General features: G+C 36.5%; 48 protein-coding genes (2 of these 48 only partly in view). 35 read left to right on the top strand and 13 right to left on the bottom strand.

Annotation, left to right across the window (positions count from 1 at the left end; all coding sequences use genetic code 11):
* Window positions 1-172, bottom strand: partial view of an acyltransferase family protein gene (locus tag ACLMCG_RS13590; RefSeq protein ID WP_413959912.1) — the beginning only. It extends 863 nt beyond the left edge of the window; the window shows 172 of its 1,035 coding nt (coding positions 1-172); it begins with the start codon at window positions 170-172; its stop codon lies off the left edge, out of view.
* A 167-nt stretch (window positions 173-339) separates the two neighbouring features.
* On the opposite strand from ACLMCG_RS13590, the gene ACLMCG_RS13585 reads away from it, so the two are divergent.
* The 3 genes from ACLMCG_RS13585 to ACLMCG_RS13575 are packed head-to-tail and all read left to right on the top strand — an operon-like array spanning window position 340 to window position 2,875.
* Window positions 340-885: an acyltransferase gene (locus ACLMCG_RS13585; RefSeq protein ID WP_223598462.1), complete on the top strand. Its 546-nt coding sequence runs from the start codon at window positions 340-342 to the stop codon at window positions 883-885.
* Window positions 882-1,721 carry a glycosyltransferase family 2 protein gene (locus tag ACLMCG_RS13580; protein ID WP_413959911.1) on the top strand — a complete coding sequence of 280 codons (840 nt, stop codon included), beginning with the start codon at window positions 882-884 and terminating at the stop codon, window positions 1,719-1,721. Before ACLMCG_RS13585 ends, ACLMCG_RS13580 begins: the two co-directional genes overlap by 4 nt.
* Window positions 1,721-2,875, top strand: coding sequence for a glycosyltransferase (locus ACLMCG_RS13575; RefSeq protein WP_413959910.1), 1,155 nt, complete (start codon window positions 1,721-1,723; stop codon window positions 2,873-2,875). Before ACLMCG_RS13580 ends, ACLMCG_RS13575 begins: the two co-directional genes overlap by 1 nt.
* A gap of 1 nt (window position 2,876) precedes the next feature.
* Here ACLMCG_RS13575 and ACLMCG_RS13570 read toward each other — a convergent pair whose 3' ends face one another.
* The 3 genes from ACLMCG_RS13570 to ACLMCG_RS13560 are packed head-to-tail and all read right to left on the bottom strand — an operon-like array spanning window position 2,877 to window position 4,867.
* A complete protein-coding gene (locus ACLMCG_RS13570) occupies window positions 2,877-3,635 on the bottom strand; it encodes an SDR family NAD(P)-dependent oxidoreductase (RefSeq protein WP_223598459.1) in 759 nt (252 codons plus the stop codon).
* Window positions 3,635-3,868 (bottom strand): phosphopantetheine-binding protein, encoded by a 234-nt coding sequence (locus ACLMCG_RS13565; RefSeq protein ID WP_047380387.1) that lies wholly within the window; start codon window positions 3,866-3,868, stop codon window positions 3,635-3,637. The genes ACLMCG_RS13570 and ACLMCG_RS13565 overlap by 1 nt, the downstream gene beginning before the upstream one ends.
* Window positions 3,869-3,895: 27 nt before the next feature.
* Window positions 3,896-4,867: a 3-oxoacyl-ACP synthase III family protein gene (locus ACLMCG_RS13560; protein WP_413959909.1), complete on the bottom strand. Its 972-nt coding sequence runs from the start codon at window positions 4,865-4,867 to the stop codon at window positions 3,896-3,898.
* Between the two features lie 107 nt (window positions 4,868-4,974).
* Between ACLMCG_RS13560 and ACLMCG_RS13555 the strand changes: the two genes are divergently transcribed.
* The 7 genes from ACLMCG_RS13555 to ACLMCG_RS13525 all read left to right on the top strand — a co-directional run bounded on the left by ACLMCG_RS13555 (window position 4,975) and on the right by ACLMCG_RS13525 (window position 16,868).
* Window positions 4,975-5,490 (top strand): acyltransferase, encoded by a 516-nt coding sequence (locus tag ACLMCG_RS13555; protein WP_223598457.1) that lies wholly within the window; start codon window positions 4,975-4,977, stop codon window positions 5,488-5,490.
* A gap of 6 nt (window positions 5,491-5,496) precedes the next feature.
* Window positions 5,497-6,627 (top strand): glycosyltransferase, encoded by a 1,131-nt coding sequence (locus ACLMCG_RS13550; RefSeq protein WP_413959908.1) that lies wholly within the window; start codon window positions 5,497-5,499, stop codon window positions 6,625-6,627.
* Window positions 6,609-7,589, top strand: a complete 981-nt coding sequence (locus tag ACLMCG_RS13545) for a glycosyltransferase family 2 protein (RefSeq protein WP_413959907.1) — start codon at window positions 6,609-6,611, stop codon at window positions 7,587-7,589. The genes ACLMCG_RS13550 and ACLMCG_RS13545 overlap by 19 nt, the downstream gene beginning before the upstream one ends.
* Window positions 7,590-7,599: 10 nt before the next feature.
* Window positions 7,600-8,745 (top strand): glycosyltransferase, encoded by a 1,146-nt coding sequence (locus tag ACLMCG_RS13540; protein WP_413959906.1) that lies wholly within the window; start codon window positions 7,600-7,602, stop codon window positions 8,743-8,745.
* Window positions 8,746-8,756: 11 nt separating this feature from the next.
* The gene (locus ACLMCG_RS13535) at window positions 8,757-9,311 is read left to right on the top strand and encodes a serine O-acetyltransferase (RefSeq protein WP_223598453.1); all 555 of its coding nucleotides are present in this window, start codon (window positions 8,757-8,759) and stop codon (window positions 9,309-9,311) included.
* A 404-nt stretch (window positions 9,312-9,715) separates the two neighbouring features.
* Window positions 9,716-14,680 (top strand): T9SS type A sorting domain-containing protein, encoded by a 4,965-nt coding sequence (locus ACLMCG_RS13530; RefSeq protein ID WP_413959905.1) that lies wholly within the window; start codon window positions 9,716-9,718, stop codon window positions 14,678-14,680.
* Between the two features lie 982 nt (window positions 14,681-15,662).
* Window positions 15,663-16,868 carry a phosphoethanolamine transferase gene (locus ACLMCG_RS13525; RefSeq protein ID WP_413959904.1) on the top strand — a complete coding sequence of 402 codons (1,206 nt, stop codon included), beginning with the start codon at window positions 15,663-15,665 and terminating at the stop codon, window positions 16,866-16,868.
* A gap of 26 nt (window positions 16,869-16,894) precedes the next feature.
* Here the strand turns inward: ACLMCG_RS13525 and ACLMCG_RS13520 are convergent, their stop codons facing one another.
* A complete protein-coding gene (locus tag ACLMCG_RS13520; RefSeq protein ID WP_413959903.1) occupies window positions 16,895-17,500 on the bottom strand; it encodes a DUF2306 domain-containing protein in 606 nt (201 codons plus the stop codon).
* A 131-nt stretch (window positions 17,501-17,631) separates the two neighbouring features.
* Entirely contained in the window at window positions 17,632-18,768 is a 1,137-nt protein-coding gene (locus ACLMCG_RS13515; RefSeq protein ID WP_413959902.1) for a helix-turn-helix domain-containing protein, read from the bottom strand.
* 366 nt (window positions 18,769-19,134) lie between these two features.
* Here ACLMCG_RS13515 and ACLMCG_RS13510 point away from each other — a divergent pair, with 366 nt between their 5' ends.
* The 4 genes from ACLMCG_RS13510 (at window position 19,135) to ACLMCG_RS13495 (ending at window position 22,552) form a co-directional block, all read left to right on the top strand.
* Window positions 19,135-19,803, top strand: coding sequence for a carbonic anhydrase (locus tag ACLMCG_RS13510; RefSeq protein ID WP_223598448.1), 669 nt, complete (start codon window positions 19,135-19,137; stop codon window positions 19,801-19,803).
* A gap of 21 nt (window positions 19,804-19,824) precedes the next feature.
* Window positions 19,825-20,124 carry a hypothetical protein gene (locus ACLMCG_RS13505; RefSeq protein WP_047380370.1) on the top strand — a complete coding sequence of 100 codons (300 nt, stop codon included), beginning with the start codon at window positions 19,825-19,827 and terminating at the stop codon, window positions 20,122-20,124.
* A 147-nt stretch (window positions 20,125-20,271) separates the two neighbouring features.
* Window positions 20,272-21,864, top strand: a complete 1,593-nt coding sequence (locus ACLMCG_RS13500; RefSeq protein ID WP_223598447.1) for a SulP family inorganic anion transporter — start codon at window positions 20,272-20,274, stop codon at window positions 21,862-21,864.
* 52 nt (window positions 21,865-21,916) lie between these two features.
* Window positions 21,917-22,552: a carbonic anhydrase gene (locus ACLMCG_RS13495; RefSeq protein WP_213277796.1), complete on the top strand. Its 636-nt coding sequence runs from the start codon at window positions 21,917-21,919 to the stop codon at window positions 22,550-22,552.
* Between the two features lie 146 nt (window positions 22,553-22,698).
* On the opposite strand, the gene pth is transcribed toward ACLMCG_RS13495, so the two are convergent.
* The 7 genes from pth to mfd all read right to left on the bottom strand — a co-directional run bounded on the left by pth (window position 22,699) and on the right by mfd (window position 31,540).
* Window positions 22,699-23,262 carry an aminoacyl-tRNA hydrolase gene (gene pth / locus ACLMCG_RS13490; protein WP_223598446.1) on the bottom strand — a complete coding sequence of 188 codons (564 nt, stop codon included), beginning with the start codon at window positions 23,260-23,262 and terminating at the stop codon, window positions 22,699-22,701.
* An 85-nt stretch (window positions 23,263-23,347) separates the two neighbouring features.
* Entirely contained in the window at window positions 23,348-24,280 is a 933-nt protein-coding gene (locus tag ACLMCG_RS13485; RefSeq protein ID WP_413959901.1) for a hypothetical protein, read from the bottom strand.
* Window positions 24,281-24,379: 99 nt separating this feature from the next.
* Window positions 24,380-25,252 (bottom strand): hypothetical protein, encoded by an 873-nt coding sequence (locus ACLMCG_RS13480; RefSeq protein WP_413959900.1) that lies wholly within the window; start codon window positions 25,250-25,252, stop codon window positions 24,380-24,382.
* Between the two features lie 152 nt (window positions 25,253-25,404).
* Window positions 25,405-26,142, bottom strand: a complete 738-nt coding sequence (locus tag ACLMCG_RS13475) for a hypothetical protein (protein ID WP_413959899.1) — start codon at window positions 26,140-26,142, stop codon at window positions 25,405-25,407.
* An 8-nt stretch (window positions 26,143-26,150) separates the two neighbouring features.
* Window positions 26,151-26,975 carry a hypothetical protein gene (locus tag ACLMCG_RS13470; protein WP_413959898.1) on the bottom strand — a complete coding sequence of 275 codons (825 nt, stop codon included), beginning with the start codon at window positions 26,973-26,975 and terminating at the stop codon, window positions 26,151-26,153.
* A gap of 2 nt (window positions 26,976-26,977) precedes the next feature.
* Complete coding sequence (locus tag ACLMCG_RS13465; RefSeq protein WP_223598441.1) at window positions 26,978-27,799, bottom strand: hypothetical protein; 822 nt, start codon at window positions 27,797-27,799, stop codon at window positions 26,978-26,980.
* A gap of 372 nt (window positions 27,800-28,171) precedes the next feature.
* Window positions 28,172-31,540: a transcription-repair coupling factor gene (gene mfd, locus ACLMCG_RS13460; protein ID WP_223598440.1), complete on the bottom strand. Its 3,369-nt coding sequence runs from the start codon at window positions 31,538-31,540 to the stop codon at window positions 28,172-28,174.
* Window positions 31,541-31,785: 245 nt separating this feature from the next.
* On the opposite strand from mfd, the gene ACLMCG_RS13455 reads away from it, so the two are divergent.
* From ACLMCG_RS13455 to ACLMCG_RS13355, 21 genes are all read left to right on the top strand, one after another.
* Window positions 31,786-32,181 carry a hypothetical protein gene (locus ACLMCG_RS13455; protein ID WP_223598439.1) on the top strand — a complete coding sequence of 132 codons (396 nt, stop codon included), beginning with the start codon at window positions 31,786-31,788 and terminating at the stop codon, window positions 32,179-32,181.
* Window positions 32,182-32,363: 182 nt separating this feature from the next.
* Window positions 32,364-32,657 carry a hypothetical protein gene (locus tag ACLMCG_RS13450; RefSeq protein WP_413959897.1) on the top strand — a complete coding sequence of 98 codons (294 nt, stop codon included), beginning with the start codon at window positions 32,364-32,366 and terminating at the stop codon, window positions 32,655-32,657.
* Between the two features lie 135 nt (window positions 32,658-32,792).
* A complete protein-coding gene (locus ACLMCG_RS13445; RefSeq protein ID WP_413959896.1) occupies window positions 32,793-34,292 on the top strand; it encodes a GH3 auxin-responsive promoter family protein in 1,500 nt (499 codons plus the stop codon).
* 69 nt (window positions 34,293-34,361) lie between these two features.
* The gene (locus ACLMCG_RS13440) at window positions 34,362-34,724 is read left to right on the top strand and encodes a hypothetical protein (protein ID WP_223598437.1); all 363 of its coding nucleotides are present in this window, start codon (window positions 34,362-34,364) and stop codon (window positions 34,722-34,724) included.
* A 92-nt stretch (window positions 34,725-34,816) separates the two neighbouring features.
* Complete coding sequence (locus tag ACLMCG_RS13435; RefSeq protein ID WP_047380341.1) at window positions 34,817-36,052, top strand: MFS transporter; 1,236 nt, start codon at window positions 34,817-34,819, stop codon at window positions 36,050-36,052.
* A gap of 303 nt (window positions 36,053-36,355) precedes the next feature.
* The gene (locus ACLMCG_RS13430; protein WP_413959895.1) at window positions 36,356-36,961 is read left to right on the top strand and encodes a tetratricopeptide repeat protein; all 606 of its coding nucleotides are present in this window, start codon (window positions 36,356-36,358) and stop codon (window positions 36,959-36,961) included.
* Between the two features lie 169 nt (window positions 36,962-37,130).
* On the top strand, window positions 37,131-39,203 hold the full coding sequence (locus ACLMCG_RS13425; protein WP_413959894.1) for a T9SS type B sorting domain-containing protein: 2,073 nt from the start codon (window positions 37,131-37,133) through the stop codon (window positions 39,201-39,203).
* Window positions 39,204-39,305: 102 nt separating this feature from the next.
* The gene (locus tag ACLMCG_RS13420; RefSeq protein ID WP_413959893.1) at window positions 39,306-41,453 is read left to right on the top strand and encodes a T9SS type B sorting domain-containing protein; all 2,148 of its coding nucleotides are present in this window, start codon (window positions 39,306-39,308) and stop codon (window positions 41,451-41,453) included.
* Window positions 41,454-41,607: 154 nt separating this feature from the next.
* Complete coding sequence (dnaB, locus tag ACLMCG_RS13415) at window positions 41,608-43,209, top strand: replicative DNA helicase (RefSeq protein ID WP_413959892.1); 1,602 nt, start codon at window positions 41,608-41,610, stop codon at window positions 43,207-43,209.
* Window positions 43,210-43,226: 17 nt separating this feature from the next.
* The gene (locus ACLMCG_RS13410; RefSeq protein WP_413959891.1) at window positions 43,227-43,526 is read left to right on the top strand and encodes a hypothetical protein; all 300 of its coding nucleotides are present in this window, start codon (window positions 43,227-43,229) and stop codon (window positions 43,524-43,526) included.
* A 2-nt stretch (window positions 43,527-43,528) separates the two neighbouring features.
* Window positions 43,529-44,005 (top strand): ribonuclease HI, encoded by a 477-nt coding sequence (gene rnhA / locus ACLMCG_RS13405; protein WP_047422277.1) that lies wholly within the window; start codon window positions 43,529-43,531, stop codon window positions 44,003-44,005.
* Window positions 44,006-44,169: 164 nt separating this feature from the next.
* Window positions 44,170-46,428: a lectin-like domain-containing protein gene (locus ACLMCG_RS13400; protein ID WP_413959890.1), complete on the top strand. Its 2,259-nt coding sequence runs from the start codon at window positions 44,170-44,172 to the stop codon at window positions 46,426-46,428.
* A gap of 160 nt (window positions 46,429-46,588) precedes the next feature.
* The gene (locus tag ACLMCG_RS13395) at window positions 46,589-48,847 is read left to right on the top strand and encodes a T9SS type B sorting domain-containing protein (protein WP_413959889.1); all 2,259 of its coding nucleotides are present in this window, start codon (window positions 46,589-46,591) and stop codon (window positions 48,845-48,847) included.
* Between the two features lie 121 nt (window positions 48,848-48,968).
* Window positions 48,969-49,595 (top strand): NAD(P)H-dependent oxidoreductase, encoded by a 627-nt coding sequence (locus ACLMCG_RS13390; protein ID WP_223598429.1) that lies wholly within the window; start codon window positions 48,969-48,971, stop codon window positions 49,593-49,595.
* Window positions 49,596-49,627: 32 nt separating this feature from the next.
* Complete coding sequence (gene nadB, locus ACLMCG_RS13385; protein ID WP_213277775.1) at window positions 49,628-51,199, top strand: L-aspartate oxidase; 1,572 nt, start codon at window positions 49,628-49,630, stop codon at window positions 51,197-51,199.
* 10 nt (window positions 51,200-51,209) lie between these two features.
* Complete coding sequence (locus ACLMCG_RS13380; RefSeq protein WP_223598428.1) at window positions 51,210-51,842, top strand: hypothetical protein; 633 nt, start codon at window positions 51,210-51,212, stop codon at window positions 51,840-51,842.
* A 10-nt stretch (window positions 51,843-51,852) separates the two neighbouring features.
* Window positions 51,853-52,713 carry a carboxylating nicotinate-nucleotide diphosphorylase gene (nadC, locus tag ACLMCG_RS13375; protein ID WP_413959888.1) on the top strand — a complete coding sequence of 287 codons (861 nt, stop codon included), beginning with the start codon at window positions 51,853-51,855 and terminating at the stop codon, window positions 52,711-52,713.
* 208 nt (window positions 52,714-52,921) lie between these two features.
* A complete protein-coding gene (locus ACLMCG_RS13370; protein ID WP_413959887.1) occupies window positions 52,922-55,513 on the top strand; it encodes a TonB-dependent receptor in 2,592 nt (863 codons plus the stop codon).
* An 86-nt stretch (window positions 55,514-55,599) separates the two neighbouring features.
* On the top strand, window positions 55,600-56,031 hold the full coding sequence (locus tag ACLMCG_RS13365) for a hypothetical protein (protein ID WP_089692819.1): 432 nt from the start codon (window positions 55,600-55,602) through the stop codon (window positions 56,029-56,031).
* 67 nt (window positions 56,032-56,098) lie between these two features.
* Window positions 56,099-57,091, top strand: a complete 993-nt coding sequence (locus tag ACLMCG_RS13360) for an aspartate-semialdehyde dehydrogenase (RefSeq protein WP_142717221.1) — start codon at window positions 56,099-56,101, stop codon at window positions 57,089-57,091.
* A gap of 58 nt (window positions 57,092-57,149) precedes the next feature.
* Window positions 57,150-57,671 carry the 5' portion of a cation diffusion facilitator family transporter gene (locus ACLMCG_RS13355; protein WP_413959886.1) on the top strand. 477 nt of this gene lie beyond the right edge of the window, so only the first 522 of its 999 coding nucleotides appear in the window; its start codon is at window positions 57,150-57,152; its stop codon lies off the right edge, out of view.

Raw genomic sequence — 57,671 nt, 5'->3', positions numbered from 1 at the left:
TAATCATAATAAATCCTGAAAGAATAAAGAAATAACTTACTCCTACATTCGCTCTCAAAAAAAGATTGGAAATGTAATCTATCTTATATAAAAACAGATCTTTATTGAAATGGGAAATGACAATTGCCATAGCGGCAACAAACCTGGTAAATGTAATCTGACTTATCTTCACAGAACCGCAAAATGCTTTACTTTATCAAAACACAGCAGACTCAACGCTGAGAACTGTTTTTATTTATTATAAAGTATTAATTTTAAGGCACAAAAATAAGATTTATTATTATAATTATGTAAAACAAATTATATTTGTAGGCTACAAATGTGAAAATAAATTCAGGTATGCTTTATGAAATTTTAGCAAAACTTCAACGGAAAAGCCAGGTTTCACTTCTCAAAAAACACCCTAATGTTTCTTTCAAGGGGATAAAGCTTGGGATCAGTGATCATTTCATTCTGCATGAAAATGTAAAGAAAGTGACCATTGGCAATGGGGTCAGTTTCAGAAATTATGTACATATTCTTGTACAGCAGAATGCCACTTTAGAAATCGGAAACAATTTTTTCATGAATAACTTCTGTTCCATCAACTGTTTGGATAGCATTTCCATAGGTGACAATACATTATTCGGAGAAAATGTAAAACTGTATGATCACAACCATGCATATCAGACCCATCCGGATTTTAAACTGTCTCACGCTGAGTTTACCACAGCTCCCATCAGAATCGGAAGCAATTGCTGGCTCGGAAGTAATGTTACCGTCTTAAAAGGAGTTACTATCGGGGATAACTGTATTATTGGGGCAGGATGTACCATTTACAAAGACGTACCTCCCAATACGACCGTGATCAATCATCAGGAATTAATCTTTAAGGAACATTCATGAAGTTTTCTATTCTTATAGCCCATTATAATAACGCTCATTTTTTCAAAGACTGTTTTGAAAGTATCCTTCAGCAGACCTATACAAACTGGGAAGCGGTTATTCTGGATGATGCCTCCACTGAAAATGAAAAGGCAATGATCCGGGAAATGATTTCAAATGATAAAAGGTTTAAATTTTTTGAAAATGAAAAAAATTCCGGTGTAGGCGTTACAAAAAGTAAACTGATTGAGCTTGCAGAAGGGGAAATCTGTGGATTTTTAGATCCTGATGATGCTATCAACCCTACAGCCATTCAAAAATGTATGGAGATTTTTCAGACTAAAAAAAATACAGTCCTTACCTATTCAAGGTTTATGACATGTGATCAGAATCTGAAACCTATTTCTCCGTTCAGATCTGCAATGCAGGTACCGAATGGTGATCCTTATTTTTTTAATTTCCCCATTCAGATTGCTCATTTTGTAACTTTCAGAAAAGCAGTGTATGAGCAGACTGAAAAAATGAATCCGGATTTAAAAATCGGAGAAGACCAGGATCTGTACCTTAAAATGTATGAAAAAGGGAAAGTTCAGTTCATCAATGACACTAACTATCTGTATAGAACCCACCAGGGTGGAATTTCCCAGAATGACAATAAAAAGAAATCCCATGAGTATTTTGCTCAAGTGATTTTCAATACCATGAAGCGCCGAGGGCTTACAACCATCAATGGCCAGAAAATTCCTGATCATTATACAGGTGCGGATGAAATATTTGGACTGCTGCAATATCAGCATAAGCTTCCTTTCCGTATCAAGAAAAAAATAAAAATTACCTTACAATCAATCTTCGGATAATGATAGAAAAAAAAATAAAAATTTTGTTCAGACACCGCTCCATGGAAATGGGTGGGGTAGAAAAAGTACTGTTGGGACTTCTCAACAATCTGAATCCTGACAAATTTGAAATAACAGTATGTCTTACTCTTAACCAGGGTAAGCTGCGTAATGAGCTTCCGAAACATATCAGAAAAATATACCTTACGGATGGAAAAGAAGACTTTTCCGACAATACTCTCTTACAGAAAGTTCAACTAGTCAAGAGAAGGTTAAAGCTTCGTAAACTTAAAAATAACCCTGCCATTGCTGACAGGCTAATCAATGATACCTTTGATATAGAAATCGGGATGGATTACAGGGATTATGATGCTATTCTCAGTTCTACCCATAAAAATTCTAAAAAAATAGGATGGTTTCACTCTGAAATCAATGTTCCAAAATTCCAGCCTTTGGTTCCTGATATTTTAAAGAGTTTTCCTCAGTTTGATCATATGGTGTACTGTTCTCACAAAATAAAGGATATGATGCATCAGTATTATCCGAATCTCAATTATCCTGCTGAGAGCGTTATTATCAATCCTATTCCTATCGAAGAAATAAAACGTAAGGCGGAAGAAAAGCTTGACAACTTCCCTGAAGGACCCGTTTTTGCATCTATCGGGAGACTTCATTCAAGAAAAGGATATCATAAACTTATTGAAGCCCATACAAGGCTTATCAACGAAGGATTCCATCACAGCATCATTATCATTGGCGATGGTGATGAAATGAAAAACCTTAAAGCTCAGGTCGCAAAAAACAATGTTGAAAAAACATTTATTTTAGCCGGAAATCAGATGAATCCTTATCCGTACATCAAAAAGGCAGATTACTTTATCCTTCCTTCCGAATCTGAAGCATGGCCTTTGGTAATTGCTGAAGCATTAATTCTTCAGAAGCCTATTATTGCAACGAATGTAGGTGATGTAGGGCTGATGATCAAAGACCGGGAAACGGGATACCTCATTAGTTATGAAGTTGATGAAATGTATACGGCAATGAAGACATTCTTTACCGATCCCAGCCTTGTTCTCCATATCAGAGAAAATCTTAAAAATATTGAAAGTCAGTTCGACAATAAGAAAATATTTGACAGCGTAGAAAATATTATAGAAACGCTGTACAAAAAATAAGTTATTGTGCAGAATATCCTCCGTCAACTACAAGATTAGTTCCTGTAACCCATCTTGAGGCATCGGACAATAAAAAAATACAAGCATTCGCTACATCTTTAGGGTCACCTATTCCCAGCGGATGCTTTTTTATGATTTCGGATGAAGCTTCTTCACCAATACCTTCAAACATTTTTTCCAGAATCGGGGTATTCACCATCGCAGGGCTTATGCTATTGACACGGATATTACTTCTGGAAAGTTCCATTGCCAACGAACGGGCACCTGAAATGACAGCCCCTTTACTGGCAGAATAAGCCGCTTTTCCAGCCTCTCCTACCATTCCTGCAACGGAAGAAATAAATACAAAACTGGACGTCTCTTCTTTATACTTTTTTAGAGAAAGGATTTTAGCAATTTCAAGTCCGGCAATGACATTCACTGCAAATATATCCTGGTACAGCTGAGGATTGTGCTTTCTTAACGGTAATGTTTTCTCGATACCGGCACAGTGTATAAATCCTGAAATTTTGCCTAAAACTGAAACTTTATCCGCAATAATTGCTTCAAGGTTTTCAGATTGGGTAATATCTTCGGCAATGATCTCAACTTTCGTTTCAGGATTCAGCAGAGCAACGGTTTTCATCAGTTCATCCTGGTTTCTTCCCACGAGAATCAGATCTGCGCCGCTTTTGCTGCATTCTACAGAACAGCTTCTCCCTATTCCGGAAGAAGCGCCTGTAATGAGAATAATTTTATTTTTTAATGAGAAAGCATCCATTAATCTTCAAAATTTTCTTTTCCTATAACATTCATCAGATCTGAAACGGTTTCGATATCTTTAAAGTGCTTGGTATCAATTTTTTTGCTGAAATTTTCGTCTACAAATGCAATAACAGAAAGTAAGCTGATAGAGTCATAGCTTTCCAAAGATTTTAAATTCGTTTCAGTCGTCAATGTTTCATCTTCCTCCAATTCTTCTTGTAATTTTTCTAAAAAAACGGATGTTTTCATATTTTATAATTTTAAATGTTTGTTATCTTAAATTTCCATAATGGTAGCTCCCCAAGAATATCCTACTCCAAAGCCTGCCATTAAAACTTTATCTCCTTCCTTCAGCATTCCTTTATCCATCATATTTTTAAGAGCAATAGGAATAGTTGCAGAAACAGTGTTTCCGGTATTTTCCATATCAATATAGAACTTTTCAGCCGGTATTTTTGTTTTCTTTCTTAAATAATTCAGCATAAAAGAATTGGCCTGGTGAAAAACAAAATGGTCAATATCATCCATCGTCATTCCGTTTACTTCAAGGGTTTCTTTTACCAATCCCGGGATATTTTCAATCGTAAAATTAAAAATCTCAGGACCATTCATATAAATATTTTCAGGGCTGAATTCATGCTCGGGATTCAGTTCAAAGTCTTTTTTGAAAGCCCCTTTCTTCACGATAAGGTTTTCGGCACCGCTCCCGTCTGTTCCCAGACAGAATTGATAGTCATTACCCTCTGCTTTTTCAACAATTGCTGAAGCTGAGGCATCCCCGAATATGCTTCGGTTTCCTTTATCATCGGGATGAATATGTTTGGTGTACGTTTCTGAAGTAACCAAAAGAATACTCTTTGCAATTTCTGCAGCAATCAGTCCTTTCGCAAAAGCCAGTCCATACACAAATCCTGAACAGCCAAGATTAAAGTCTATAGCTCCGATATTTTTTCTAAGCCCCAATCTGTCCTGCAAAATACAGGCCGTTGTAGGCAGAAAATACTCCGGACTTTGGGTACAGAACAAAATAAAATCTACTTTGTCCCGGTCATAGTTTTCGAAAATCTTTTCGGAAGATTGTACAGCCATATCCAGCACCGTTTCATTGTCTGAAGAAATATGACGTTGGGAAATACCTACTTTCTCCTTGATACGTTCTGAACTCCATTCAGGGAACAATTTTTCAAGACCCTCGTTAGTTAACACCTGCTGAGGCAGATAATATTCTATTTTTGAAATTTTCATCATATTAATAAATTCTCTTTCTTTGCAAAAGTAACAAAAACAACTTTACACTTGTGATGATTTTTATATTCAGAATCCTATTAAAAATAGACGCTCTTTATCATTCTTTTATGAATAGAGGTAGTCTTGAAGTGGCTAAATATAGAGGTATGAAGGTAGGAAAAAACTTCAATATGCCCGATAAGGTATATTTTGGAACTGAACCTTACCTTATCGAGATTGGAGATAATGTGAATATTGCAGGTGATGTAAGGTTTGTAAATCACGGCGGAACCACTACTCTACTGAGAAGACTTCCGGGATATGAAGACGCCAGAATTCTTGGAAGAATAAAGATTGGAAACAACTGTACAATTGGTCTCAATGCTGTAATCATGCAGGATGTACAGATTGGAAACAACTGTATTCTGGGAGCTAACTCTGTGCTGTCACAGTCTATGCCTGACAATACCGTGTTTATTGGAAATCCGGCCCAATTCTTGTGCACCATTGAAGATTATGGTGATATTGTCCTTAAAAACAACCCGGAATATCCCCGCGAATTGGAGAAAGACAGAAAAAAGCTGGATGCCTATATCAAAGAAAATCTCCCTTATAAATTCAAAAAAGCAAGGAGAATTAAATAAACACAAATGGAACGAAAAAAAATCTTATTTATATATTATCAGAATACTAAGCCCGGAGGTGTAGCCAAAGTACTGTCTCAGCTCACTTCAGAACTGGCAGAGTTAAACTATGATATCGAAATTCTTTTCCTATTGGAAGCTCATCAGGATTTCTATCCCATACATCCTAAAGTAAAAAAGCACTACATCAATGCTTTTGGCGACAAATATTCCAGATTTGGAACCTCTATTTATAAAAAATATAATAAAATCCCCAAAATATATAATATTTACTCTTACTTCTATGATTTTGGAACATACAGGGTTTTAAACCAATGGATCAAGGAAAACCATCAGAATTATGATACTATTGTTTCCTGCTGGTATAAAATTTCATCAATGCTGGCCATCAATAGCCAGGTAGGTAAGAAAACAATTGCGTGGGAACATATCAGCTACCAGACCGGCGGCTTGGTTTACTATAATATTTTGCGAAAGTATTATAAAAATCTACGCTCCATTATCTCTCTGACTCATACATCGTTGGAACATTACAAAAAAATAAATCCAAATTCAATCGTTATTTCCAATATTATTGGGGATAATTATGAAAGTTTTAAGCTGGACATTACGAGCAAAGAGAATATTATTTGTGCAGTAAGCAGGCTGGATCCTGAAAAAAATGTAAAAGATTTTATTAACATTATCAAAGAATGTAAAATAGGAGAAGATTGGAAAATCATTATTGCAGGAGATGGTACTCAAAGAACCTTACTAAAAGAACAGGCCCAAAACCTTGGTCTTCAAAATATTGAATTTCTGGGAAGCATTCCTCAGGAGAAAATACTGCAGCTATACAAAAAATCAAAAATCTTTTGCATGACCTCATTAAACGAAGGGCTGCCTACCGTTCTTATTGAGGCTATGTTCTGCGGCAATGCACTTATAGCCTACGATTGCCCTACAGGCCCTTCCGAAATCATCAATGCCAATAATGGCTATTTGATTAAGATGCATGATAAGGAGAATTTTATCGTAAAGTTAAAACATCTGATTAATAATCCACAGGAACTTACTGAACTCATGATATCCAGTAAAACAGAATCAGAGAAATGGAGTAAAGAAAAAATAATACCGCAATGGGAAAAGATACTTTAGAGCACGATATACATATATCTGTCATCATACCGGTATACAATTCCGCAGAGAGCCTGCATCAATGTATTGATTCTATTTTAGAACAGAGCTATAAAGATTTTGAATTGCTGTTAATTAATGATGGGTCTGTAGACCGTTCTTTAGAAATAATGAATTCATTTGCTGAAAAAGATCACAGAGTCAAAGCCATTGATAAAATTAAAAACAGCGGAGTAAGCGATACAAGAAATATTGGCATTTCTCATGCAAAAGGAAAAATAATCTGTTTTATAGATTCTGATGATTGGATTGAAAAAAATTATTTCCAGGCTTTTGTTGATAATTATACATCATCTGATACTCTACTGCTTCAAAATATTATAAGAGGTAAAACGAGAGATCTTCATTATAAAACCTATGATATACAAAAAGATTTTACAGAATTATTTGTCAGAAATAATTTATTGTATTTCGGGGGACCTGTTGCTAAATTTTTTGAAAGAGAAATAATAACAGGCAATATGATTACTTTCAACAAGGCAGTTAGCTATGGTGAAGATTTGATGTTCTTTTTGGAATATATAAAACAAATTAAAGCGATAAAGATCATTGACGCATCGCTTTATCATTATGAGTTTACTGAAAGCTCCCTGAGCAGATCACAACATTCCTTTGAATCCTTATTCAAATTACATACTGCCATTAAGGACTTTATTTTTTTGCATAAACAGCAGTCCGGAAAAGAAATAAAAAAATATCTATATCAGGTAAACTGGGATATTATTGAAGCCAGCATAGATCAGGGAATTATTGGTAAAAATTTAAACAGAAAAGAAGCGCATAAGAATCTGAGCCGTTTAAAATCATCCATGGATATTAATTATTTTATATACATCGGGGTTTATAGAAAAGTTTTATTTTTACTTCTCAAAACCGGACAATTTCAGTTGCTCCTGAAACTTAAAAGAAATCTAAATAAATAATACTACTCCTTTGAAGAAAAAAATTCTTATACGTATCGGTTCCCTCCGTCATGGCGGTGCAGAAAAAGTTCTTGTCAACTTTCTCAAAAACCTTCCAGAGGATAAATATGAAATAGATCTTCTAATCAACCTGTATACGGGAATGTATATCAAGGAAATTCCGTCATGGGTCAACCTGCATTATTTACTTAAGGGAGAAATGATTACCACCAACAGGCCTCATGAAATTCCGGTGAAGGCATTCAGGGTATTGTATCAGAAAATGTTTTTATGGTTTCCATCACTTCTTTACAGATTTGTTTTGAAAAACAAAAAATATGATGTGGAAATAGCGGCTATTCATGGGATGTATAAAGAGCTGCTTTCCAGTCCGCAAAAGGATTCAAAAAAAATAATCTGGATTCAGAATGATATTTTTAATCTGAAAGAATATACACACGATGTAATCAGACAGCTTTTTAAATTCGACAGAATACTGGTAATTTCAGATAAACTGAAAGAAGAAATGCTGAAGATTGCGGAGAATGATGAGGAGAAACAAAACGTGATCAAAATCTTTAATCCGATAGATAAAAATGATACTTTAAAAAAAGCTGATGTTGAAATCAACGACTATCCTTTCAGTAGTGACTTTCCCACTTTTGTAACTGTAGGAACCGTATATCCACAGAAAGGGTATGACAGGTTATTGAATATTCATAAAAAATTGATAGATGAAGGATTCAAACATCAATTGCTAATCATTGGCGATGGCTATGACTTTGAGACTATTCAGAATCAGCTTAATACGTTAGGACTTCAGGATACTGCAAAAATGCTTGGCTTTAGCAGTAACCCGTATCCATATATGAAAAAAGCAGACTTTTATATTATGTCTTCCCGACATGAAGGATTCCCTACCATCATCGCCGAAGCACTTATTCTTAACAAACCTATTTCTGCAACGGATATTTCTGGTATCAAAGACCTTCTGCAAGACGGAAAACTGGGAAATATCACAGAAAACTCTGAAGAAGGAATATATGAAGGAATGAAAAAGTTTCTTACTGATAAAAATATCACTGAGGAATACAAAAAACAGATTTCACAAACAGAGCTACCATTTGTATTGGAAAAATCTGTGGAACATCTTCAGAAAATAATTGATGAAGCATAAAAACATTGACAATGGCTGATTATTCTATCATTCAAAAAGACTTTTACCGGGAAAGCGGAAAATGGCTTTCAACATTTCAGATCTGGAAAAAATGTATTAATCCTAATCTTCATTTTGTTTACATTTTGAGAAAGGCTCAGAAGTATCAGAAAAGCCCTCTTTTGAATACGTTCTGGAGAATTGTATTAAGACATTATCAGATCAAATACGGATTTCAGATTTATCCTGAAACTCAGATTGGGGAAGGTTTTTATCTGGGACACTGGGGAAGTCTTGTCATCAATCCGAAAACAGTTATTGGAAAAAATTGTAATATCGCGCAAGGAGTTACCATCGGCCAGCAAAACCGTGGGAAAAATGAAGGTTCTCCCGTTATTGGTGATGAAGTATGGATAGGCACCAATGCTGTAATTGTAGGAGGTATTACTATTGGCAATAATGTATTGATTGTTCCTAATTCTTATGTTAATTTTGATGTGCCACAGGATTCTATAGTTATGGGAAACCCCGGAAAAATTTTTCCAAATTCAAAAGCAACACAAGGCTATATCAACAATAAGATATAAACCTGCCAACGTCTGAAGATTTTTGAAAAGTCTGGCGTAACATAGTCTAAAACAGAACCAATCATAAAATTCTGCTATACTATTTGGAATTTATTATTTTTTTCTATTTTTACAAAAAAATGAAAACAGTAATACTATAATTCATTTTTAAAAAATTAAAAAACACACAACTATGAAAAAAAACACTCAAATTCAACCGGGTAGTTGAAAAACTACGACTGCCCATTCTTTTACACTTCAGAAACACAGCATCAGTATTTAAAATCAGAACATCTGTAAACACTCATGTTTATGGACCTTGCTTTTTTTTTCACAATAAATGAAGAAAGCAAGCTGGTCTTTTATTGTGAATCTGAATATTTTAAAACTCCAAAAAACACAACGTTTAATAAATTCTAAACACCATGAAAAAAAAGTCTATGCTCAGAGCTATTGCCGTACTATTCTGTATAGTACCCAGCCAAGCTTTTTCCAGACTCTCTTCCATTCCGGCAGAGTACAGTTATGGAAAAGAAAAACCTCCAGGGGTGAGTCATTATACGCCGCCTTATATCTATGATTTAGATCCAGGTTTTACCATTCAGCAGAACGTCAACCAAAAAGGGTTGGTAGTTATTGAAGGAAAATTTACAAAACCATTTACCAGCGACGATGTCCGAATGGAGATTAAGTACCAGACCCCGCAAGGCAACTGGGTCACCGCTTGGTGCAAGATTCTGTATTCCTACAATCAGTACAATGAAAATCTTAAAGCTGTTTTTGAACTGCCTGAAGCAACTACAGCAATCTACAACCTGAAGATTGAATTGAATTCCAACTCAAACCTCAGCAATTTCAACAGCGTGGTATGGAACAAGTCCGTAAGCCATTACAAACAAGGAGATTACAACCCTGCCAACTGCGACCTTGACGAAAATGAATACACCATTCTTTTGACACCCAAAAAAGAAGGAACGCTGATCCTAGACAATACAGGAAAAGTTACGGGTATCAAAGACAGAGTAACGTCAGCCCATGCCTGGAATAAACTTAGCAATGTCATCATGAACAATAAAAAAGATGATGTTGTATTCTCTCCAACGAATCCTTCGGATCTCCTTACAGATACAAATGGAAGTAAATCCGTGAAAATGATTAATACAGGAGCTATAAGTGATACATTGGGTGCCACTCCAGAGTTCATTTACAACGAAATGCCTGGACATCCAATCCCTTATTTGTATAGCTATGATGATCCTGTATATATGTTTGCAGGAAAATATTCAATCAACGGATTGATGATGAAGTTCAGCCAATGGCCAGGAGAACCCAACGGACCAGGTTATCACAACTTTAAGAATCCAAACAATCTGGAAAGCAGATACTTCAACATGTACAACACCATCCATGAAAAACTATCTGACTTCATGACTGACCAGGAACCTATCGTAATTGTATCCAGCTATATTACAGGATTCAGGGTATACAAAAGTAATGGATCCTACATTAACATTACCAACCTTACGGCTCACAGTAATTATGGTGATCCTTATTTCGGTTATACCAATAATGAAGGAAATGCCCGCAGGGGACCGGGTTCTGAAGATCTGATTATTTCTAATACACCAGAAATGACTTTATATGGTATGGGTGCCCTTCGAAATAATATCACCAGTTTCTATCAACCTGTACGTTCACTACAGGATATTGAATCGGAAATATCAAAATTCATCAACTATGTAGGAATTTTCAATATCCCTTATAATGTTGGAGAATGTGTAAATTCATGTTTCACAATAAACTCAGGAGCTCTTCCGGACAATAACGCGATAGACTGGACCAAAGCCCCCAACAGCTACATTTTTACAGGAAAAGATAAAAATGGTAATAATGTGGATGGTCTTTATATTCCTGTCAAAAAAGCATATGAAATGTGGGCAAAAGGAGGAGATCTCATGAAGGATGAACAAAACAGCTACACCAAAATTCCGGATGTAGGAATTGCCAAGGCCGGATTATATTGGGAAGATGAAGTGGGATTGATAAAATCAGTGGCATTGGAAGGAACAGGAGAAAATGCCAAGATTAAAGTACTTGTCAATAAATTGAAGGAAGGAAATGCCGTTGTTTCTTATCGTATTGATGACAAGGTATACTGGACATGGCACGTTTGGGTTACAGATGATCCAACGAATGGAAGCACTTATCATCAAGGATTTGAGGCTGATAAAAACAACAACCTGGTAACGGACTGGAAATGGATGGACAGAAACCTTGGAGCAACCAATGCCAACCTTGTAGGCCATGATTTCCACAAATCAGGAGGGTTGCAATATCAGTGGGGAAGAAAAGACCCGTTCCCATCCAATTATAAGGATCTTTCCCTATATACCATCAGAGGAGAAGTAGGAACATTGAAAGGTTCTGTTCCTTCAAAATATAGAGGAAATCTTTATGCAGCAACCGACAATACTGGTTTTGATTCACCTAATGGAAACATCAGATATTCCATCAACAACCCAATCAACTTAATTATTCCACCGGTTTATGTGTATAAAATAGGGGAAACCCCTGTTAACAATGGAGAAAATTACTTGATTCAAGGTCCTGGTACCAATGATTGGGAAAGAAAGGAGCAAACCACATGGTTCTCAAAAAACAAGTACAAGGTATTTAATAGTAACAACCATTACGATAATGAAACCTGGGATCTATGGGGAGATACCCGTGGTGGAAAATGGGTGAACATGAATACTTCTGATGCAACCGTTGCTAAGGAAAGTAAGCAATATGCAATGAAATCCTCTTATGACCCATGCCCTTGTGGATGGAGGGTTCCTTCTTTCTACTCATCTGTAGATGCCTCACCTAAATCCAGCCCATGGGGTAAAACCGGAGGCCTGGGTAATGTGGATATTCTTCCTAATACTCCAAATGTTCAATATCCAGGAATAAAGGTATATCCTGGTTATGGATTTGACCTGAGCAATGTTGCAGATAGAAATTTAGGAATGTTGCCAATCACTGGGAACTATGAATACTACCCTCAACCAATGACTCTGGCCAATCGTACCAGTGCACAGATTGATGGCTTAAGGGATGGGAACAAACTATACAAACAGCCAATCATAGGTTTTCAGGATCAGCACAGTGATGGAGCACTCCACGCTTCCACGTTCTTCTCTTCCATCAGTCCAGGAGAAACTCCTGTTACAGGAGCCAGAGGCCTTTTCCTTATATCTGATGCTGGAAATGTCCCTGGACATTCAAATGTGGGGTGGCATAATATAGCGTACAATCGTGTTCTGGAAGGAAACACCTATGAAACAAGAGCTGTACGTTGTATAAAGGACCCAAATGACGCCTATATGCCAACTTCCTTTGAAACAGAATATGTGACCGCTTCTCCAACACAATATACGTTGGAAGAATTAAAGAAATGGACAAAGGAATCTAACAGCTACATTGAGTATACCAACTCAACATTAGCTACTGCTAATCCAGCCGATAAAGATAGAATCATCGATATCCCTTTGAGAAAAGCCTATGCGATGTATAAACTATACTTATCGGAGAATAATGATTTCCCTACTGGAAATACTAAATCAACTTCCATTGTTTGGACAACGGATAAAACTTTGATTTCAAAAGTTGAAATAATAGACGGCTCTATAGAAAATGCAATATTAAGAGTAACGCTTAACGAAAACAAAACGGGTAATGCGGTAGTTGCATTCCATCTTGGAAGTTCAGGACAGTGGGCAAACAATAACAACAGTGACCCTATTATCTGGAGCTGGCATATATGGGCTCCACAATCAATCGTACAACAGCAACCTGAATTCACGACAGAGACCGTAGCCAACGAAGGCATTAAACCTGACACAAGTAACCAGATCGTGAACCCTACGAACAGCTACTATGGAGTACCTTTAAAAACCATTTTAATGGATAGGGATTTAGGTGCACAAATGCCTTTTATTGATACACATATGGCACAGCCTGCAGAAACAACTGCTGACCCTCTATCATACAATCCAGCTGACCCAACGGCGGCCAATAGCTTAAGGGTATTGCAGATAAAAAACAGTGGTGGTATGCACTTCCAATGGGGAAGAAAAGACCCAATTCCAGTATTTTATAATCCCGGAGGCTTTTACAATACATCCCGTTCATTCAATGTCTATACTGTTTTCAGACAAACAGGTTTAAGTGGCACTACCCCAATATACTCTGCCGCAATCAACAATACAAGCTACGAAGCAAATTATACTAAAGAATATTCCACGTATTCAAGTGTAGTCAATTCGAATGATACTACATCCGACAGAATAAAAAAAATCATAAAATATTCTGTAAACAATCCGTTCATATTCATGTATAATAATTCTACCAATGCAGTTAAAGATTGGTTATCTGATGAGAATGGGCTGCTTTCAAATCGTTGGGGACATGCCACCGAAAAATCCCCTTATGACCCTTGCCCTGAAGGATGGAGAATACCAGATTTGCAAGGTACATCCACAGAAGGAGTCAATATATTTGATGGATATTTAGCATATGCTAAAGGTAATTCGCCTTGGTTCTATAATGCCAAGTTTAGCATCCTACAATCAGGAGTTTATAAAAACCTGTATGGAATAGACCCTTCAGATGTTAACGCATTCGTAAGCAATGAGGCGTATAATATCAATAAAATGACTTATCTAGGTGGATATGTAAGGGTAATACCTACCAATAAGCTGCCTATAAGATATGGATTCATTCTAAACAGACCTGAATACAACATTGGAAACTATGCCAACAATGGTATCAGAGGCTTCTTAGGAGGGAAAACACTTGACGAAATAGTAACTCCAGATGTAACAGCTCATCTTAGAAGGTCAGGTATTTGGACTTCTTCCCCATTAGGAACAGCAGGACAAGCAGCAGGAATGTATTTCAATATAGAAATTACTACCGGTACAAATGATAAGTTGTATTTCCTGAATCCTTCCTTTGCATTCTCACCACAGGCAGGAATGTCTTGCCGTTGTGCTAAGATTCAATATGATGCTGAAGGAAAAGAGATTCCGAGATACAACCCTAATGCGATTGCTGTACCTAAGGATGCCTTTAGAAAAGCAACCAATACCTTTGAACAAGCCAAAGTTACGGAAATGGTTGTAAAGGACAAACTGACTGTTTTCCCGAATCCAGTAAAAAGTATTCTGTATATCAAACCTAACGAGGTGAAGGAATATTATTACCAGATTTACAATATGTCTGGACAACTTATCAAGTCCGGCAAATTCGAAAATGAAAAGACAGATCTTTCATCTTTGATATCCGGAGCTTATTTAGTAAGAATCAACAATTCTGAAGCATTGGTGAAAATCATCAAGGAATAATCATCTCCTACTCTAAAATTAGCGGTCCCAATTGGGACCGTTTTCTTTATTTAAAAATATTAAAATTTCAAATTCTCTTAATTATAATAGAAAATTCAACAAAAATCATCCCTATCCCAAATGCTACAATGGATTATATCAACCATAAAATGTAGTAATTTCAGCCACTTATCGTAAAAATTCTACTTGTATTTATCGGTAATTTCGTGTACATTTGTAAAAAAGGCATTGTTTGGTTATGAAAATAACGATACAATTAACCGGCTTTATAAACAATATTATGTTGTATAATCCGGATGATTCCAATGTCACTTGTTCTGAAAAAAATCGCTTAATATTAAAAACACAACCCAGGCTTATTATTAATTTAAAAAAATAATTTTTGATGAAAGAAACACACCCTCATTATTCCCATTCTTTATCTGCAATATCAACTCTATAGTTACTTTTTCTACCATCATTGAAAATATAAACGGACAGAAATAACGCTCCGTCATGCAACTGTAGCAATTTATCTTTCAAAAGTTTCTTTTTTGAGTTGATACAATATCTTTAATCTCTAAGAATTGTTATCCGATAATAATTCTTCTCATGCAACACATGATTCTGATATTCAGCAGGCTCTTACCCGGAAGACACTTAAGAAAGATGATTAAAAAATGATCTTAACAGCCCCGAAAACATATATACAATCATGCTCAAAAAAATAGTTCCAATTCTTCTCATAATAATATACCTAACAGGTTTTTTGATTTCATTTCCTTATATCTTTGATAATTTATTTGGTCCTGAAAAATTGGATAGTATCCGGAATATTTTTGAGTATGGAATTATGTTTTGTTCGTTTCTTGTATTCAACGCATTTCTCTTTAAAAATAAATATACATCCATTATTGCAGTTATCCTATGCTTATTATTAAGTCTTAACTTTCTTATTTCAGCCTCCTGCTTTCTTATTTATCATTCCGGATTCAATATAGGAATGGCCATAAGTATTGTAGAGTCTAATGTGAACGAGGCTATGAGTATGTCTTATATGTTTATCCTACCTGGTATTTTATGTTTACTATTTTGGGGTATAATGCTATATACGATCAACTATCTGAGAAAAAGCGTAGTTACTTTCAATTTCAAGTTCATATTTATTGCATTATTGTGGCTTATCATGCCATTCATTTTTTTCCTCAAACATAGATATGTAAGTAATAAAGGTGGAGGAAGCATGATTAAAAATGTATACTATCATTATACTGATTTCCGCATTGCACAAGATATTCAGGAAGATATCAATGCCCTCACAAAGAATATTCCGGTTTTTAATATCAAAAAAATACAGCCAGGAATAGAAAATGTAATTTTAATCATTGGAGAGTCTGAGAGAAAACAAAACATGTCATTATACGGCTACAACAAGAAAACTACTCCTTTTACGGATCAGCAGGCCGGAAATATGATGATTTTTGACAATGCTGTTTCTCCTGCAGGAATTACCAATCTGAGCGTTCCTTTAATGCTGTCCAGCATTCATCCGGATGAGTTCAGATACCGTTATGACAAGCTATCCTACAATATCATTAATCTGGCCAACCAAACCGGATACAATTCTTTCTGGCTTAGCACACATGCGAGCGCAAGAGGAATAACAGCCATCGCATCAATGTCTAAAAATAAAAAATGGGTAAACGGCTATGATGAAGTGATTGTTCCGGAACTGGAGAAGGTGATTCAGAAAAAAGAAGATAAATTTGTGGTTCTCCACATCATGGGAAGCCATCCGAATCCCTGCAACAGGCTTCCTCCCAACTGGAATTCTGAGAATTTAAACTGCTATGACAGCTCTATAAAATACACGGATTATGTTTTCAATAATATTTTCCGAACATTAAAAAATACCAATTCTGTAGTCATCTATGCTTCAGACCATGGAATTAAAATACAGGGTGACAAATTACTGCACGTAGACTCTAAAGAATCTACTCAGGTTCCGTTTTTTGTATGGTATGGTGATAAGGTTCCTGCAACGTATAGAATCACCGGACATGAAACCAAACAGACCCAAACGACTTATATCTATCCTCTGATTATGAAATACATGGGTCTTGAGGCCCCTCAGCATTATAAAAATGAAGAAAATAAATATTTAAATTTGGAAATGAAAAGTATGGAGTATGAAAAGCTGCCGGAATAGAATATAATCTTCCTTTGAAAGAAAATCTATACCAAAACTATTCTTTTATTGATCAAATAAGCAACCAATAAATTAGGAACCCAGCACAACCAGGCAACGGCAATATAAGAATTCTCAGGATCACCGGTAATATTGGTTAGCAATGGATACCACAATCTCAGTGTCACCGCGGCAAAAGTACAGGCATAGCTGTAAACCATGAACTGTTGATGCATCACAACATTTCCTTTTCTTATCTGCCCAACTGCCATAAGAGTCGTCATCAGCCAGATGCATCCTAAACAGATAAATCCAATTGCGGAAATCAGTCCGCCATTGGCATAAAAACCCATATAAACAGCTGAAACGGAACTTATAACCACTGCAATCACATAGATACTTCCAAGTTTCCTATGGATCTTGAGATATCTACTCCTGAATGAACTGCCAAACTGACGCCAACCAATAAAAAGTGCTAGACCTCCGAAAATGATATGGGCAAAAAATGCAGTTTTCCAGATAATATTATGAAGTATTTCTGGAGATTTGGAACCTAAAAAGGTATGTTTATGCTCTACAAAAGCATAAAGAAGAGGATAAGCACCAATAAGCAATGCCAACGCACACATGATTACAAATAATAATTTTCTCATAGAAGTCTGATTCAATTTTTCTGTAAAAATGAGGATTATAAATGCTTCATCTGTTCCAAAATGAAAGATGGAACAAACATTTAAGTCACTAAAATAAAACAACTTACCTTTAATAAAATCAATAAGTAAAGTTATTCCATACTAATACTCTGACTTTTTAAAAATTCTCTCGGCGAACAGTTCATGTATTTCTTAAAATTCCGGTTAAATGATGTTTTTGAGTTAAATCCACTCTCAAATGCCAATGAAAGAATTGTAAACTTTCCATTTTCAGGTAATACTGCTATTCTCTTGAATTCTTCAATCCGCTGCCTGTTGATATAATCGTAAAAATTTCTATTTTCAACAAAATTGATGGTTTGAGAAAGTATATTCGGATGGACACCCAAAAGTTTTGCAACATAATTAAGGTTCAATTCAGGATCTTTATACAGTTTTTCCTTCTCCATCTGAATCACCAGCTTATTATAAATATCCTGTATTGCCTCTTCCCCTGCAAAGGTTTTCTCATATTTTGGAACTTCGGGATTATTTTCAACTGTAATCTTTTCAATAGCACCCTCAGTTTTTACCTCTGAATAATCCAGAATCCCCACCCAGCTGATTCCAAAATAAGCTGCAACCAGGATAAACAAAACAACCATAGAAAAAATAAGAATATTGTTTCTTATCATAACGGCAATCCATATCAACGCTATGCCAATAATAAGATAATACACCCAGTTCAGATTGATTTTCTCAGTATTTGAATATTGGTCGGAGATTTCTTTTCTATATCTTCTGACTGCAAGAAGGCTTAACCCTACATACAAAATTCCCGAGAGAATCATAAGAATTTTGATTACCTCGCTCAATGTTTCATATCCTTTTCCTTTATTCTGATATACTGCTGCTCTATCCTCAGGAGAGAGCAGTAAAAACTGAGATAAAGCGATGTAGATCAGCAGAACCGGAAACCAATGCAGCAGCCAGATCTTTCTACCTGAATGGTTGGTGACACACAAAATATACAAATACAACATCGGACCATGCATAAAAGGAAATGGAATCTCGAAACCAATGAGAGAAGGAAAATTCAAATAACCATCTCCACGAAACAAAACAAAGAAAATAAGATGCATTCCTATGATCATAAACCATATTGCCAGCACATAGTCTGCAGTCACCTTCTTAGATTTCCCAAATATCAGAAAAGATGAAAAAAAGGCAATAAAAATTCCTGCCCAATAAAATAATGATGATAAAGATTGTAAACCAAGATCAGACATCAAATAGATAGATTATCAAGGCGTTAAATTATTCATTTTTTTAACATATATGACTGTTTTTAATAGGTTTTCCTGCAACAGCTACATGATCAGGCAAATAAATTAAGAATATTTTAATTCACAAATCTCGAATTTTAATTTATACTTCGTAATTTTATCATGGTTTTAAACGTTTGGATTACCTTATAAAACAAAGTATACCGGAATATTAAATATGATTTTAAGCATATTTAATATTAAACTTTGTTAAAAGTGATTGACTTTTTAACAAAAAGTATATTTTTGCACAATTATTGATTTAGTCTATTGATTTTGGAAATAATTTAAACGAAATAAATAATTATAAACTTTTAAAAATTTAAAATTATGTCACAATCGTACGAGGTTATTTTCGAAAACAACAAAAAATGGGTAGAATCCAAAGTAGCTGAAGACCCGAATTTCTTCAAAGAACTTGCAAAAACTCAGCACCCTGAATTCCTTTATATCGGATGTTCAGACAGCAGAGCCACAGCAGAAGAATTGATGGGAGCAAAGCCGGGCGAAGTATTTGTTCACAGAAACATTGCCAATGTTGTCAATACTTTAGATATGAGTTCCACAGCCGTTATTCAATATGCTGTAGAACATCTTAAAGTAAAACACATTATAGTGTGCGGACATTATAACTGCGGTGGTGTAAAAGCAGCGATGACTCCTCAGGATCTGGGATTATTGAATCCATGGCTGAGAAACATCCGTGATGTTTACAGATTGCATCAGACAGAGCTGGATTCTATTGAAGACGAGAGCAAGCGTTATGACAGACTTGTAGAACTTAATGTTCAGGAGCAGTGCATCAACGTAATCAAAATGGCCTGCGTACAGGAAAGGTATATTTTAGAAGAACAACCTATTGTACACGGCTGGGTATTTGACCTTAGAACAGGTAAAATCATTGATCTGGAGATTGATTTTGAGAAAACCTTAAAAGACATCCAAAAGATCTACAATCTTACAGGTTCAGATTGGGTAATGAGCAGAAAGACCAAGTAGTTTTTCTAAAAAGAATGTAAAATGAAATTCTGGAGTATTATTGTATTAACGTTTTTTCTGAATTTTACAGCGCTGCCAGGCATTGCTGCGGTAGCGGGCTGGGATATTGCAAGAACGAATATCATAATCAACGAAGAAGAACCACATTCTCATCCGTCCTCATTCATTGTTTACGAAAAAACTATTCCGAAACCTTTGGATGTTTTCGATTATCTGAAGTTTTCCGAACCTGATTTTCAGGGCGTTTCTTTTGTACTGATAGATGATTCTTTTCATTTATCACCTTTACTTACTATATTTTCTCCCCCTCCGGAAGCGTAACTCCTATAGTTAGATTTTTTTGATACTATTTCCATATCATTTTTTGATATCGGATACACACGTACTTTAAAAATTATTTTTTCTCAACTTTTTATAATTGACTTATTTAAAAACAAATAAGCCGGTTATACTTTACAGCTTCACATTATGAAAAAGACATCATTAATAGGAGGAATCAAGGAGAATTTTCCTTCAGGACTCGTGGTATTTTTAGTAGCACTTCCGTTGTGTTTAGGAATTGCTTTAGCATCAGGTGCTCCCCCATTATCCGGTATTATTGCGGGTATTGTAGGCGGTCTGGTAGTAGGAACAATCAGTAATTCTAATATCTCAGTTTCCGGGCCTGCAGCAGGTTTAACGGCAATTGTTTTAACAGCTATAACAGATCTTGGCGCATTTGAGCTTTTCCTTTGTGCAGGGATTATTGCAGGACTTATTCAATTGGTTTTAGGATTTGTAAGAGCAGGAAGCATTTCCAATTACTTTCCCAATAACGTGATTGAAGGAATGCTTGCAGCCATAGGAATCATTATTATTTTAAAACAGATTCCGCATGCTTTAGGATTTGACAAAGATTATGAAGGTCATGAATCTATTTTTGATAATGGTTTAAACTTCGGATATTTTACAGAATTATTTGGGGCTATCCATCCGGGAGCCATTGTTATTACTTTAGTTTCAGTAGCAATTCTTATCGCATGGGATAAAATCCACGTTCTGAAAAGGATGAAAATGCTTCCGGGAGCACTGGTTGCCGTAATTGTAAGCATTCTTCTGAATCAACTTTTTAAGATGTCCGGAAGCTCTCTGGCTATCCAAACCCAGCATTTGGTTTCTTTACCAGTTCCACAGACTTTTGATGATTTCAAAAACCTGATTACCACTCCGGATTTTAATGGTTTCACAAATCCCAAAGTATGGATCGTGGGAGCAACAATTGCTATTGTAGCCTCCATTGAAACGTTACTTTGTATTGAAGCATCAGACAGACTAGACAGGCAGAGAAGAATTACAGATACCAATCTTGAGCTTAAGGCTCAGGGAATCGGGAACCTTATCAGTTCTTTTATCGGTGGTCTCCCAATGACGTCTGTTGTGGTAAGAAGTTCTGCCAATGCTAATGCAGGAGCAACATCTAAAGTATCGGCTATTATTCACGGGATATTTTTATTGATCTGTGTGCTGTCTATTCCTGTTGTTTTAAATTTAATCCCATTGGCTACCTTGGCTGCGGTATTAATTTTAGTAGGATATAAACTGGCAAAGCCCGCTACATTCAAACATTTCTGGCAGTTAGGAAAATTCCAGTTTATTCCGTTTGTAGCAACAGTGGTAGCGGTAGTGGCAACAGATTTATTAAAAGGGGTCGGAATTGGTCTTACCATCTCTGTTTTCTATATTCTTCAGGGAAATATGAAAAGAGCTTATTATTTAAGCAGAGAAAGGCTGGATGATGCAGATGGAATTAACATAAAACTAGCTGAAGAAGTTTCATTTTTAAATAAAGCAGCGATCAAAAAAACACTTAAAAATATAAAACCAAGCTCAACGGTGATCATTGATGCCAGAAGCACTTCATACATCGCAACGGATGTACTGGAAATGATTCAGGATTTTGCCAATATCCGTGCAAAGGAACAGGACATCAATGTAGAACTTCTGGGCTTTAAAACTTCATACAGAGATTACGAAAGAAGTGAGGATTCCCATATTCTGGTTACTCACAAAAGAGCCATGTAATCTCCATTTACAATTAATTTTTTTAACTTTAAATTCGAAAACAATACATAATATGAAAGCACATACATACGAAACCCAGTCTACTATCACTCCAGAGAAAGCACTAGAATTCTTAAAAGAAGGAAACCAAAGATTTGTAAACAATCTTAAAGCAAACAGAGACCTTCTTGAACAAGTGAATGCTACCCGTGAAGGGCAATGGCCATTTGCAGTAGTTCTAAGCTGTATAGACAGCCGTACTTCTGCCGAGCTTATCTTTGACCAGGGATTAGGAGACGTTTTCAGTATCAGAATTGCCGGTAATTTTGTTAATCAGGATATCCTTGGATCTATGGAATTTGGCTGTAATGTTGCCGGTTCCAAGCTTATTGTAGTTTTAGGCCACACGAAATGCGGTGCTTTGAAAGGAGGCCTTGATGCGGCGCAGATTGAAGGATTGGGAATGGATAACCTTAACCACCTGATCAATCATTTCAATCCTATCATCAATGAGATCATTGAAGAAAATGAAGAACGTTCATCAAAAAACAGTTCTCTTCTTGAAAGGCTTAACCATCAAAATGTAAAAAGCGCTATTGAAGACATCCGTAAGCAAAGCTCAACCCTTAAAAACCTTGAAGCAGAAGGTAAAATTAAAATTGTTGGTGCCAATTATGATGTTGAAACAGGTGCAGTAAGCTGGTTATAAAAGATGAAACTCATTAAAATTCAATTATAATTTACAGAAAATGCCATCGGAATCCGGTGGCATTTATTTTTTATCATAATTTAGATCCCAACAAATAAAGCTCAGACTCGCCTGTAACCCGCCATCTGGAATCTGCTGCCTGTTTTCTATTTCCCATTAAATGCAGACATCGTATTATTCAATCCTGCAAAAACAAAAGAAAGGCTCGCTTTTGAAAAAGTTTCAATTCTCTCGGTAAGCTTTGCTCCTTCTTCCTCATTCCAGGTTCCTAATACATAATCTACCTGTCGTCCGGCAGAAAAATCAGCAGAGATTCCGAAACGAAGCCTTGCATAATTCTGAGTCTGCAATACTTCATTAATATTTTTAAGCCCGTTGTGGCCTGCATCAGACCCTTTTCCTTTCAATCTTAAAGTTCCGAAAGGCAAAGCAAGATCATCTGTTACAATCAATACATTCTCCAAAGGGATATTTTCTTTCTGCATCCAGTATTTCACTGCATTTCCGGAAAGATTCATGTAGGTATCAGGTTTAAGGATAAAAACTTTTCTGCCTTTATGTTTTCCTTCTGCCAGCCAGCCAAAGTTGGAGGTATTGAATGATACTTCAAGTGTTTCGGCTATTTTTTCAGCTACTTTAAATCCTATATTATGTCGTGTATTTTCATATTCAGAGCCTTTGTTACCAAGCCCTACAATTAAATATTTCATCAGAAATTTTTTGCAAAATTAAGGTATAAAAAATAAAAACTCAACCTTATGAAAGATTGAGTTTGAATATTGTTAAAAAAGTCTTCTATTGTGGTTTATAGATGTAATTAACGCCGTATCCTTTTGTCATGTAAGTCTGAGGATCATAAACGTAATTGGTACTCTTTACAATTGGAGTTGGAATTGGCGGCGAAAGATCTGTCACCGACCATCTCTTAGGATTGTTTGGAGATAAAATTAAGCTTTCTTTATCATTGATTACTGTAGATAATAGTCTTGAAATCTTATATACATGTGGCAATAATGTGAACGGACTTACCTGATCATCATATGCATAATACTCATAGTTATATTTTCCTGTAACAGCACCAAATGCACCTCCTGTCATTGTTCCGTAGTGTCTTACCACTTTAGATACGTTATCTCCTACATACGTGTAAGCTGTTTTGGAGTAATCTGTGAAAACAAGTGGCACTCCTGCTACGTCCGGACCATTCTTCATGATGATAGAATCCAGTTTTCCTGTAGCTGTGCTATATTTGATACTGTAAAGAGTCTTCTCTTTTTTCAGTAATGTCTGTGGTCCCGGCGGATCTCCAGGTATTACAGGCGGAGGTCTTCTGAAGATAGAACGGTTTTCAGAAATAGTCTGAAGCTTATTGTTATTGACGTAAGTAAATAACTGAGTGTATGATACACTGTCCTTATCAAGCTTTCCGTTTCCGTCAAGATCCAAAAAGCCGTTGAAATTAATCTGGCTGATCTTATCTCCACTGTACATAATATTAGTAACTGAAGCACTGTCTGTAAGCACTTTAGTTACAAGAAGTCCACTGTACTGATATTCTGCGATAGTATCTTTATCTGTAATTTCTCTGTATAATGCTCTGGGACCGCTTAATCCCCCTGTATTGTTAAGATCCAACAATGGATTTCCATCCTCATCCAGCATATCCTTGCAGGAATGTATTGAGGAGAATCCTGCGATTAGTAAAATAAAATAGAAAATTTGCTTCATTTCCTTGTAATTGATTATTTTTTTGACAAATATAATTTTTTTTACCTAAAAATTATATGATTATTTTATATTCTGGTAAGATTAATGATTATCTCTCTCCTATAAATTTTTATAGGTGAAAACAGCATTCTGATTTTTCTCTACAACCACATACCCTTGATTATCATAAGAATAACTCTGAGCTGTATTCACTGAAGGAGCAGGTGGCGGCAATTCTATATACATTGAAGTAGGATTGTTCGGAGAAATCTTATAGAACTGAGCCGGATTTATCAGACTTCGTGTGATGAAATAAACCGGTGAAAGTGTAGAGTAAGGGCTTTTCTGAGCGTCATAGTTCTGAAAGCTATATTTACTTACTACTGCAGTCCCCATATTTGGGTTTCCGTTGATATCCAATATTCCTTTGGAACAAACTACCTGAATAACATTTTCTCCGTTATACACGAAAGTATAATCTATAAATTTGTTATAAGCACTGATTCCACCTTCCTTTCTCTTCTCTAGAATCTTAGTAAGTTTATTGGTCGTTGCATTATAAGTAAAAGTATAGTCACTTATTACAGATGCTGATGGAGTGGCTCCCGTTGCAGTAGAAGTGGCATTATAAATCTTTTTACCTGTAGGATCAGGAACAATATTAAATTCATAAACCAGACTGGATGTTGCAGAGCTTACATATTTAATTTTTGTGATATCCTTGTTGGTATACGTTACTGTTGCTGTATAAAAAGCACCTGAAGCAGATTCATCTTTAGAAACCGCAGTCTGTAAATCTCCGGTTACTGCTGCTGTAGCATATTCTTCCTGAGAAGTATTATTAGCACTCACTTTTGCTAAAACCTTTTTAGGCGGCGGCCCATCATCCGGGTTCGGGATAGATTCTGTGGGATCTGAGGTAGTATTACATGCTGCCAGCAGCCCAAGAAAAGCAATACAGGCAAACATTTTTAAAAAATAGTTTTTTACCATATAGAATTTTTTTAGCTTGTCCAAATATAATTCAATTTTCGATAATACACTTCAATTTATACGGACAAATTCACAAGAAATAGAGTTAATAAACAAAAAAAATCTAAAAACATAACGTTTTTAGATTTCCTATTATTGTATGATGATGAAAATTAATAAGGCTGCAATATGGATGTTGTCAAAACAGATTGTGACATATCGCTATTAAGGAAGGCTGTATCAACCGCTTTTCCTATTCCAAGAGTTGTTCCTGAAATGGCTCTTTTTATACAGGCAACTTTAACGGAATACTGATTTTTAGGATTAAGATTAGTAAGAGTAGCATTAAGGTTAAAAATCTTATAAGCACCGCTGTCTCCCAATAATACATCCGTTCTCACTGCTCTAAGGGCATTATCCACAAAAACACCACAGGCAAAACTCGCAGAATTTGTTCCCGTTTTCTGAACAGTTGTCTGAAATGAGAAAGTAGCCTTATTCGTGCCGTTGGTTACGGAGAATGTATCCACAGTTCCAGGAATTACAGTCCAGCCTCCAGTTAGGTCCTCTCCATCATTATAAGGATTAGTTGCTCCACTACTTCCAGAAAAACTTACTCCGGTTTTGTCCGAAACGGTGTTGATGGAAAAAACAGACATACTTCCCTGCCCATCTGCAATTTTAATGGCTTTCCAGTCATTTGTTCCTAGATCCGTGTTGTTGTGAAATATATCACCCGCTGTTCCGGCAGAACCTTTCAGCAGATCAGTCCCTCCGGTTCTTAATTCTTTTCCTACATTGAGATCTCCATTTACATCCAGCATATTAGTCGGATTAGGAGTATTAATACCCACTTGAGCATTTGCTGCAACAGCTAATAAGATTGATGTTACAAATATTATTTTTTTCATAATCCGTCTTAGTTTATAATGGTGTTAAATACTTCCGGAACTTCATATACATCTACTTTAAGAGAAGACTGTGAGATAAAGCTGTTGATATTGCTATACACATTAGTTCCTATAGTAAGGGTATTTCCTGCACCTGAAGCTCCATAAGAGCCCAATCTAGTACAGGCAACGTAAACCGAATGATTTCCCTGGGAAAGATTATCTACAATTCCGATCTGGGTATGCGTAAGGAACGGATATGAAGTGGTAATGGCCTTTAGATTTCTCTGTCTCAGATTCACCAGTTTATCATCCACAAAAATACCGCATGCATAATCTATGGAGTTATCTGTACTTCCTGCACCCATAAAATCTGCCTGTACTACTGTTTCAAACTGAAAGTATGCCTTACTTTGAGTACTGTAAACAGTTATGGTTTGTGAAAGTCCGTTTATTTTTTTAAAATTTGTAAGTGTGCTATACTCTTTTCCCTTAGTAAAGGTTCCTCCTCTTGAGGCCAACCCTACCGAAGAATTTTCTGAAGAAGAAAAGGTGACTCCTACTTTATCAGAAAAGGAGTTATTATAGATCAGATAAAATTTATTGGGTTCATATTCAGGAATACGGAGTGATTTCCAGATCGGAGCAAAGCCTTCTCCCTGAGAAACAAGAAGCTGGTCATTATTTCCTTGAAATATGCTGTTATCAGTAGCATTAAGGACAGCAATTTTATTTCTGAAATTCACATCTCCGTTTACATCAAGTTTTGCATTGGGAGTCTCTGTTTTTATTCCTACCTGAGCTGTTGCAAAAAGACCTATGGTAAGAAGAAGCGTTGATAATAGTTTTTTCATCATTAGTTGTTTTTATAGCTCACATATTCGATAACATCCATTTTCATGGTAGATTCCAGCGTAAATGCACTGGAAGCACCATTTGAGGCCTCTACATTTCGTCCGATGGCAAATTGTGAAGTAGAACTTGAAGTATCAATCTTTCTGCACGCAATTTCAATATTGTGAACTCCTACAGGAACGTTCTGCTCTGTATAATTAAGAGTAAAAATATAATCCTGAAGACCAGCTTTTCCACTGTTATTATTAGAAGCAATTCTATCCGGACGTACCGCTACCAATGCCCCGTTTCTGAAAACACCGCAGGCAAATCTCACATTCTGTATCGTCGTAGAAGAGGATGCTTTCATTTCAATTCCTGTCTGGAACTGATAGGTAAGTCTGTTCTTTCCATTTTTGATGGTAAAAGTATTGTCAAGCCCGCCAATCTTTTTCCAGTTGCCTTTCGTAATATCAGTAATATTATCTCCAACTTTGTTAGTATAGATACCATCACCGGCAACACCATCTGTAAGTGATATAATACCCGCTTGATCCGATGACAGATAAGAATTAATCAACTTATACTGTCCCTCTTCCATAAAGGAAATGTTCAAAGACTTCCACACGGGAGGCAAACCCTCACCCTGAGAAACCAAAACCTGGCCGTTTAACCCGGCATTCCCAGCCTGAGTTGAATTCCCGCCTACTCTAAGTTCTTTTCTTAAGGTGGTTTTTCCGTTCACATCAAGAACAGATTTAGGTTTTGCAGTACCTATTCCCACCTGTGCGTTAGCGCAGAATGAAAGAAGTCCAGCCGCGCAGCAATATATAATTTTTTTCATAATAAGGACTGCAAAGGTACACAATGAAGTCCTAAAAATTCCAGTTATACATGCATAAACCTATAGAAATAAACATATTACAACATAGAATTAATCACACACAAAAGTAGAATTATTACTACATAACTCCACTTTTTACGTTAAAAAAAGATCTATTAATGTCTCAAACCCTTACTGTACGGGAATTTACAGGATATTTTTAATCATAGAAAAGTGACTTCAACCCCCTTAAAACAGCCTTAATTCCCTCCTAAAGGAATATTAGCCAATAAAAACATGATAACAATCACAAAAAAGCGTATAAAAATTTAAGATTTTTATACGCTTTTCACATCTTTTACAAATTTGTTTACAACAAATGAAACCTATAATTTAATTATGTTCAATAATAGCTTTTAGGAGCATATTAACCTCATCTACATTTTTCACCCTTTCCTTCCTCATCATCAGTTGATTACCTTCTTTTCCGGACTTCTCTTTAAGCTGTGCTTCAGCTGGATTTCGGGTTAAATAATTAATAATATGCCTGAATCTATCCGTCTGGTAGAATTTATCCTGAGGATTTCCCGGGAAATATCCTAAGAACACTCCATTTTTCATAACAATCTTCTCAAAACCTATATCGGCTGCAAGCCATTTCAGAGAAACACTTTTCAACAGATTGACAGCTTCTTTCGGTAATGCTCCAAAACGGTCAATCAGCTCAAGTTCAAACTGATGAAGATCCGCTTCATTATTAATTTCAGCAATTTTCTGGTACAGCATCAATCGTTCCTCCGTATTGGAAATATAGAAATCAGGTAACATCAGCTCCAGATCAGTATCGATATTGACATCTTTCACAGATTTGAAAAGCTTTTGTCTGTCTTCCTCGTTTTCAAACAGACTTTCAAAGTCAGCATCATCTTTCAATTCTTCCAGTGCCTCCTGCATTAGTTTCTGATAAGTTTCAAACCCCATTTCATTGATAAATCCACTTTGTTCAGCACCCAAAAGGTCACCGGCACCACGAATTTCAAGGTCTTTCATTGCAATCTGGAAACCACTTCCCAGATCGGAAAACTGTTCAATGGCTTCTAAACGTTTTCTGGCATCGGAAGTCATCATATCATAAGGAGGTGTGATCAGATAACAGAATGCTTTTCTGTTACTACGTCCTACCCTTCCTCTCATCTGATGCAGATCCGCCATCCCAAATCGCTGGGCGTCATTGATGAAAATGGTATTGGCGTTCGGAACATCCACCCCACTTTCTACAATGGTCGTAGATACAAGAACATCATATTTCCCTTCCATAAAATCCAGAACATTCTTCTCCAGCTGTTTACCTTCCATCTGCCCATGTCCTGTGATCACTCTTGCATCCGGAACCAATCTCTGAATAAGCCCTGCAATATCTTTCAGATTTTCAATCCTGTTATTAATGAAATAAACCTGCCCATCCCTCTGAAGCTCATAAGAAACGGCATCACGAAGAATCTCTTCATTGAATCCTATCAATTGTGTATCTACAGGCTGTCTGTTCGGTGGTGGTGTTTTGATAACAGATAAATCTCTTGCCGCCATTAATGAAAACTGTAAAGTTCTTGGAATAGGAGTAGCTGTCAGTGTAAGTGTATCCACATTATTTTTAAGTGTTTTCAACTTATCCTTTACTGAAACTCCAAACTTATGCTCTTCATCAATAATCAACAGGCCCAGATCTTTAAACTTCACAGAACTGCTTACCAACTGGTGTGTTCCAATGATGATATCTATTTTTCCATTCTTTAAAGCATCTAAGGTCTCCGATTTTTGTTTCGCCGTTCTGAATCGGTTGACATAACCTACATTTACAGGAAAATCTTTAAGTCTTTCTTTAAAACTTCTGTAATGCTGAAAAGCAAGAATAGTTGTAGGAACCAATATAGCAACCTGTTTACCGTCTGTCGCCGCTTTAAATGCCGCGCGGATTGCAACTTCCGTTTTACCGAACCCTACATCACCACAAACCAACCTGTCCATAACGGTATCAGCTTCCATATCTTTCTTTACATCCACTGTTGCTTTTTCCTGATCTGGAGTATCCTCATAGATAAAGCTCGCCTCCAGTTCATTCTGAAGATAAGAATCCGGAGTATAAGCAAAACCTTTTGCCGTTTTTCGCTGTGCGTATAATTGAATAAGGTCAAAAGCAATCTGTTTTACCTTCGCTTTTGTTTTTTGTTTCAGGGATTTCCAGGTAGGAGAACCAAGTTTGCTCAAAACAATCTCTCTTCCATCCGGTCCGTTGTATTTCGAAATCTTATGCAGGGAGTGGATACTTACATATAATAAGTCTCCGTTTTTATAAGTCAGTTTGAAACATTCCTGAATCTTACCATCATTATTTACTTTTACCAACCCCATAAATTTTCCGATCCCGTGATCAATATGGGCAATATAATCACCAATTTTCAAAGACATCAGATCTTTCAGTGTAAGTTGTTCTGATTTCGCAAAAGTATTCTTCGCCTTATATCTCTGATAACGGTCAAAAATCTGGTGGTCTGTATACACAAGAAGCTTGTGTCCGTTGTCTACAAATCCTTCATGCAGTTCAGATTTAAAGCTTTTAAACGGAAGTTCATGTTCCAGTTCTTCAAAGATAGACTCCAGTCTTTCTTTTTGCTTTTCTGTTGAAAAGGAAATCCACGTATCAAATCCGTTATTCTGTTTTTCTTCAATATCTTCAATCAGCAGTTCAAAGTTTTTATGAAAAGAAGGCTGAGGAAGCTGTTCCATCTTAATCTCAGTAATTTCCTTCACACCTTCAATCACTGATCCGCCAAAATCAATTGTTTTAAATTTTTTATAATCGAATAAAAACTCCTGATCAGAAATAAATAGCTCCTGAGGAGTTCTGTGTGAAATATCTTTACTTAATGTATCATATTTTTCCAAAGACTTTTCATAGAATGTTCTGATCTTCTGCATTCCTATCATTCCATTTTTAGAAACTACAAAGCTTTCATTTGGTAATAGCTGCAACAATGACACTCTGCTTCCTGTAACAGAGAAATTCATATTGGAAACCAATTGAAAATCCTTTACCTTATCTACAGAAAGCTGGGTTTCGATATCAAAAGTTTTAATGCTTTCCACTTCATTACCAAAGAATGTAATCCTGTATGGCTTTTCGTATGAATAAGAAAATACATCTACAATTCCTCCTCTTACAGAAAACTCTCCCGGTTCTGAAACAAAATCTGCCTGCTGAAAATGGTAATGAGTAAGCAGTTCGTCTACAAAATCAAAATCAAGCTGGTCCCCTACTTTTATGTGATGAGAGATGGCTTTAAAATCTTCTTTTTTCAGCACCTTTTCAGACAAAGCTCCGGCATAGGCCACAATGACTTTCGGAGATCTCCCGGAATTGATTTTATTTAAAACTTCAGTTCTTAAAACCAGATTGGCATTTTGTGTTTTTTCTACCTGATAAGGCTCAAGGTGAGTAGCTGGAAAATACAGCACCTTATCTTTACCAAGAAGATCTTCCATCTCAGTATTGGCATACAATGCATCCTCTTTATCATCTACCAGATAAAGAATATTTTTCTTTTGAACTAAAAAAAGCTCAGCCACAAAAATAGAAACTGAAGATCCTGCACTTCCCTTTACGGCAATATGCTGACTGTTTTCTAACTGGGTGAAAATTTCTTTCCCGAACTCTTTCTGCATCAGATCTGGAAGAAACTTTTCGTTGATGGATTTTAATTGCATAAATAGTATTGGTATAAACGACAAAAGCGATTTCGGGAGTTTTCCGAAACCGTTTATGATACACAAAGGTACGGATATTTTTTTCTTTCATTAAAAAACCGGATACTTTCGGATTTAAAATGAACAACTTAGCATAATAAATCTTAATTTTTTACAAATTTATTTAAGAACCCGTTAAAAAACCCCAATTTTTCCCCCATGGCATAGTGTTTGGGAATTTAAGCCTAACCAAACATTTAAGTATTATGAAAAAAGCAATTAAAATCTTAGGAGTTATGATGCTGTTGGTATTTACAGCATTATCTTTTTCGTCGTGCAGTAAGGATGATGATCCGGTAAACAATGAATTCTTTGCAGGAACATACAAAGGCAGTGTTTCTTATAAAGATGGCGGCTCTACCAATATAAGCACAGATAACGGGAGTGTTTTTGTAACGAAAATCGCCAGTGGTACCAAGTATAATTTCGCTTTCTCAAACAGTATTCCGGATCTTAACGGAATTGAGTTTAACCAGGAAGGAGATCATACTCTTGTTATGATTGGTTCTACAGCAACCTCTTATATCAGAATTGACAACAATACGTTAAAAATACTCTACGCAAAGGATGGTAAAACGTGGACAGCCAACTGTACGCGCTAACCTCCTGTCTATTTATATATTATTGCAAGCCTGTTTTCATCTGAAGACAGGCTTTTCTATTGTAAATGAAGTGTTTTAATTTTTTTTTAAGCAGTAATAAACTTTAGTTAAGTTTAAAAATCCAACTTTTCCAGCCTGCTTTTTGCATATCTTTATTCAACAAAAAACAAACAGTAATTCTTATGAAAAAATTATTATCTGCAATGTCATTGATCCTTGGATTAGGACTTGCAACTGCTCAGCAGACTGCTCCCGCTACAAGCACTCAGGCTCATGCACCTGTAAAAACTACAGTGAAAGCCGCTAAACCTGCAGAAGTAAAAACTGCAAAACCAGCAATGGATGCAAAAGCAGCGAAGCCTGCACAACCGGCTGCCAAAATGAAAAAAGACGGCACACCTGACAAGAGATATAAAGAAAACAAGCACCTGAAAAAAGATGGTACTCCTGATAAAAGGTACAAGGTGAATAAATAAGCATAACATTAACATATAGTTGTTATTTTCATAATCAAATTTCGAAAAGCCGGTGGAACTTGTTCCATCGGTTTTTTTATGTGAAGCTTCGTAAAAAATGATTCCATATTCTCTACTTATTTATAAATTTGACCCATGTTAAACTTCTTCAAGAAAAATGCGGCTTTGATCTGGGCAAAAAAACACGTCCAAAAAGCGGAGGATTTCAAAAAAAATGCAGAGAAAAATCAGGAGGATTTATTACTTTCTCTAGTCAATACGGCTCAAAAAACACTTTTTGGCCGGGAACATGATTTTGAAAACATCCGTTCTGTGAAAGATTTTCAGGACAAAGTTCCGGTAGCAGATTATGAAGATCTTAAAACTTATATAGAGCGCGTAAAAAAAGGACAGGCCAATATTTTATGGACAGAAACTCCTGAATACTTTGCCAAAACTTCAGGAACAACTTCCGGATCTAAATATATTCCGATTTCCAAAGAAGGAATGCCGCTTCAGGTTGCCGGTGCCCAAAGTGCCCTATTTCATTATATCAGTAAAAAGAATAATGCAGACTTTGTAAACGGAAAAATGATTTTTCTACAGGGAAGCCCTGAGCTGGAAGAGGTTTTCGGAATAAAAACAGGAAGATTATCCGGCATTGTAGCGCATCATATCCCTAATTATCTGCAGAAAAACCGTCTACCAAGCTGGGAAACCAATATTATGGAAGACTGGGAAGCCAAAGTAGATAAAATCATTGAAGAAACGGAGCGCGAAAACATGACCTTGATCTCAGGAATTCCGCCATGGCTGATCATGTATTTTGAGAAGTTAACAGAAAAACACGGCAAAAAGATTAAACAGCTTTTCCCGAATCTGCAGCTTATCGTTACCGGAGGTGTCAATTACGAACCCTACCGTGATAAAATGGAGGATCTTCTGGGAGGAAAAGTAGATATTATCCAGACATTTCCCGCTTCTGAAGGCTTTTTTGCTTTTCAGGATGATTATACAAAAGAAGGTCTTCTGCTCTTGACCAATCATGGGATTTTCTATGAGTTCATTCCTTTGGAAGAATATGGCAAGCCTGGCGCAAGAAGATTAACATTGAAAGAAATCGAACTTCAGAAAGATTACGCACTGATCCTTACCACCAATTCCGGACTGTGGGCTTATTCTATCGGAGATGTTGTAAGATTTATCAGCAAAGATCCTTACAGGGTTCTGGTAAGCGGCAGGACCAAACATTTTACTTCAGCATTCGGGGAACACGTGATTGCTTTTGAGGTGGAAGAAGCAATGAAAGCTACTCTTGAAAAATACCCTGCACAGATTACAGAATTTCATCTTGCCCCACAGGTAAATCCGGGTGAAGGACTTCCATATCACGAATGGCTGATTGAATTTGAAAAGGAACCGGAGAACTTAGAAGTATTCAGAGATGAGCTGGATCTGCAGCTGAGAGCAAGAAATACCTATTATGATGATCTTATTTCCGGAAATATTTTACAGAAGCTGCATATCTCCACACTTAAAAAGAATGCCTTTCATGAATATGCCAAATCCCAGGGAAAATTGGGAGGCCAAAACAAGACTCCGAGATTGGCTAATGACAGAAACATTGCAGATATCTTAGAAATTTACAAAAAATAATCATATTTTTTCAATTCCAAAAACGTATATTCGAAAAAAATTATAAATTTGAAAAACTAAAAGAAAATAATGAAAGCATCTGTACTGTTGAAATCGTCTTTACTAACATCTTTATTTGTTATTACATCTTGTGCTACTACAAAATACAGCGAAGATATTTCAAAAAATAATTACTCCAATCTTGAAGCCGGAAAGATATACAAAGTAACGATGAGAGACGGCTCTCCGAAACAGACCATCTTATTCAGAAACATGGTGGGTGATAATCTTGTAGGTACAGCAGGTAAGAAAGACAGTACGGAAGTTGTTATCCCTAAATCCAATGTAGCAGCTGTAAAAGACAGAAGAAAGGCAAGAATTGCTGCCGGGGCTACTCTTATCGGGGCTGCAGGTGTTGCTGCCATCGTAATCAGTTCTTCAAGAGCTGACTAAAATAGATTTTATCTTTTGAGGTATATTTAATATATCTTTCAAAAATTGTCATATGGATAGTCCTAAATAAATTTTTAGGGCTATTTTTGTTCATGATTTCCTTTACCCCGTTACAAACATTACAAAATGTTGAGTTCAGAAATCTTCTCACCGGGAGATTTTTTATTGTTTTAGCTTTCAGAATGCTGGCCACTTTATTAGGATGGTGGGTGTATCAATTAACAAAAGATCCTTTTTCAATAGGTCTTATCGGACTATCAGAGGTAATTCCTGCTGTAAGCTGTGCGTTGTATGCCGGACATGTTATTGATATGAATGAGAAAAAGAGACTGCTTCTCATCTGTAATTATGCTTATATTTTCCTGATCGGGCTGTTGCTGATCCCTGCCTTTTTTGATGTAGAAATGCATTTCACAGGGCATCAGATTACCTATTATATTTATGGTGTTATCTTTTTTACCGGAATAGCAAGGGCATTCATTGGCCCTATTGTTCCTTCCATGATTCCTAAAATTGTAAAGAAAGAAAACCTTCCCAACGCAGTTACTTTGAATCAGGCCACTTTCCTGATATCTTCTGTGTGTGGACATGCTGTAGGTGGTATTCTTATTGGGTTTATAGGTGTAAAATGGACATTGGTTGCTATTTTAGCATTAATATTTGTGGCTTCATTATTTTTCTGGCAGCTTCACAAACAGCATTCAGAGTACAAAAAGGAAACTGTAAATGTAGTGGAAAGCATGCGTGAAGGAATTTCTTATATTTTTAAAACCAAAGAAATTTTGGGAGCATTGTGCCTTGATATGTTTGCTGTACTTTTTGGAGGTGCAGTGGCTATGATCCCGGTATTTGCTACTGATATTCTAAATTCAGGGGCGGAAGGTTTCGGATTACTGAACGCGGCATCTGATATTGGTTCCATGTGTATCATTACTATTCTATCTATTGTTCCTCTTCGAAAAAATCAGGGAAAAATACTTCTTGCAGTTGTTACCGGATTCGGGCTATGCATCATTGGATTTGGTTTATCAAAATTGTATTGGCTGTCTTTCATGTTCCTTGTGATGAGCGGAATGCTTGATGGAATTTCTGTGGTCATCCGAGGCACCATTGTACAGTTAAAGACGCCTGATCATATAAGAGGACGTGTTCTCAGTGTAAATTCAATCTTCATTATGTCCAGCAATGAAATGGGACAATTTGAAAGTGGTGTTATGGCTAAATTACTAGGAGTTGTGCGCTCTGTTGTATTTGGTGGCTGTATGACTGTTTTAGTTGCCCTGCTTGTAGGAAGCACCAATCCTAAATTGAGAAAGATGCAATATTAATTTATTGTTTATCAGTCTATTTAAAAATCTGACACAAAAAAATCAGAATTCGAAATACTTAAAATCAGAATAGAACGTTTTCTATTCTGATTTTACTTTTATAGGTGTTTTTTCAAAATTATTCAAAAGATTACATCACAAATATTCAGTAAAATCATCAATACCTTTACGACCTCTGTATAATTTAACTTAAACAATAAAATACAATATTATAAATCAATATATTACTTTCATTAAATATATCTCAAAATCTTTAATTTAACGTTAATAATTTTTTATATTTGCTTGATAAAATATCCCCCTATGTATAAACTTTTACTAATTTTGAGTTTTTTCGTCACAGGTTCGCTGATGAATGCCCAATTTTTTTCAGATCAATCCTTACAGCAGTCTGTTTTGCAACTGAATAATGCAAAAACAGAAACCGATTATGATACTCTTTTTTCTAAGTTTTCAGAGGCTAAAACTTCAGAAAAATGGCAGGCTAATTATTATGCCGCTGCAGCATTGTATCTTAAAACAAATTTCCTTTTAAAGAACAGCCCGAACAGCCCTCTTGGAGAACCCAATGAATCTGCAAGAAAACTGGCTATGCAGGCCCTTGCTTCTGAAAAGAATAACGGAGAAATCAATATTCTTCTTGGTCTTATCCACTTTCAGAAAATCAGGATAAAAACAGCTGCAGATCCTCAGAAGGAACTAAAAACAGCTACGAGCTTCATGACGAAAGCGGAGACCACTTTAAAGAACAATCCAAGACTTTCTTTCTTAAAGGCTGAAATGGCTGAAAAGCAAGGCAACAAAACGGAAGCCATCAAGCTTTATCAAAAAGCAGTCAAAGAATTCGAAACATCAAACGTCTCATCCAGTTCACCTAACTGGGGAAAACAGCTGATCGGAACAAATTAACAATAAGAGAATGCATGATCTCCTGAGTAAATCAGGCGGTCAGTTTTTATTTTGATACAAAATACTTTAACACTATATCATGTTCACAGAAACATTTTTGTCTCGGATAAAGCACTGCATTTTTTTAGTAATTAAACAATTTTACTATTTGTTTTTAAAATCAACTCTTATGAAAAAAGCATTACTTGTTTTCTCAATTATATTTTCACATTTCTTATTTGCCCAATCAGACTGTACTACTGCAATGGCAGTCTGCGGTAACTCGGATATTTCATATACTCCGGGCGGACACGGAGACATTGCCGAAGACCTCGGCGGATGTTTAAGTTCCGATGAAAAGTATTCTGTATGGTACTCGTTTACGGTAGCTACAGCCGGAACCTTAACTTTTGAAATTATTCCTAATGATCAGACCGATGATTATGACTTCGGTGTATATGGTCCAAACAAATCATGTGGTAACCTTGGAACTCCAATCCGCTGCTCTTATTCCGGAACAGCTGGAAACACAGGCCTTAACATGACGGCTACAGACCTTAGTGAGGATGCTTCAGGAGATAAATGGGTGAAATACCTTGATGTATTACCTGGCCAGACGTACTATTTAATTGTAAATAACCACAGAGAGACCGCTAACGGATTCAAATTGTCATGGGGTGGAACAGCTACTTTATCTTCGCCATTCACGGATCCGAATATACAGCCTCACCCGTTCATTCCACCGGGAATTCCAGGAGCAACACCTGCAGACCCAAGAGAAGTAGTGGTGTGTGCAAATCCTGCAAGTTTTGATTTCTCTTCATTAACGGCAGGAATTCTTAATGGAAACCCGAACTTCAGCATTAGTTATCATACAAGCCAGAATGATGCATTAACAGGCAACAACCCTCTTGTTGGCCCTCAAACAGTTACTCCTGTAGGTGTTTATTTCTACAGTATCAACTACACAGATCCTACTAATCCCAACAGTCCAATTAATAAATGTAGACAGACTGGTAAATTTAAATTTAAAGATGGTACGATCAAGGCAACAAATGTTACTTTAACAAGCTGTAATAACAACAATGCTGGTACAGCAACTTATGATCTTACAACAGCAGATGTTTTTGCAGATCCTACGGCTACAAAAAAATACTATTATACTTTATATGATCTGAATAACTCAATCAATGAGATTACCAACATCTATCAGTTTGTTTCAGCAGAAGGTAAAATCTACGTAAAAGTAACTTCAGTATTCGGATGTTCTGATATTGCAGAGATTACCCTTAAGTTTTACCCTGCGATTATTGCAAAAGATGCTGAATTAAGATCATGTTTTATTGAAGCAAATCCTTCTACAGCATTATTTAACCTTGATAATGCTGCTGTGATCACACCACAAGCTGGTATTACGAAGAAATACTTCCCTTCATTAACGGATGCAGTGGATGGAACCAACGAGATTTTAAATGCAAATTATATTGCACCTAATGGTTTAGTATATGTAAGAGTATCTGATACCAGAGGATGTTTTGTAGTTGTAAAAATTGGTTTAACAGTGCTTGCACCTGTAAAATCTAATGTTCTGAAAGACAAAATTATCTGTATTGAAGACACTACAACTTTAGATGCCGGACCTGGATTCAAAAGCTATGAGTGGAGCACAGGAGCTACAACTCAGTCTATCAAAGATGTAGGAGTTGGAATCTACTGGGTAAAATTAAAAACAGGAGAATGCATTACTACTCAAACGGTAACAGTATACCCTTCTGATCAGCCGGTTGTAGCAAGCATTGATGTTTCTAACACTACACTAACCATCAATGTTATAGGAGGAACACCGGATTACCAGTATTCTATGGATAAAATCATATGGCAGCCTTCCAATACATTCTCGAATGTAGCAAGAGGAACATACAAAGTATATGTAAAAGATGCATATGACTGCGACCCTATTGAAGTTACGGTAGTAGTTCCTAACCTGATCAACATGATTACTCCAAACGGAGATGGTGTGAATGATGTTGTAGATTATTCTGCAATTGCTGACAAACAAAACTTAGTTTTGAGTATCTTTGACAGATACGGAACAAAAATCCACCAGGGAGACAAATCCAATGGATACAAATGGGACGGAACCATTGCAGGGAAGAAAATTCCAACAGGTACATACTGGTATTCTGTAACATGGAATGAGAATGACAAGAAGAATACTCCGTTCAAGTTTTCAGGTTGGATCGTTGTAAAAAACAGAGAATAACCCTTATATAATATGAAAAAGCCGCTTTGGCGGCTTTTTCTTTTAACTAAACCATGAAAAATTAATTGATCCCAATTTTGTTTAACAAAAATCGTTTTAACAATGAAAAAAATACTACTTCTTTTTATTTTATTGATAACACAGATAGTCTACTCACAATCAGATTGTATCACAGCCATTCCTATCTGTGGTAACTCTGACATTTCTTACACCCCTTCAGGACCTGGAAATATTATAGAAATCCTTAATGCAAACGGAGGATGTCTTAGCACCAATGAAAGATATACTGTTTGGTATACTTTCACTGTATCTACACCAGGTACCCTTGCATTTAAAATAAAACCTAACGATCAGGGCGATGATTATGATTTTGCAGTCTATGGACCTACAGCAAACGGTTGTGCTTCTTTACAGAATGCAGATCATGTCTTCATACAGCCTATAAGATGTAACTATAGCGGTACTCCGGGAGACACAGGTCTGGATCTTACTCTTGCTCCACCTGCAGTATTCCCTACCAATCCTCCTGGCACTACGGCCAGTATGAACAATGGTAAATGGAGTCCTTATATGGATGTATTGGTAGGACAAACCTATTATTTGGTTATTGATAACTTCAGTAGATCAGTTAATGGTTTTTCTATGGAATGGTCAGGTACTGCGAGTTTAAGTTCTGCATTTAACGATCCTGTTCTTTCTCCGAACCCATTCATTCCACCGGGAATTCCTGGAGCAACTCCTAATGACCCAATGCAGGTAATGGTTTGTTCATTGCCTTCACAATTCGATTTTACAACCCTGTCAGCAGGGATCATTAATGGTAACAGTTCTAACTTCAAGGTTACTTATCATAAAACAACCAATGATGCCCTTACAGGAGAAAACCCTCTTACAATAGCAACTGTAGATGGAACAACAACATATTATTACAGAATTGTATATAAAGATCCTAATAACCCAACGAACCCTATCAACGGATGTTTCATAACCGGGAAATTTAAATTTGTTAATGTAGGCATCTCAGCCAATACCGCTACTTTATATTCTTGTAATAACAATGGAGCCGGTACAGCTAAATATGATTTGACAACAGCCAATATCTTCGGGGGAAGCGGAGCAACTATTAAGTATTACACTACGGTTGATGATATGAATGCAGAAGTTAACGAGATTACTGATCCTGTTAACTATATTTCTCCGGAAGCAACTGTATACGCAAAAGTAATTTCTACTTTCGGATGTAAAGCAACTACTACTATCAGACTATTGTTCTACCCGACAGTAGTATTAAAAGATGCTGTACTTCAAAACTGTTATATTGATAACGATGTTACCCGTTCAACTTTCGATCTTTCTAAAGCTGATATCGGAGTACCTGTACCAACACCTACAGGAACTATCATTAAGTATTATACATCGATAGCTGATGCCAAAGCTCAGACCAACCCAATTTTGGCAGCGTTTAACTATCTTTCAGAAAGCACAACGGTATACGTAAGAGTAAACAATGATAAACAGTGTTATGCAATTGCTAAGATTGAACTGAAAGTATTACCTCCTGTAAAATCAGCAGTATTAAAAGATAAAACGATTTGTGCTGAAAGCAAAACCACATTGGATGCCGGACCTGGATTCGACAGCTATGAATGGAGCACAGGAGAAACTACACAATCTATCAATAACGTAGGAGTAGGAGTTTATTTTGTAAAACTTCAGACAGGAAAATGTTTCACTCTTCAGGAGGTACGTGTACATGCAAGCCTGCAGCCAGTGATTTCAGGAATAGAGATCTCAAACAACAACATTACTGTTACCGCTACAGGTGGAGTTCCTCCATATAAATTCTCTGTAGATGGTATCAACTGGCAGGATTCCAATACATTCACAGGACTTCCAAGAGGTGAGAATACAGTATATGTAAAAGATACTTATAATTGTACACCTACTCAGGTGACAGTTACTGTTCCGAACCTTATTAACGCGATCACTCCAAACGGAGATAACGTAAATGATGTTATCGACTACTCTGCTCTCGCGTACAAGAAAAACCTTATCTTCATTGTGTATGACAGATATGGAAACAAACTTCATGAAGCCAACAAAATGAGAAACTTCACTTGGGACGGAACTGCTTTCGGTAAGAAAATCCTAACAGGAACTTACTGGTACACGATCTCATGGAACGAAAACAATAAAGACAATACAGAAACCAAATATTCAGGATGGGTATTGGTAAAAAATAAAGAATAAGTTATAATCACTCTTTAAAAAAAATCACCTCAGACTGAGGTGATTTTTTTTATCAACAAGATCAATCTCCTGTTGACAGCATTTTCCGAAAGACTGCCAATAAATTGTTGAATACTATTTTTTTATTATTTTTTAAATAAACTATCTTTGCACCATGGCGCAGAAAGAAACATTATCATCCCTGACACACGGAAACTTTGCAAAAGAATTGTCTATTGCGGATGGGAAAATGCCTCCCAATGCAGTGGATTTTGAAAGACTTGTTATCGGAACTTTTTTGATTGACAAAAAAGGTCTTGACCATTCCATTGACCTTCTTACTTCAGAAGTATTCTATGATCCGAGACATCAGGTCATCTTTTCTACCATTTTAAAGCTTTATGAAGGCAACCATCCGGTAGATTTAATGACCATTATTCAGGAATTAAAAAAAGAAGATAAACTAAGCCAGGCCGGTGGTGACCACTATATCATTGACCTGACGATGGGAGTAAGTTCATCTGCCCATATTGAATACCATGTACGTGTTATTCTTGAAAAATATATTTTAAGAAGCCTTATCAATGTTTCTGCTAATGTTATCGACTCTTCTTATAAGGAATCAACAGACGTTTTCGAACTTCTGGATAAAGCAGAACAGTCTTTCTTCGAAATTACCAACGGAACCATTAAAAAGGGATTCGATACTGCCAATTCATTGGTAAAGCAGGCTATTGATACGATTAAATCTTTAAAAGACAAGGAGGGACTTTCAGGTGTTCCTTCAGGATTCAGAGATGTGGATAAGGAGACCGGTGGATGGCAGAACTCTGACCTTATTATTATTGCAGCCCGTCCGGCGATGGGAAAAACGGCATTTCTTCTTTCGATGGCAAGAAATATCGCAGTGGGACACCAAGTTCCTATGGCTCTTTTCTCTCTCGAGATGGCATCAGTACAGCTTATCACCAGAATGATTGCTTCCGAGACAAGGATTTCTTCTGAAAAATTAAGAAAAGGAACGCTGGATGATGAAGAATGGCAGAGACTATTCTCCAATGTATCTGAACTGGAAAACGCTCCTTTATATATTGATGAAACTCCTTCCCTTTCGATATTCGATTTCCGTGCAAAATGCCGAAGACTTGTTATGCAGCATGGAGTAAGAATCATCATGGTTGACTACCTTCAGCTGATGACAGCAGGAAGTGGAGGAAAAGGAGTTGGAAACCGTGAACAGGAGATCTCCATGATTTCGCGTTCATTAAAGGCAATTGCAAAAGAACTTAACGTTCCGGTGATTGCTCTTTCCCAGCTTTCCAGAAGTGTGGAAGCCCGTCCTGGAAAAAGACCTCAGCTTTCAGACTTGAGGGAATCCGGGGCGATTGAGCAGGATGCGGATATTGTATCTTTCATCTTCAGACCAGAATATTATAAAATTACCGTTTGGGATAATGATGAAGAAGGACAAGAAACTTCTACTGAAAACCAGGCCGAACTGATTATTGCAAAGCACAGGAATGGTGCTACGGCAGATGTCCGACTATCTTTCTTAAAACATTTTGCAAAATTTGGTGATATTGAAGCGGCATTCGACAGTACAGCTGGAGGAATTGGTTATCATCCTTCAAATGCAGGACTATTAGGAGAACCTAATGGTTTTGATAAAATAAGAGAAGGAATAAAACCTAGTGATGCTTTTGGTCTACCTGACAATTCTAAACTTTCAGGGTCATCAATGAATGATTTTGATGATGATGATGATTTTCCGTTTTAAGTAATAACCTTATTAACATGAAAATACAAACCTCAAAATTAAAACCCATAACAATCAAATCTATAAGAGATTATATTTTAGATAATGAAGTTGAAGTTGATAAAGTAATTATTTTAAATAAATACAATTTTGATGACATTATTCTTGAACATTTAGAATTTTATAAATCTAGTGCAACATTTCCTTACAAAATTATTGGTCTACTTATAGAAGAAGATCCTTTTGAAAAAATATCATTAGGCAATATTGGAGTCATTAATGATTATGATTACGACTTTAATTACAATGAAGACTCTGAAAATTTTAACTATTATTAAACTTGAGAATCGAAATTTATACCGACGGGGCTTGCAGCGGAAATCCGGGAAAAGGCGGATATGGAATTCTCATGCGCGTTCCTGAAAAAAACTATCAGAAAACATTTTCCAAAGGGTTTAGAAAAACCACCAATAACAGAATGGAGCTTCTGGCAGTGATCACGGCACTGGAAAAACTGAAATCTACAGAAAACGAGATCCATGTATATACTGACAGCAAGTACGTATCTGATGCGATAAATCAAAACTGGATTGCGGGGTGGATCAAGCGGGGCTGGAAGAATGTAAAGAACCCCGACCTCTGGAAAAAATTCGTTGAGTTATACAATAAACACACACCTAAAATGCATTGGGTAAAAGGCCATGCAGGGCACTTTGAGAACGAGCTTTGCGACAAACTAGCAGTTGCAGCAGCCAATTCTTCCGATCTCGAAATTGATACTTATTTTGAGGGTTTAGATAGCAATTCCTTATTTTAATTTAATTCATATAAAAACGTAATCAATACTACAATATTCACCATTACATCATAATAAGTATTATTTTTTTAAAATATTATTAAAATTTTAGCAAAATTAACACTAAATACATATTATTTAATCGGGATTTAATATCTTTACACATTAATCAAAGTCCCATTTAAATGAATAAAAATCTATTATTGTATTTATCTGTTTTTTTACTCTGTATAGCCGGAAAGTCCTTTGCACAGACTTATCAGCTTATCGGAAACCCGGTGACTACTACTGGATGGACGATGGTTTCCCCTACTCAGGTAAACACAGATTTTATTCAGCTTACTCCGGATACCAATAATCAATCCGGTTCTATCAGACTGAATGACCCTATCAATTTAAAATATTGTGATAAATGGAGAGTGGAGTTTGATTTCAGGATGGATTCCAACCAAACCTCCAACGGAGACGGAATTGCCTTCTGGTATCTGGCCAATCCGCCTGTCGCCAGTGTATTGGGATCCGGGCTCGGAGTATCTCAAAATGCAGTAGGTCTTGTTGTAGGATTTGACACTTATAACAATACTACGACTGCTACAATGAGCAAGGTTCACGTTGCTTACGGGCAAGTTCAAAATACGAGTGATACCAATAACGTTGAATTTTTCAATGTTGCGGGAAGTTCCTTTCACTCACCAGATTTAAACACTACACAACCCTTTCAGGGCACCACCTTTAAACATGTTGAAGTAACTGCACAGGTAAATCCCGCGGCTCCTACCAGCTGGATCTTAAAAATAACAATAGACGGTAATGTAATTTGCAACCAGTCTTTTGCTCCTTCCGGGACAGCTGCTGCAATGACGGTAGGATATTTTGGATTCTCAGCTTCTACAGGAGGTGCAAGATCAAGACATTCTATTAAAAATGTAAAAATTTATACTGATAAAGTTCCTATTTTACAAAACTCAGCAACTCAGTCTTTCTGTCCTAATCCTACTACCGGATACGGATCTGTAAACCTGACATCTTTCAATTCGCAATTTGTTAACAATCCTTCAAACTATACATTTACTTATTATCCACTGGGAAGCTCTACTCCAATTGCTAATCCTGCCAATTATCAATTCAATGCAAACACAACGGTTACTGTTGTTATTAAAGATAATGCCGGACTGCTCTGTGACAATCCGGATGGTAAAATATTACTGGTTCTTGCTCCATTTAAAGCTGAGGATAAAACAATTACCGTATGTAATAACAACAAAGCAGGAACAGCCACTTTCAACCTGAATTCAGCAAATGTTACAGGCGTTCCCGGTGCTGTTAAAAAATATTATAAAACTTTAGCTGACCTTAATGCAGACACGAATGAAATTCAAAATCCCGGCAGTTACTTCTCTGCTCCCGGAGAAGTATATGTAAAAGTAACAACCCCTCAGGGATGTACAGGTACAGCAAAAATCACGCTGGCATTTTACCCGGACACTCCTGTGCAGGAAGCTACACTTAGATCATGCTTTATTGAAACTAATATTACCAGTGCTATTTTTAATCTGACCACTGCGAATGTTACTACATTAAGCAGCGGTGTGACAAAAAAATACTACACCTCCATTGCGAATGCTTTAGACGGAACCAATGAGATCATGAATCCCCTTCAGTACTTATCTACAAGTACTGTCGTGTACGCAAAAGTAACAGATGCCAACGGATGTTTCAATATTGCTAAAATCAACCTTATTGTATTACCGCCCGTAACATCTTCGGTGTTGAAAGACAAAACCATTTGTATAGGTGAAAAAACAGATCTGGATGCAGGTCCTGGATTTGATGGCTATGAATGGAGCACCGGAGCAACCACCTCATCTGTTAAAGATCTGGGAGTAGGTGTTTATTGGGTGAGACTTAAAACTGGGAACTGTTTCACAACGCAGATTGTAAAAATAAACGCATCTGCAAATCCTGTGATCTCCAGCATTGATATTGACAACAACACAATCACGGTAAATGTAGCGGGAGGAAAACCTCAGTATCAATTCTCTCTTGATGGAGTCAACTGGCAAACCAGCAATATTTTCACCGGACTCGCAAGAGGAGAAGTAAGAGTGTATGTAAAAGACTTCTATAACTGTACTCCTGTTGAAGTTCAGATTACCGTACCTAATCTGATTAACGCCATCACTCCAAACGGCGATAATGTAAACGACTTCATTGACTACTCAGCGCTTTCTTACAAGAAAAACCTGGTATTTATCGTCTATGACAGATATGGTAATAAATTGTATGAGGCTGGAAAAATGAGAAACTTCACATGGGACGGAACAGCTTCCGGTAAAAAAGTTCTTACAGGAACTTACTGGTACACGATCTCATGGAATGAGAACAATAAAGACAATACAGAAACCAAATATTCAGGCTGGGTATTGGTTAAAAACAGAGAATAAATTTAGTATCCGAAACTACCTCATATGGGGTAGTTTTGGTATTAAAATAAGGGTTTTCTGCTCCTGAATTTGAAATTAAACATTGCTTTTATAATCAAATTAAACATGTAACAAATCAATTTTATATCAAAAAAACAAATAACATCATAATCCATCCACTATGAAAAAAAATATACTCATTTTTTTACTGACTATCTTATTATGCTTGCCGGGAAGGGTATTTTCACAAACATACCAGCTTACCGGAAACCCTGTAAATACAACGGGCTGGGATCTTGTCTCTGATGCTGTAGTAAGCGGAGACTTTGTGAGGCTTACCACCGATCAGACCAGCAGATACGGGGCTGTAAAATTATCCACTCCTATTACCCTGAGCTATTGTGATAAATGGAAAGTGGAATTCGATTTCAGAATTGACGGAAACGGAACTACTCAGTTTGGAAAAGGAGATGGTTTTACCTTCTGGTATCTTGCCAATCCACCTACAGGATTCGTTTCAGGAGGAGGACTTGGTATCCCCGCGAATGCTTCCGGGTTAATGGTTGGTTTTGACATCTTCAACAATACTACTGAGGGACAGATGAGTAAAGTTCACATTCTTTATGGCACCAATAATACAGCTGGAAATAATATCGAATTCAATACCACTCCGGGAAGTACATTCCATTCTCAGGACCTTATTGCCACTCAGCCTTTTGTAGGAGACACCTACAGACACGTTGAAGTAAACGGAGAAACAGATCTTACCAATCCTACAAACTGGATTATTAAAGTAAGAATCAATGGTGTACTTATCGTAGATCAGTCTTTTGCTCCTTCCGGAGGTGCAGTAGGAATGTCACAGGGGTATTTCGGTTTCTCAGCAGCAACCGGAGGTGCCAGTGCAAGACACTCTATTAAAGATGTTAAAGTATTCGTAGATAAAGTTCCTATTTTAAGTAATACGGTAAGTCCTTTCGTATGTACAAATCCAGCTACCGGAAATGGTGTAGTGGATCTTACTTCTTTCAACTCTCAATTTGTAAATAATCCTGCAAACTATGTTTTCACTTATTATGTTTTGGGAAGTTCTACGCCTATTGCCAATCCTTCAAGTTTCCAATATTCAGGAAACACTACCATTAAGGTTGTTGTAAAAGACCCTACTTCTACTCTTTGTGATAATGGTGATGGAGTCATTCAGCTTAATCCTACTCCATTTGCGGCAACAGATGCCAGCCTTACAGGCTGTAATAATAACAATGCGGGAACGGCAACATTTGATCTTAACACTGCCACTGTAACCACTGTTGCCGGAGCTACCAAGGAATTCTACCCTACCTTATACGATATGAATAATGGTACAAATCAGATAACAAACCCTTCTGCTTATGCTTCTGCAGCAGCTACAATATACGTAAGGGTAACTACTCCTCAGGGTTGTGTAAGTACAGCTAAAATTACACTTAACATCTATCCCGTTGTGGTTGTCAATGATGTTGAAATAAAATCATGCTTTATAGAAACCAATCCATCTATGGCATCTTTTAATCTTACTGGAGCTATCGTTTCTCAAGGTGCACTTACAAAAGAATACTACCCATCATTAGCTGACGCCATCAGCGGAACTAATGCAATCTCAACTCCTGCGGCATACATCGCTCCTAATGGAGTTGTTTACATTAAAGTATTCAGCGCAAACGGATGTTATTCAATTGCTAAAGTTACTTTAACCGTCATTCCTCCAGTATTCTCAAGAACATTACTTGATCAGACGATCTGTATAGAAAATACAACAACATTAGATGCTGGAGCTGGTTTCAAAAGCTATGAATGGAGCACAGGAGCTACCACTCAATCGATCAAAAATGTAGGAGTAGGCACCTACTGGGTAAAACTTAAAACCGGAGATTGTGTTGCCACACAAAAAGTAACAGTATATCCTTCCGATAATCCGGTTGTTACCACTGTTGATATTTCAGGAAGCACAGTGACAATATATGCCAATGGAGGAACTCCTCCTTACCAGTATTCTATGGATAATATCAACTGGCAGGATTCCAATATCTTTACCAATATTGCCAGAGGAGAAGCTAAAATATATGTAAGAGACGGTTATAATTGCGTTCCTGTGGAAGTTAATATTACGGTACCTAATCTGATCAACGTGATTACTCCTAATGATGATGGTATTAATGATTTTGTTGATTATTCTGCACTTGCCAACAAACAGAATCTGGAAATAGGAATCTTCGACAGATATGGTTACAAAATGTTCCAGGCCGATAAAACCAATGGCTACAAATGGGCAGGTACCACTAATGGAAGCAAAAAAGTTCCTACAGGAAATTACTGGTATTCTGTTTCATGGAATGAAAATAATAAAAACAGTACTCCGATAAAATTCTCAGGTTGGATTGTTGTAAAAAACAGAGAATAATTACACTTTCCATCTTATCAAAAGAATCACCCCGCCAGCCGGGGTGATTTTTTGTATTAACAGGGCGGAGATATTTCATTTTAAAGACTCTTTATTCATATTCAATTCTTAAATTTGTCCTATGAATTATTTGGAAGCTTTAAGCAGAAGATATTCTGTAAAAAAATTCAATCATCAGATTATTCCTCAGGAAACTCTTCACAATATTCTTGAGTCAGGAAAGCTGTCTGCCAGTTCTCTGGGACTTCAGCCCTATAAAATGGTTATTGTTGAGAGCGAGGAAATGAAGCAGAAATTAATCCCGGCTTTCTATAATCCTTCTCAGATATCTACCTGTTCTCATCTTATTGTTATTATTTCAAAGAAAATCATTGAAGAGAACTATATCCGGGGATATTTTAATCATATATCTGAAGTAAGAGATACTCCTGTTGAAAAACTGGATCCATTCAGAAACAGTATTAATCAGCATATCACGCAGAAAACACAGGATGAAATTTTCAACTGGGCAGAAAAACAATCTTATATAGTATTGGCCAATCTGATGTATGCCGCTGCTATTGAAAGTATAGACTCCTGTCCTATGGAAGGCTTCCGTCAGGATCTTATAGAAGAAATTCTGAACATCAATCCCGAAACAGAAAAAGTAACTGTTACCCTCGCTTTAGGCTACCGTTCTGAAGAAGACCATTTTCAGCACATGAAAAAAGTAAGGAAACCAAACGAAAAATTGTTTAAATTTATTTAATCGTTTTAAACGATTGTACCTAAAGCAAGCATATGATAAAAGCGGATGTATTAGTAATCGGTTCCGGCATTTCCGGACTTTCCTATGCCATTAAAGTTTCTGAACAGCTCCCTGATGCCAAAATCATTATTGTAACAAAATCTGACGAAGACGAAAGCAATACCAAATATGCACAAGGCGGTCTGGCTGTTGTTACAGATTTTCAGAATGACAATTTCCAAAAACATATTGACGATACGATGCGTGCCGGTGACGGAGAAAACAAACGCGATGTCGTAGAAATGGTAGTAAGAGAAGCTCCTGCAAGATTCAACGAAATTGTAGAATGGGGCGCTCAGTTTGACATGAAGAATGGCAAATTCGCTTTAGGAAGAGAAGGAGGCCATACTGAAAACAGAATCGTACATCACAAAGATATTACAGGGTTTGAAATCGAACGGGCTTTGCTGGAAACAGCCAATAACAGTCCGAATATTGAAATTCTTGACCATCATTATGTCATTGATATCATCACACAGCACCATGTTCCCGGAAAAGAACTCAACGAAGGTGATATCCATTGTTATGGCGCTTACATCCTGGATGAAAAGTCCAAAACCATCAAAAAAATCACTTCCAAAATAACACTGGCTGCTACAGGAGGCGCCGGACATGTTTATAAAAACACAACCAATCCTACCATTGCTACAGGAGACGGAATTGCTTTTGTAGCCCGTGCAAAAGGAAAGGTTTCCAATATGCAATATTACCAGTTCCATCCCACAGCTTTGTACAGCAAAATGGATGGAATGTTGTTTTTAATTTCAGAAGCAGTTCGTGGAGACGGAGCAAAATTAAGAACCAAAAGGGGTGAAAAATTCATGCACAAATATGATGAACGTGAAGAATTAGCATCCAGAGATATTGTTGCAAGAGCCATCGATGCCGAAATGAAAATCACCGGAGACGAATTTGTCGGTTTAGACTGCAAGGAAATGAACCATGAAAAATTCTTAGAACATTTCCCAAATATTTATAAAAAATGCAGAGACGAAGGAATTGATCCCTTCACTCAGCTAATCCCTGTTGTACCAGCCTGCCACTATCTAATGGGCGGAATTGAAGTTGACAGAGACGGACAGTCCTCCATCAGAAATCTTTTTGCTGTAGGAGAATGCACCAACTCAGGACTTCACGGAGCCAACAGACTTGCTTCAAACTCACTTCTTGAAGGTTTGGTTTTCGGGCACAATGCTGCTATGAAAACAGTAGAACTTCTGAATGAAAACAATTTCAACTTTGACGACCTGAAAGCAGTGCCGGAATGGAATGAAGAAGGAATGAAAATCATGGACGAAATGGTCATTGTAAGCTATCTCAGAAAACAGCTTCAGGAAATGATGAGCGACCTGGTAGGTATTGTAAGAAGCAACAGACGTTTAAATATGGCATTGCAGAAACACCAGGAGATTGCCGCTGCCGTAGATGAGATCTACCACTACTCTATTCTTTCTCCACAATTATCGGAATTAAGAAACCTTACAACAGTTGCCCACCTCATCATTACCCAATCCATGGAAATGACAGAGAATAAAGGAGCATTTTATAATAAAGATTTGGTTTAATTTTAAACAAATGAAAATCCTGAATTTAAATATTCTTACAACAGTCAATATCTTATTCTATTCAAGAATGATACTTTCATTGACTTGTGGTTTAGTATTATTAAATTTTTGGGAGCAAGATAAAAAAATTGATGCTTTTTCAAATATAGCCATCCTTGCAGGAATAATGCTTTTGGGAATTTTTTTCGCATTATATGGTGTCACATTATTAAAAAAGATTATTGTTCCCAGATCCAAATACCCTTTAGCTTTAAATCTTTTATGCAACATGCAAGGGTTGGGAAAACCAGATTATTATGGAAGTTTAAAATTTGATTTAAATAATATAATTAAAGATAATAAGTTACGCTTAACGCTATACTATATCAATAATTCTCAATATCCGATTTTAACATTCAATAGAGAAAAAATCACTTACTACACTCAGGAATATAATTGGGATAATTTTAAATGGAACTATAAAATCATACCACAAGGACGAAACGGAAAACAGGTATTGGAGTTTCAAGCCATTAATCAAAACAACGTAAAAATAAAAGACAATATAGATTTTGAAAAAATAGACGCAAAGCAAAATGAAGTTCTTTTGCTCTTCATTATTCACGATTTATTATTCGGAAAAAGATCCTCCTTTTATTACTAAAATCAAAATTATGAAAAGACCAGCATACGTAACAGATAAAGCATTAAAGACATTTATAAAAAACGCACTTGAGGAAGATATTCAGGACGGAGACCACTCCACCCTGTCTACCATACCCCAAGATCTTATACAAAGTGCAAAGCTTTTAGTAAAACAGGACTGCATTCTTGCAGGAGTTGAGCTGGCGGAAATCATTTTCAAGACTTTTGACAAAAATCTGAAAGTAGAAGTTTTCATTAAAGATGGAACTCCTTGCAAATTCGGAGATGTAGCTCTTATTGTAACAGGAAGTGCCAGATCTATTCTTTCTACAGAGAGATTCGTTCTTAACTGCATGCAAAGAATGAGCGGTATTGCTACCCTTACCCACGACTGGGATTCAAGGTTGGTAGGTACAAAAACTAAACTTTTAGATACAAGAAAAACAACTCCTAATTTCAGAATGTGTGAAAAATGGGCAGTTGCCATAGGTGGCGGAACTAATCACAGATATGGCCTTTATGACATGATTATGCTGAAAGATAATCACATTGATTACAACGGAAGCATTACCAATGCAGTGGCAATGGCCAAAGACTACGTTAAAAAGAACAAAAAAAAGTTAAAAATAGAGGTTGAAACAAGAAACCTTGAGGAAGTTCAGGAAGCCATCAATGCAAAGGTTGACAGAATTATGCTTGATAACATGGATGTAAAGACCATGAAGGAAGCTGTAAAAATGATCAACGGTTCATGTGAGTCTGAAGCTTCAGGTGGAATTACCCGTGATATGCTTAAAGAAATTGCTTCCACAGGGGTTACATTCATCTCTGTAGGGGCCCTTACACACTCTGCTGAGAATATAGATTTGAGTCTCAAAGCAGTGAAATAGCGTTGAATTTTTAACAAAAACACCCCCACTTTGTTAAAAATTCAATAACATGACTTTTTTCATAAAAAAATTCAATTTTTAGCCATAACACTGATTTTTAATACATTAACATTATTAAGACTGATTAAAAATTAACATTGAGTTAATAATAGTTAAATTTTATTTTGCGAATTTTGCAGAAAATTAAATCTAATTATTACTAACGATTATGAAATTAATCAACAAATCGATACTAACTGCGGTTATTACATTATCTACAGCTAGTGTTTATTACGCTCAACAAGTTCAGGACACAGTGCAAAAGTCCAAAGATATTGACGAGGTAATCTTAAGAGGTGTTACGGATATCGCTAAAGATAGAAAGACACCTGTTGCTGCTTCTACCATTAAAGCAGCACAACTTGCAGAAAGATTAGGTAACCAGGAGTTACCTGAGATTTTGAACACTACTCCATCTGTTTATGCTACAAAATCCGGAGGTGGTTTTGGTGATGGAGGTCTTACAATCAGAGGTTTCGAATCTAGAAACATTGCTGTAATGGTAAACGGTATGCCAGTTAACGATATGGAAGGTGGTGCTGTTTATTTCTCAAACTGGACTGGCTTATCTGATGTAACAAGTACATTACAAGTTCAGAGAGGTTTAGGTTCTTCTAAATTGGCTATTGCTTCTGTAGGGGGAACAGTAAACTTCCTTACCCGTTCTGCTGATATGAAAAAAGGAGGGGTAATCAGATTAGGAGTTGGTAACAACGATTATTTAAAAACTTCATTTTCTTATAATACAGGAAAATCTAAAGATGGTGTATCTGCATCATTCTTAATGAGCAGACAAGCCGGAGGAACTTATATTGAAAATACAGATTACGAATCTTATGCATATTTCTTTGCATTAGGTTATGAAATCAATAAAAAACATAACTTACAGTTTACAATAACATCTGCTCCTCAGTGGCATGATCAAAGAACTTTTGCTCCAACTATTCAAAATTATATCAACTATAATCCTGATCACGATGGAACTCCTTATAGAAGATACAATTCAGATTTTGGTTACTACACAGATGCTAACGGAAATAAAGTTGCTTTAGCAAACAGATCAAACTACTATGCTAAGCCGGTAATGATGTTGAACTGGGACTGGACAATGAGTGAAAAATCTAAACTAAGTACAGTTTTATACATGTCTAACGGTAGAGGTGGTGGAACAGGTGACTTAGGTAAAGTAGGAGGAAAAGGAATGACTGATTTCTATGATGCAGCAGGTCATTTCAACTATGATGCTATTTTTGCGGCTAACGCAGCGGTTAATTTAAATACTGCAGGTGCAGGAAGTACTTTGGTTCGTAGATCAAATATTAACTCTCACAACTGGTATGGTATCTTGGCTAACTTCCAACATAAAATCAATGACAACTGGAACTTCTCAATAGGTACAGATGACAGATATTACTATGGTTATCACTATCAGGTTCTTACAGATCTTTATGGAGCTAAAGGATATAAAGATGCAGCTAATAAAAACTTACCTGCTCCAAGAATCGTAAACACACTTTATGATTATAAAAAACTTACTTGGAATCCTTTCGGAGGAAAATTAGCTCCAGCTGAAGATCAGGTAGGATACAGCAATGATGGAGAAGTACTTTGGTACAGTGGATTTGCACAGGTAGAATATACTAAAGACAATCTATCTGCATTCTTACAAGGTTCCGTATCTAACCAAGGTTATCAGAGAATTGATAACTACGTAGTAGATGGAAGTACATTAAAAGGACAAACAGTAAACACGAAAACAGGATTTAAAAACATTTTCGGATATAATATTAAAGGGGGTGCTAACTATAACATTAACGAGCAACATAACGTTTTTGCTAACTTAGGTTATTATAGCAAACAACCATTCCTTAACACAGTGTATCCAAGTAACCAACAACTTGTTAACCCTTATTTAACTAACGAGAAGATTTCTTCTGCTGAAATTGGTTATGGATTCAGATCTGCAAAATTCACTGCAAATGTTAACGTATACAGAACACAGTGGAAAGACAGATGGTTGAGAAAAACAGGTCAGACTTTCACTTTAGCAGACGGTACAACAACTACAGGTTATTCTGAAATCAATGGTATTACTGAAGTTCACCAGGGAGTTGAATTTGATGGAGTTTACAAACCAAACCGTTTCTTAGAAATTCAGGGTATGTTCTCTTGGGGAGATTACTATTATAAAGGAAATGCTAGCGTAGCTTCTTTCGATGATAACAACAACCCTGTTACTTTAGCTGGTTCATCAGGAAACGAATTATACTTAGATAAAGTAAAAGTAGGAGGTTCAAGTAACAACAGTATTCCTCAGATGACTGCGTCATTAGGTCTTACTGTAAAACCGGTAAAAGACCTTAACATCTTTGGAACATGGAGATATGTAGGTAAACTTTATTCTACTATTGACGCTGGAACATTTACCAATATTGCAGCTCAAGACAGAGGAGTATTGAAACTACCAGATTTCAACTTGTTCGATGTAGGTTTCTCTTACAAAATCAGATTACAAAACGAAGCTCAATACTTTACTATTGGAGCTAACGTTTATAACCTGTTTGATAAAATTTATATCTCTGACTCAGCTACAAGTGTTTTTGCTAACGATGTTCCAACTAAACTTGCTGATGGATCAAACAACACTGCTAAGCAGACTTACGAGCAACTTGGTATGATGTACAATGGAATAGCAACAGGTAACCGTGCTTATTTCGGATTCGGAACTACTTGGGCAGCAACATTATCATTCAACTTCTAATAATATCACAATATTAGATTTTATAAATATCAATCCCGGCTTTGAGCCGGGATTTTTGTTATCTTTGTGTACAAAAAAATAGGATTATGGATTTTTACAACATTTTACTTAATGCCCACAAAGGTTTCGGGTATCTTGAAATTCTTTTGGTAACATTATTTATCATTGCACTTTTAGCTACCATGTTCGGTTTCAGTGGAAAAGTGAACAAATTTTTGAAGAAAACAACCCTTTTCACAATGATTTTCTTCCACGTTCAGTTTTTATTAGGAATCATTATGTTGATCACAACTTTTAGCAAAGGATTAAACATGGGAGAAGTAATGAAAAATGCAGCATTGAGATTTCAATATGTTGAACACCCATTCTCTATGCTTATTGCAGCCGTTTTGATGACTATTGTCAACAAAAAAGTAAAATCCAATGATACTATTTCTTTAGGAGTAGTGATCATGGGACTGATTGCAGTAGGTTTATTTGCATTCGCGTTTCCTTGGACAAGAGTCTTTGGAGCTTAAAACAGACAAAGAAATTATATGCGTTATAATTTATAAATAGTTTAATCTTAAATTTTTAATTAAATCAATGAAAGTAGCTGTAGTAGGTTCAACAGGAATGGTTGGACAAGTTATGCTTAAAGTTTTGGAGGAGAGAAACTTCCCTGTAACAGAATTAATCCCGGTAGCATCCGAAAGATCTGTAGGCAAGAAGGTGAAGTATAAACAGAAGGAATTTACGATCGTAAGCATGAAGGACGCTATAGCTGCCAAACCGGATATTGCAATCTTCTCTGCAGGTGGATCTACTTCCCTTGAGTTTGCACCCTTATTTGCAGAAGCAGGAATCACAGTAATTGATAATTCTTCTGCATGGAGAATGGACCCTGATAAAAAACTCGTAGTTCCTGAGATCAATGCTGATGTTTTGACAAAAGAAGATAAAATCATTGCAAATCCAAACTGTTCTACCATCCAATTGGTAATGGTTTTAGGACCTTTGAACAAAAAATATGATTTAAAAAGAGTAATTGTTTCTACGTATCAGTCTGTAACAGGAACTGGAAAAGCTGCTGTAGACCAGCTAAACGGTGAAATCAGTGGAGATGATTCTATCGCAAAAGTATATCCTTATCAGATCTTCAAAAATGCATTGCCGCACTGTGATGTATTTGCTGATGATGATTACACCAAAGAAGAGATCAAACTGATGAAGGAGCCTAAAAAGATTTTAGGAGACGATACCTTTAACTTAACAGCAACAGCTGTAAGAGTTCCGGTTCAGGGAGGACATTCTGAAAGTGTAAATATTGAATTCGAAAATGAATTTGAATTAGATGAAGTAAGAAAAATCTTATCCGAAACTCCCGGTGTTATCGTAATGGATGATGTGAAAAACAACCAGTATCCGATGCCTTTATATTCGGAAGGAAAAGATGAAGTCTTCGTAGGAAGAATCAGACGAGATTTGTCACAGCCCAAAACGCTCAACCTCTGGATCGTTGCAGACAACCTGAGGAAAGGAGCAGCAACCAACGCTGTACAAATCGCAGAATACCTTGTAGCAAACAACTTAGTATAAACTAACAAAATAAAAAAGAGTCTCAAAATTGAGATTCTTTTTTTTATCAAACTCAAATATGAATACCCAGAAAAATGCCCACAAAGAGAAAATAGGATTTCAAAAGCTTATTGCTATATTCGGGATCATCCTTTTCATCGGAAAGATTATTGCCTGGAAACTCACCAACTCTGATGCAGTATTTTCTGATGCTATGGAAAGTATCGTCAATGTCATCAGTGCATTCATGGGGCTTTATTCACTCCATCTTGCGGCCAAGCCTAAAGATGAAGACCATCCATACGGCCACGGGAAAGTAGAATTTGTGACTTCCGGTATTGAAGGAGCTCTTATCGCTATTGCCGGTGTTATGATTATCTATGAAGGGATCCACAGTCTTATTGTAGGAAAAACGCTTAGTAAAATAGATCTTGGGATATGGATTATTGCAGCCACGGCAATCATTAATTATCTGTTGGGATATATTTCTATAAAAAAAGGGAAAAGAGAAAACTCTCTGGTTCTTATTTCATCCGGTAAACATCTTCAGTCCGATACCATTACCACCCTTGGAGTAGTTATCAGTTTAGTGATTGTTTAT

The sequence above is a fragment of the Chryseobacterium sp. S90 genome, from assembly GCF_047444895.1.
GTDB lineage: Bacteria > Bacteroidota > Bacteroidia > Flavobacteriales > Weeksellaceae > Chryseobacterium.
The sequence above is the reverse complement of the archived record's forward strand: the minus strand, read 5'-3'. Positions and strand labels throughout refer to the sequence as shown.

Coding starts and splice junctions, on each gene's coding strand:
- ACLMCG_RS13585 (WP_223598462.1), top strand. CDS start 340: ATGCTTTATGAAATTTTAGCAAAACTTCAACGGAAAAGCCAGGTTTCA.
- ACLMCG_RS13580 (WP_413959911.1), top strand. CDS start 882: ATGAAGTTTTCTATTCTTATAGCCCATTATAATAACGCTCATTTTTTC.
- ACLMCG_RS13575 (WP_413959910.1), top strand. CDS start 1,721: ATGATAGAAAAAAAAATAAAAATTTTGTTCAGACACCGCTCCATGGAA.
- ACLMCG_RS13570 (WP_223598459.1), bottom strand. CDS start 3,635: ATGGATGCTTTCTCATTAAAAAATAAAATTATTCTCATTACAGGCGCT.
- ACLMCG_RS13565 (WP_047380387.1), bottom strand. CDS start 3,868: ATGAAAACATCCGTTTTTTTAGAAAAATTACAAGAAGAATTGGAGGAA.
- ACLMCG_RS13560 (WP_413959909.1), bottom strand. CDS start 4,867: ATGATGAAAATTTCAAAAATAGAATATTATCTGCCTCAGCAGGTGTTA.
- ACLMCG_RS13555 (WP_223598457.1), top strand. CDS start 4,975: ATGAATAGAGGTAGTCTTGAAGTGGCTAAATATAGAGGTATGAAGGTA.
- ACLMCG_RS13550 (WP_413959908.1), top strand. CDS start 5,497: ATGGAACGAAAAAAAATCTTATTTATATATTATCAGAATACTAAGCCC.
- ACLMCG_RS13545 (WP_413959907.1), top strand. CDS start 6,609: ATGGGAAAAGATACTTTAGAGCACGATATACATATATCTGTCATCATA.
- ACLMCG_RS13535 (WP_223598453.1), top strand. CDS start 8,757: ATGGCTGATTATTCTATCATTCAAAAAGACTTTTACCGGGAAAGCGGA.
- ACLMCG_RS13530 (WP_413959905.1), top strand. CDS start 9,716: ATGAAAAAAAAGTCTATGCTCAGAGCTATTGCCGTACTATTCTGTATA.
- ACLMCG_RS13525 (WP_413959904.1), top strand. CDS start 15,663: ATGGCCATAAGTATTGTAGAGTCTAATGTGAACGAGGCTATGAGTATG.
- ACLMCG_RS13520 (WP_413959903.1), bottom strand. CDS start 17,500: ATGAGAAAATTATTATTTGTAATCATGTGTGCGTTGGCATTGCTTATT.
- ACLMCG_RS13515 (WP_413959902.1), bottom strand. CDS start 18,768: ATGTCTGATCTTGGTTTACAATCTTTATCATCATTATTTTATTGGGCA.
- ACLMCG_RS13510 (WP_223598448.1), top strand. CDS start 19,135: ATGTCACAATCGTACGAGGTTATTTTCGAAAACAACAAAAAATGGGTA.
- ACLMCG_RS13505 (WP_047380370.1), top strand. CDS start 19,825: ATGAAATTCTGGAGTATTATTGTATTAACGTTTTTTCTGAATTTTACA.
- ACLMCG_RS13500 (WP_223598447.1), top strand. CDS start 20,272: ATGAAAAAGACATCATTAATAGGAGGAATCAAGGAGAATTTTCCTTCA.
- ACLMCG_RS13495 (WP_213277796.1), top strand. CDS start 21,917: ATGAAAGCACATACATACGAAACCCAGTCTACTATCACTCCAGAGAAA.
- pth (WP_223598446.1), bottom strand. CDS start 23,262: ATGAAATATTTAATTGTAGGGCTTGGTAACAAAGGCTCTGAATATGAA.
- ACLMCG_RS13485 (WP_413959901.1), bottom strand. CDS start 24,280: ATGAAGCAAATTTTCTATTTTATTTTACTAATCGCAGGATTCTCCTCA.
- ACLMCG_RS13480 (WP_413959900.1), bottom strand. CDS start 25,252: ATGGTAAAAAACTATTTTTTAAAAATGTTTGCCTGTATTGCTTTTCTT.
- ACLMCG_RS13475 (WP_413959899.1), bottom strand. CDS start 26,142: ATGAAAAAAATAATATTTGTAACATCAATCTTATTAGCTGTTGCAGCA.
- ACLMCG_RS13470 (WP_413959898.1), bottom strand. CDS start 26,975: ATGAAAAAACTATTATCAACGCTTCTTCTTACCATAGGTCTTTTTGCA.
- ACLMCG_RS13465 (WP_223598441.1), bottom strand. CDS start 27,799: ATGAAAAAAATTATATATTGCTGCGCGGCTGGACTTCTTTCATTCTGC.
- mfd (WP_223598440.1), bottom strand. CDS start 31,540: ATGCAATTAAAATCCATCAACGAAAAGTTTCTTCCAGATCTGATGCAG.
- ACLMCG_RS13455 (WP_223598439.1), top strand. CDS start 31,786: ATGAAAAAAGCAATTAAAATCTTAGGAGTTATGATGCTGTTGGTATTT.
- ACLMCG_RS13450 (WP_413959897.1), top strand. CDS start 32,364: ATGAAAAAATTATTATCTGCAATGTCATTGATCCTTGGATTAGGACTT.
- ACLMCG_RS13445 (WP_413959896.1), top strand. CDS start 32,793: ATGTTAAACTTCTTCAAGAAAAATGCGGCTTTGATCTGGGCAAAAAAA.
- ACLMCG_RS13440 (WP_223598437.1), top strand. CDS start 34,362: ATGAAAGCATCTGTACTGTTGAAATCGTCTTTACTAACATCTTTATTT.
- ACLMCG_RS13435 (WP_047380341.1), top strand. CDS start 34,817: ATGATTTCCTTTACCCCGTTACAAACATTACAAAATGTTGAGTTCAGA.
- ACLMCG_RS13430 (WP_413959895.1), top strand. CDS start 36,356: ATGTATAAACTTTTACTAATTTTGAGTTTTTTCGTCACAGGTTCGCTG.
- ACLMCG_RS13425 (WP_413959894.1), top strand. CDS start 37,131: ATGAAAAAAGCATTACTTGTTTTCTCAATTATATTTTCACATTTCTTA.
- ACLMCG_RS13420 (WP_413959893.1), top strand. CDS start 39,306: ATGAAAAAAATACTACTTCTTTTTATTTTATTGATAACACAGATAGTC.
- dnaB (WP_413959892.1), top strand. CDS start 41,608: ATGGCGCAGAAAGAAACATTATCATCCCTGACACACGGAAACTTTGCA.
- ACLMCG_RS13410 (WP_413959891.1), top strand. CDS start 43,227: ATGAAAATACAAACCTCAAAATTAAAACCCATAACAATCAAATCTATA.
- ACLMCG_RS13400 (WP_413959890.1), top strand. CDS start 44,170: ATGAATAAAAATCTATTATTGTATTTATCTGTTTTTTTACTCTGTATA.
- ACLMCG_RS13395 (WP_413959889.1), top strand. CDS start 46,589: ATGAAAAAAAATATACTCATTTTTTTACTGACTATCTTATTATGCTTG.
- ACLMCG_RS13390 (WP_223598429.1), top strand. CDS start 48,969: ATGAATTATTTGGAAGCTTTAAGCAGAAGATATTCTGTAAAAAAATTC.
- nadB (WP_213277775.1), top strand. CDS start 49,628: ATGATAAAAGCGGATGTATTAGTAATCGGTTCCGGCATTTCCGGACTT.
- ACLMCG_RS13380 (WP_223598428.1), top strand. CDS start 51,210: ATGAAAATCCTGAATTTAAATATTCTTACAACAGTCAATATCTTATTC.
- nadC (WP_413959888.1), top strand. CDS start 51,853: ATGAAAAGACCAGCATACGTAACAGATAAAGCATTAAAGACATTTATA.
- ACLMCG_RS13370 (WP_413959887.1), top strand. CDS start 52,922: ATGAAATTAATCAACAAATCGATACTAACTGCGGTTATTACATTATCT.
- ACLMCG_RS13365 (WP_089692819.1), top strand. CDS start 55,600: ATGGATTTTTACAACATTTTACTTAATGCCCACAAAGGTTTCGGGTAT.
- ACLMCG_RS13360 (WP_142717221.1), top strand. CDS start 56,099: ATGAAAGTAGCTGTAGTAGGTTCAACAGGAATGGTTGGACAAGTTATG.